53 protein-coding genes and 1 tRNA gene (2 of these 54 running past the window's edge) are annotated in these 56,538 nt (G+C 64.6%); 33 read left to right on the top strand and 21 right to left on the bottom strand.

All coding sequences use genetic code 11. The features are described 5' to 3' along the window. Positions 1-218, bottom strand: the 5' portion of a protein-coding gene (locus tag ACNHGR_RS12950; RefSeq protein WP_184267870.1) for a hypothetical protein. 436 nt of this gene lie to the left of the window's left edge; the window shows 218 of its 654 coding nt (coding positions 1-218); it begins with the start codon at positions 216-218; its stop codon lies off the left edge, out of view. Positions 219-318: 100 nt separating this feature from the next. Here ACNHGR_RS12950 and ACNHGR_RS12945 point away from each other — a divergent pair, with 100 nt between their 5' ends. Next, complete coding sequence (locus tag ACNHGR_RS12945; protein WP_184267868.1) at positions 319-2,010, top strand: caspase family protein; 1,692 nt, start codon at positions 319-321, stop codon at positions 2,008-2,010. 30 nt (positions 2,011-2,040) lie between these two features. Here the strand turns inward: ACNHGR_RS12945 and ACNHGR_RS12940 are convergent, their stop codons facing one another. Further along, the gene (locus ACNHGR_RS12940) at positions 2,041-2,715 is read right to left on the bottom strand and encodes a hypothetical protein (protein WP_475286587.1); all 675 of its coding nucleotides are present in this window, start codon (positions 2,713-2,715) and stop codon (positions 2,041-2,043) included. On the opposite strand from ACNHGR_RS12940, the gene ACNHGR_RS12935 reads away from it, so the two are divergent. Continuing rightward, on the top strand, positions 2,714-3,646 hold the full coding sequence (locus ACNHGR_RS12935; RefSeq protein WP_475286585.1) for a toll/interleukin-1 receptor domain-containing protein: 933 nt from the start codon (positions 2,714-2,716) through the stop codon (positions 3,644-3,646). The genes ACNHGR_RS12940 and ACNHGR_RS12935 overlap by 2 nt on opposite strands. Positions 3,647-3,777: 131 nt before the next feature. Here the strand turns inward: ACNHGR_RS12935 and ACNHGR_RS12930 are convergent, their stop codons facing one another. Continuing rightward, a complete protein-coding gene (locus ACNHGR_RS12930) occupies positions 3,778-4,548 on the bottom strand; it encodes a class II aldolase/adducin family protein (protein ID WP_475286583.1) in 771 nt (256 codons plus the stop codon). Between the two features lie 225 nt (positions 4,549-4,773). Between ACNHGR_RS12930 and rpsU the strand changes: the two genes are divergently transcribed. After that, entirely contained in the window at positions 4,774-4,980 is a 207-nt protein-coding gene (rpsU, locus tag ACNHGR_RS12925; RefSeq protein WP_056686590.1) for a 30S ribosomal protein S21, read from the top strand. 76 nt (positions 4,981-5,056) lie between these two features. Then, positions 5,057-5,629 (top strand): FKBP-type peptidyl-prolyl cis-trans isomerase, encoded by a 573-nt coding sequence (locus tag ACNHGR_RS12920; protein WP_184267859.1) that lies wholly within the window; start codon positions 5,057-5,059, stop codon positions 5,627-5,629. A gap of 179 nt (positions 5,630-5,808) precedes the next feature. Here the strand turns inward: ACNHGR_RS12920 and ACNHGR_RS12915 are convergent, their stop codons facing one another. The 6 genes from ACNHGR_RS12915 to pyrE form a co-directional block, all read right to left on the bottom strand. Beyond that, the gene (locus tag ACNHGR_RS12915; protein WP_184267857.1) at positions 5,809-6,147 is read right to left on the bottom strand and encodes a hypothetical protein; all 339 of its coding nucleotides are present in this window, start codon (positions 6,145-6,147) and stop codon (positions 5,809-5,811) included. A gap of 289 nt (positions 6,148-6,436) precedes the next feature. After that, positions 6,437-7,519 carry an AI-2E family transporter gene (locus ACNHGR_RS12910; RefSeq protein ID WP_184267855.1) on the bottom strand — a complete coding sequence of 361 codons (1,083 nt, stop codon included), beginning with the start codon at positions 7,517-7,519 and terminating at the stop codon, positions 6,437-6,439. A gap of 22 nt (positions 7,520-7,541) precedes the next feature. Then, positions 7,542-8,420 (bottom strand): signal peptidase I, encoded by an 879-nt coding sequence (gene lepB, locus ACNHGR_RS12905; protein WP_184272150.1) that lies wholly within the window; start codon positions 8,418-8,420, stop codon positions 7,542-7,544. A gap of 29 nt (positions 8,421-8,449) precedes the next feature. Further along, a complete protein-coding gene (acpS, locus tag ACNHGR_RS12900; protein WP_184267853.1) occupies positions 8,450-8,851 on the bottom strand; it encodes a holo-ACP synthase in 402 nt (133 codons plus the stop codon). Between the two features lie 13 nt (positions 8,852-8,864). Further along, on the bottom strand, positions 8,865-9,593 hold the full coding sequence (locus ACNHGR_RS12895; RefSeq protein ID WP_184267851.1) for a pyridoxine 5'-phosphate synthase: 729 nt from the start codon (positions 9,591-9,593) through the stop codon (positions 8,865-8,867). A gap of 5 nt (positions 9,594-9,598) precedes the next feature. Then, positions 9,599-10,180 carry an orotate phosphoribosyltransferase gene (pyrE, locus tag ACNHGR_RS12890; RefSeq protein ID WP_184267849.1) on the bottom strand — a complete coding sequence of 194 codons (582 nt, stop codon included), beginning with the start codon at positions 10,178-10,180 and terminating at the stop codon, positions 9,599-9,601. A 289-nt stretch (positions 10,181-10,469) separates the two neighbouring features. Here pyrE and coxB point away from each other — a divergent pair, with 289 nt between their 5' ends. The 10 genes from coxB to ACNHGR_RS12840 all read left to right on the top strand — a co-directional run bounded on the left by coxB (position 10,470) and on the right by ACNHGR_RS12840 (position 21,046). Next, the gene (gene coxB / locus ACNHGR_RS12885; RefSeq protein WP_475286579.1) at positions 10,470-11,474 is read left to right on the top strand and encodes a cytochrome c oxidase subunit II; all 1,005 of its coding nucleotides are present in this window, start codon (positions 10,470-10,472) and stop codon (positions 11,472-11,474) included. A gap of 17 nt (positions 11,475-11,491) precedes the next feature. Next, positions 11,492-13,174: a cytochrome c oxidase subunit I gene (gene ctaD, locus ACNHGR_RS12880; protein WP_475286577.1), complete on the top strand. Its 1,683-nt coding sequence runs from the start codon at positions 11,492-11,494 to the stop codon at positions 13,172-13,174. Positions 13,175-13,308: 134 nt separating this feature from the next. Continuing rightward, complete coding sequence (locus ACNHGR_RS12875) at positions 13,309-14,241, top strand: heme o synthase (RefSeq protein WP_184267843.1); 933 nt, start codon at positions 13,309-13,311, stop codon at positions 14,239-14,241. After that, positions 14,238-14,366 carry a hypothetical protein gene (locus ACNHGR_RS12870; protein ID WP_269462514.1) on the top strand — a complete coding sequence of 43 codons (129 nt, stop codon included), beginning with the start codon at positions 14,238-14,240 and terminating at the stop codon, positions 14,364-14,366. The genes ACNHGR_RS12875 and ACNHGR_RS12870 overlap by 4 nt, the downstream gene beginning before the upstream one ends. Continuing rightward, positions 14,366-14,941, top strand: a complete 576-nt coding sequence (locus tag ACNHGR_RS12865; RefSeq protein WP_475286575.1) for a cytochrome c oxidase assembly protein — start codon at positions 14,366-14,368, stop codon at positions 14,939-14,941. Before ACNHGR_RS12870 ends, ACNHGR_RS12865 begins: the two co-directional genes overlap by 1 nt. A gap of 40 nt (positions 14,942-14,981) precedes the next feature. Next, positions 14,982-15,812, top strand: coding sequence for a cytochrome c oxidase subunit 3 (locus ACNHGR_RS12860; RefSeq protein ID WP_475286574.1), 831 nt, complete (start codon positions 14,982-14,984; stop codon positions 15,810-15,812). 185 nt (positions 15,813-15,997) lie between these two features. Then, positions 15,998-16,639 (top strand): SURF1 family cytochrome oxidase biogenesis protein, encoded by a 642-nt coding sequence (locus ACNHGR_RS12855; protein ID WP_475286572.1) that lies wholly within the window; start codon positions 15,998-16,000, stop codon positions 16,637-16,639. Positions 16,640-16,683: 44 nt separating this feature from the next. After that, complete coding sequence (gene thrC, locus ACNHGR_RS12850) at positions 16,684-18,084, top strand: threonine synthase (protein ID WP_475286570.1); 1,401 nt, start codon at positions 16,684-16,686, stop codon at positions 18,082-18,084. Between the two features lie 81 nt (positions 18,085-18,165). Then, a complete protein-coding gene (locus ACNHGR_RS12845) occupies positions 18,166-19,035 on the top strand; it encodes an RsmD family RNA methyltransferase (RefSeq protein WP_475286568.1) in 870 nt (289 codons plus the stop codon). Between the two features lie 184 nt (positions 19,036-19,219). Further along, entirely contained in the window at positions 19,220-21,046 is a 1,827-nt protein-coding gene (locus tag ACNHGR_RS12840; RefSeq protein ID WP_475286566.1) for a diguanylate cyclase, read from the top strand. 198 nt (positions 21,047-21,244) lie between these two features. Here ACNHGR_RS12840 and ACNHGR_RS12835 read toward each other — a convergent pair whose 3' ends face one another. The 3 genes from ACNHGR_RS12835 to rnd all read right to left on the bottom strand — a co-directional run bounded on the left by ACNHGR_RS12835 (position 21,245) and on the right by rnd (position 23,239). Then, entirely contained in the window at positions 21,245-21,628 is a 384-nt protein-coding gene (locus tag ACNHGR_RS12835; RefSeq protein ID WP_475286564.1) for a nuclear transport factor 2 family protein, read from the bottom strand. 133 nt (positions 21,629-21,761) lie between these two features. Beyond that, positions 21,762-22,061: an I78 family peptidase inhibitor gene (locus ACNHGR_RS12830; protein WP_184267827.1), complete on the bottom strand. Its 300-nt coding sequence runs from the start codon at positions 22,059-22,061 to the stop codon at positions 21,762-21,764. An 11-nt stretch (positions 22,062-22,072) separates the two neighbouring features. After that, positions 22,073-23,239, bottom strand: coding sequence for a ribonuclease D (gene rnd / locus ACNHGR_RS12825; RefSeq protein ID WP_475286562.1), 1,167 nt, complete (start codon positions 23,237-23,239; stop codon positions 22,073-22,075). Between the two features lie 124 nt (positions 23,240-23,363). Here rnd and aspS point away from each other — a divergent pair, with 124 nt between their 5' ends. From aspS to ACNHGR_RS12805, 4 genes are all read left to right on the top strand, one after another. Further along, positions 23,364-25,148, top strand: coding sequence for an aspartate--tRNA ligase (gene aspS / locus ACNHGR_RS12820; RefSeq protein WP_475286560.1), 1,785 nt, complete (start codon positions 23,364-23,366; stop codon positions 25,146-25,148). Between the two features lie 96 nt (positions 25,149-25,244). Next, positions 25,245-26,030, top strand: a complete 786-nt coding sequence (locus tag ACNHGR_RS12815; RefSeq protein WP_475286558.1) for a polyphosphate kinase 2 family protein — start codon at positions 25,245-25,247, stop codon at positions 26,028-26,030. A gap of 76 nt (positions 26,031-26,106) precedes the next feature. Then, entirely contained in the window at positions 26,107-27,420 is a 1,314-nt protein-coding gene (locus ACNHGR_RS12810) for a methyl-accepting chemotaxis protein (protein WP_475286556.1), read from the top strand. 72 nt (positions 27,421-27,492) lie between these two features. Then, the gene (locus ACNHGR_RS12805) at positions 27,493-27,678 is read left to right on the top strand and encodes a hypothetical protein (protein ID WP_184267817.1); all 186 of its coding nucleotides are present in this window, start codon (positions 27,493-27,495) and stop codon (positions 27,676-27,678) included. Positions 27,679-27,835: 157 nt separating this feature from the next. Here the strand turns inward: ACNHGR_RS12805 and bla are convergent, their stop codons facing one another. Then, entirely contained in the window at positions 27,836-28,678 is an 843-nt protein-coding gene (gene bla, locus ACNHGR_RS12800; RefSeq protein WP_475286554.1) for a subclass B3 metallo-beta-lactamase, read from the bottom strand. A gap of 149 nt (positions 28,679-28,827) precedes the next feature. Between bla and ACNHGR_RS12795 the strand changes: the two genes are divergently transcribed. Further along, positions 28,828-29,700: a LysR family transcriptional regulator gene (locus ACNHGR_RS12795; RefSeq protein WP_475286552.1), complete on the top strand. Its 873-nt coding sequence runs from the start codon at positions 28,828-28,830 to the stop codon at positions 29,698-29,700. Between the two features lie 74 nt (positions 29,701-29,774). On the opposite strand, the gene greB is transcribed toward ACNHGR_RS12795, so the two are convergent. Together greB and ACNHGR_RS12785 are read right to left on the bottom strand one after the other, a co-directional pair. After that, positions 29,775-30,260 (bottom strand): transcription elongation factor GreB, encoded by a 486-nt coding sequence (greB, locus tag ACNHGR_RS12790; protein ID WP_475286550.1) that lies wholly within the window; start codon positions 30,258-30,260, stop codon positions 29,775-29,777. Positions 30,261-30,508: 248 nt separating this feature from the next. Then, positions 30,509-32,599 (bottom strand): lytic transglycosylase domain-containing protein, encoded by a 2,091-nt coding sequence (locus ACNHGR_RS12785; protein ID WP_475286548.1) that lies wholly within the window; start codon positions 32,597-32,599, stop codon positions 30,509-30,511. A 99-nt stretch (positions 32,600-32,698) separates the two neighbouring features. Here ACNHGR_RS12785 and dapA point away from each other — a divergent pair, with 99 nt between their 5' ends. The 8 genes from dapA (at position 32,699) to ACNHGR_RS12745 (ending at position 40,525) form a co-directional block, all read left to right on the top strand. Beyond that, positions 32,699-33,577 carry a 4-hydroxy-tetrahydrodipicolinate synthase gene (gene dapA, locus ACNHGR_RS12780; RefSeq protein ID WP_475286546.1) on the top strand — a complete coding sequence of 293 codons (879 nt, stop codon included), beginning with the start codon at positions 32,699-32,701 and terminating at the stop codon, positions 33,575-33,577. 28 nt (positions 33,578-33,605) lie between these two features. Continuing rightward, entirely contained in the window at positions 33,606-34,088 is a 483-nt protein-coding gene (smpB, locus tag ACNHGR_RS12775; RefSeq protein WP_475286544.1) for an SsrA-binding protein SmpB, read from the top strand. A gap of 3 nt (positions 34,089-34,091) precedes the next feature. Next, a complete protein-coding gene (locus ACNHGR_RS12770) occupies positions 34,092-34,685 on the top strand; it encodes a DUF2062 domain-containing protein (protein ID WP_475286542.1) in 594 nt (197 codons plus the stop codon). A 38-nt stretch (positions 34,686-34,723) separates the two neighbouring features. Further along, entirely contained in the window at positions 34,724-37,135 is a 2,412-nt protein-coding gene (locus ACNHGR_RS12765) for a hybrid sensor histidine kinase/response regulator (protein ID WP_475286540.1), read from the top strand. A gap of 198 nt (positions 37,136-37,333) precedes the next feature. Beyond that, positions 37,334-37,690: a response regulator gene (locus tag ACNHGR_RS12760; RefSeq protein ID WP_475286538.1), complete on the top strand. Its 357-nt coding sequence runs from the start codon at positions 37,334-37,336 to the stop codon at positions 37,688-37,690. 123 nt (positions 37,691-37,813) lie between these two features. Further along, a complete protein-coding gene (gene recA / locus ACNHGR_RS12755) occupies positions 37,814-38,887 on the top strand; it encodes a recombinase RecA (protein ID WP_184267799.1) in 1,074 nt (357 codons plus the stop codon). Positions 38,888-39,244: 357 nt separating this feature from the next. After that, positions 39,245-40,039, top strand: coding sequence for a transglutaminase-like domain-containing protein (locus tag ACNHGR_RS12750; RefSeq protein WP_184267796.1), 795 nt, complete (start codon positions 39,245-39,247; stop codon positions 40,037-40,039). 39 nt (positions 40,040-40,078) lie between these two features. Continuing rightward, entirely contained in the window at positions 40,079-40,525 is a 447-nt protein-coding gene (locus tag ACNHGR_RS12745; protein WP_475286536.1) for a hypothetical protein, read from the top strand. A gap of 16 nt (positions 40,526-40,541) precedes the next feature. On the opposite strand, the gene ACNHGR_RS12740 is transcribed toward ACNHGR_RS12745, so the two are convergent. Together ACNHGR_RS12740 and ACNHGR_RS12735 are read right to left on the bottom strand one after the other, a co-directional pair. Further along, positions 40,542-44,762, bottom strand: a complete 4,221-nt coding sequence (locus ACNHGR_RS12740) for a translocation/assembly module TamB domain-containing protein (RefSeq protein WP_475286534.1) — start codon at positions 44,760-44,762, stop codon at positions 40,542-40,544. Then, positions 44,762-46,912, bottom strand: a complete 2,151-nt coding sequence (locus ACNHGR_RS12735) for an autotransporter assembly complex protein TamA (protein WP_475286532.1) — start codon at positions 46,910-46,912, stop codon at positions 44,762-44,764. The genes ACNHGR_RS12740 and ACNHGR_RS12735 overlap by 1 nt, the downstream gene beginning before the upstream one ends. Before the next feature lie 139 nt (positions 46,913-47,051). Between ACNHGR_RS12735 and recJ the strand changes: the two genes are divergently transcribed. The 3 genes from recJ to ACNHGR_RS12720 all read left to right on the top strand — a co-directional run bounded on the left by recJ (position 47,052) and on the right by ACNHGR_RS12720 (position 49,744). Beyond that, the gene (gene recJ / locus ACNHGR_RS12730) at positions 47,052-48,818 is read left to right on the top strand and encodes a single-stranded-DNA-specific exonuclease RecJ (RefSeq protein WP_475286530.1); all 1,767 of its coding nucleotides are present in this window, start codon (positions 47,052-47,054) and stop codon (positions 48,816-48,818) included. 101 nt (positions 48,819-48,919) lie between these two features. Continuing rightward, a tRNA-Glu gene (locus ACNHGR_RS12725) sits at positions 48,920-48,994 on the top strand. 81 nt (positions 48,995-49,075) lie between these two features. Then, positions 49,076-49,744, top strand: coding sequence for a peptidylprolyl isomerase (locus ACNHGR_RS12720; protein ID WP_475288417.1), 669 nt, complete (start codon positions 49,076-49,078; stop codon positions 49,742-49,744). Between the two features lie 34 nt (positions 49,745-49,778). Here the strand turns inward: ACNHGR_RS12720 and ACNHGR_RS12715 are convergent, their stop codons facing one another. After that, entirely contained in the window at positions 49,779-50,015 is a 237-nt protein-coding gene (locus tag ACNHGR_RS12715) for a DUF2061 domain-containing protein (RefSeq protein WP_475286528.1), read from the bottom strand. Between the two features lie 117 nt (positions 50,016-50,132). Between ACNHGR_RS12715 and ACNHGR_RS12710 the strand changes: the two genes are divergently transcribed. Next, on the top strand, positions 50,133-50,873 hold the full coding sequence (locus tag ACNHGR_RS12710) for a DUF72 domain-containing protein (RefSeq protein ID WP_475286526.1): 741 nt from the start codon (positions 50,133-50,135) through the stop codon (positions 50,871-50,873). 341 nt (positions 50,874-51,214) lie between these two features. Here ACNHGR_RS12710 and ACNHGR_RS12705 read toward each other — a convergent pair whose 3' ends face one another. Then, positions 51,215-51,400: a PspC domain-containing protein gene (locus ACNHGR_RS12705; protein ID WP_184267783.1), complete on the bottom strand. Its 186-nt coding sequence runs from the start codon at positions 51,398-51,400 to the stop codon at positions 51,215-51,217. A 328-nt stretch (positions 51,401-51,728) separates the two neighbouring features. Between ACNHGR_RS12705 and ACNHGR_RS12700 the strand changes: the two genes are divergently transcribed. Beyond that, positions 51,729-52,121, top strand: a complete 393-nt coding sequence (locus tag ACNHGR_RS12700) for a gamma-glutamylcyclotransferase family protein (RefSeq protein WP_475286523.1) — start codon at positions 51,729-51,731, stop codon at positions 52,119-52,121. Here the strand turns inward: ACNHGR_RS12700 and ACNHGR_RS12695 are convergent. Then, entirely contained in the window at positions 52,118-54,733 is a 2,616-nt protein-coding gene (locus ACNHGR_RS12695) for an EAL domain-containing protein (protein ID WP_475286521.1), read from the bottom strand. The genes ACNHGR_RS12700 and ACNHGR_RS12695 overlap by 4 nt on opposite strands. Positions 54,734-54,817: 84 nt before the next feature. Next, on the bottom strand, positions 54,818-55,930 hold the full coding sequence (dnaN, locus tag ACNHGR_RS12690) for a DNA polymerase III subunit beta (protein ID WP_184267777.1): 1,113 nt from the start codon (positions 55,928-55,930) through the stop codon (positions 54,818-54,820). A gap of 170 nt (positions 55,931-56,100) precedes the next feature. Here dnaN and ACNHGR_RS12685 point away from each other — a divergent pair, with 170 nt between their 5' ends. Beyond that, positions 56,101-56,538, top strand: partial view of a hypothetical protein gene (locus tag ACNHGR_RS12685; protein ID WP_475288416.1) — the 5' portion only. The gene runs 63 nt beyond the window's last position; 438 of the gene's 501 nt are visible here — the first part of the coding sequence; its start codon is at positions 56,101-56,103; its stop codon lies beyond the right edge, outside the window.

The raw sequence follows: 56,538 nt of genomic DNA, 5'->3' as shown, positions 1-56,538 counted from the left end.
GCATGCGCGGGCGCCTGCTGCTGCACTTGTTGCTCATTTGCAACGGGTTTGGGCGCCGGCGGATCGGGCGGCAAAATACGCACGCCACGGCCTGCGGCACCGCTCGCCGGCGCCTGGTCGGACGGTGGAACGGTGCCATCCTGCGCCAGAGCGTTTGTTACGCTACCGGAAAAAAGCAGAAGGGAAGCAATACCTATAGTGCAACGCAACACGGTCATTTGCCCGCTCCGAGTCATGATATAGTTATTGCCCCAAATACCTATCTAAGATTATGAGTGTACTGGTTTGAAGGCAACAAAAAAGCGCGGGGGATTCCTGATGTCGAAGGGGCGACGTGGACTCTGGGCAACAGTATTGTCCGCCTTTGTCACAATAATATCTAACCCAGGTTATGCTCATGCCGAGACGCGGGCGTTGCTGGTCGGGGCATGGCAATTTAAATCCAGCCTTATCATGGACCTGGTCGGGCCGGAAAATGATCTGGCGGCGATGGAGACGCTGATCCGCGGGCAGGGGGCCAGCGACGTCACGGTCCTGCGCAATGACGGGGTCAGTCGCACGACGGTGGAAACCGCGCTGCATGCGCTGGGCCTGCGGTCGAAACCGGGCGACTGGATCTTCCTTTATTACACCGGCCATGGCGCGCTGGCAGAGGCAGCGGTCAAGGGGACGCGCGACGGCGATACCGACCAGTTTCTGCCGCTGCCCGGCTTCGATCCCGACGTGAAGGATGCCGAACGCTTCATCGTCGACAAGGATTTCTACACCTGGCTGTCCATATATGTGCCGCGCGGCGTGCAGGTGCTGATGATGGCCGACACCTGCCATTCGGGGACGCTGCACCGATCGGTCGATCCGCGCGCCATGGGCATGACCCCGCGCCTGACGCTGGGCGCCCGCAATGTCGAGCTGGGCGCGCGCCCCGCGCCGCGCTTCGCCTCCGTGCTGGCGGCGAGCGGGGATGCCGGGGGCAATGCCACGCGCGATGATTTGCCCAATCTCTTCTACATCGCCGCCGCGCGCGACGACCAGATCGCGTGGGAAAATGCGCTGCCGGTGGAGGGGGCGCCGACCCGCGGTTTCCTGACCTGGTCGTTCGAACAGGGCGTCACCACGCCGCGCGCCGATGGCAAGGGCATGGCCGCCGATCAGGATGGCGATGGTACGCTCTCGATCGGCGAACTGGGCGCCTATCTCAATGTGCAGGTGCGGATGCTCAGCGGCCAGCGGCAGGAAAGCAATACCGTCATCCCGCCGGGGCGCGAACGGCAGGGCCTGTTCGCCACCGTGCCGCCGCCGCCCGCGCCCCCGGCCCCGCCGCCCCTGCCCGGCCTCTATGTCGCAGACCTGAAGGCCCGCGCCAGCGTCAGCGGCGATCATCCCTGGCGTATCCTGACCGACGGGCAGGGCGCCGACTTCGTGTGGGACGCGCGGGCGCAGGCCATGCTGCGGCGGACCGGCGACATCGTCGCGCAGAATGTGAAGACCCCGGCGCAGGTGCGCGGCGTGGTTGATAAATGGGCCGCGCTGGAGGCGCTGCGTCCGCTCCTGTCCGAACGCAGCGCCCGGCTGATGGTCGGTCCGCTCGACAATGGCGCGCGCTATCCTTCCGGTGCCCCGGTCACGCTGGCGCTGGCCCAGGTGCAGCCCCCATCCCAATCCCAATCTGGCCAGGGCGTTACCGCCGCTCCGCGCTATGCGACCGTGTTCAACATCGCCTCGGATGGCACGGTGCAACGGCTCTTCCCCGTCGCGGCGTCGGACGGCGATGGCGCGCTGGCCGCCGGCCAGTCGCTCCCCGTCCTCGACAGTCAGGTGATCCCGCCCTTCGGCGCCGATCATGTCGTCGCGCTGGTCACGCCGCAGCCGCCGCAGGATTTCCGCCTGCTGCTGCGCACGGTGGAAAATCAGCGCGCCGCCGCCCGTCTGGTCGAACCGATTCGCGCACTGCTGGCAAAGGCCGGGGGACAGGCCAGCCTGTCGATCGGCGAACTCTACACCGGCAACTGACCCGCCATGCGCCCGTCCCTGTCCCTGGCCTCAGTTGCTCAGGATCACGGTCCGGCTTCTGGCGGCGCTGCGATTGCCGATATCGACGCGATATTGCCCGGATGCGCGGGGCGTGACGGCGCAAACCGGCGCATAATCCTTGTTGTCGTCCATGCAGATCTGCTTGCCCGACGCATCGAGCAGGCGGATATACATGGTGGTGCCGATGTCGCCGATCGCGCCGATGCGCAGCGGCTCGCCCCCCTTGGCGGTGACGGTGAAGCGATAGGCGTTGCGCGGATCGACATCCAGCACCCGCCGCACCAGCCCCTTGCCAAAGGCGGAGGCGACCACGCCCCGGCCCGACGACTGCGCCATGCGAATCTGCAACAGCAGATTCTGGTCGTCGCGCGCCAGCGCCCTGGCTTCGGTGAACAGCGCCTCGGGCGAGAAGGGCGCATCGCCCTGCGCCTTTTCCTCGCTGATCGGCACCTGTTGCAGCATCCGCGCGGCGGTCAGCATCGCATAGGGATCGCGTTCGCGCCGGGCGAAGTCGGCCACCTGCCGCGCGGCGATCGCCTGCGCGAAGGGATTGGCCGGCGCGGCTGGAGTTGCGGCTGGCGGCGCGACTGGAGCGGGCGCCTGCTCCTGCGCCGCGACCGGACCGTTCACGACCATCATCGCCCCCGCCATGCAGGCGCCCGCGACCAGGAATCCGCGTATCATGTCCAGTCCCCTCGGTAAGATTTTCTCCGCCCCTGTGGATACTGCCGCAGCGGTCGGAAAGCCAGTGCTTGCAGGGGGGGCGGAACTGGCCGGCTATGCCCATAAACATCTGTCGGCGCTGGTCGGCGGCGCGGGCGACGGCCGCTATGCCGCCTTCATCAGCTACAGCCATGCCGACATGAAAGTGGCGCGCTGGCTGCATCGGGCGATCGAAAATTATCGCGTGCCCAAATCGCTGGTCGGAACGCCGGGCGATCGCGGGCCGATCCCGGCGCGGTTGCGCCCGGTTTTCCGCGACGAGGATGAACTGGCCGGCGCCGCTGAACTGGGGCCAAAGCTGCAAGGCGCGCTGGCCCGGTCCGATGCACTGATCGTCATCTGCTCGCCCGCCGCCGCCCGCTCGCTCTGGGTCGATCAGGAAATCCGCTCCTTCAAGCGGCTGAACCCGGACGCGCCGGTGTTCGCGCTGATCGCGGCGGGCGTTCCCGGTGACGGGGAGCAGGCCTGTTTCCCCGCCCCCCTGCTGTTCGCGCTCGATGCCGCGGGCGATCTCGACCGCGGCCAGCCGCTCGAACCGCTGGCACCCGACCTGCAGAAAAATGAACGCAACATCGTCAAGCTCAAGCTGATCGCCGGACTGCTCGGCGCGCCCTATGCCGCGCTCTACCGCCGCGACCAGCGTCGCAGCCGGCGAATCGCGGCGGCGCTGTCAGCCTTCGCCTTCCTGCTCATCGTCACCCTGTCGGGCCTGTCGATCGCCGCCTTCACCTATGCCCGCATGGCGGTGCAGCAACGTAACGAGGCGCAGGCCGCCCGCAAACTGGCGGAGGAAAATGCCGACAAGGCGGAACGGCGCGCCTGGCTGGCCCAGGTCGCCGCGCAGGAGGTGCGGCGGCTCGCGGTCGAGGGCGAAAACTGCCCTCGGCCCTGACCCTTTGAAAACGGGACGGCGTCATTCTTCATCCGTTCGCTTCGAGCGAAGTCGAGAAGGGGATTGCGCTACGTCTGGCTTCTCGACTTCGCTCGAAACGAACGGCGGTAATGGGAAGTCGCCGGCTGCCCTCAATCCCGCCAGCTTGAATCGATCCGGTCGATTCGCCGCAACATCGTCTGGAAATCCGGTACCCCCGGCCCAACCGGCAATTGTACCGCGCTCAAGTCGCGCTGATGCACTGCGATCACCTCGGGCGGGATGTCGGTCGGCGTCCCCGCCGCGCCGGCCGCCACCTGAATCTCGCAGGCGCGTTGCAACAGCCAGTGGGTCAGGAAGGCTTCGGGCAGGCTGCCCGCCATCACCAGCGTCCCATGATTGCGCAGCATCATCACCCGCTTCTCGCCCAGATGGGCGATCAGCCTTTCGCCTTCGTCGGGCCGAATCGTGACGCCTTCAAAGTCATGATAGGCGATTCGGCCGATAAAGGCGGCGGCGTAGAAGCTGATCGGCCGCAATCCTTCGGCACAGGCGCTCACCGCCATGCCGGCGGTGGTATGGGTGTGGATGATGCAATGGGCGTCCGGCAAATGCCGGTGGAACACGCTATGCTGGGTGAATCCGGCGCGATTGACGGGGTAGGGGCTGCCGTCCAGCACATGCCCGTCAATGTCGATCTTGACCAGGTTGGACGCCGTCACCTCGTCATAGCCAAGGCCGAAGGGATTGATGAGAAAAGCCGCTTCTTCGCGCGGAACGCGCAGGGTGATGTGGTTGTAAATGAGTTCCGACCAGCCCATATGGTCGAAGATGCGGTAGCAGGCGGCCAGTTGCTGTCTGGCCTCCCATTCGGCGGCGGACATGTCGGCCCGATTGGCGGTCTGTTTGGCGGCGGTGGCCATGGCAATCCTCCTGTATCTTTATCGCATCACTATCGCGCCAGCGGCGTGGAATGTCGAGTTTCGGCCCTTTGGGGTTGAATTTGCATGGGCCTGCTGGTAGGGCGCCGCCCACATGGCGTGGGGTGACCCGCGACGACTCACTGGCTTTGCTATTCGGTCGGCCCGTCGGGATGGACAGACAAGTCCCGGCGAACCGCTCGTTTTCGATTGGAGATTGACGGACTTATGCAGATCATCGTTCGCGACAACAATGTCGACCAGGCTCTTCGCGCGCTCAAGAAGAAGCTGCAGCGTGAAGGCGTGTATCGCGAAATGAAGCTGCGTCGTCACTACGAAAAGCCGTCGGAAAAGCGCGCCCGTGAAAAGGCTGCCGCGGTCCGCCGCGCGCGCAAGATGGAGCGCAAGCGCGCCGAGCGCGACGGCGCGAAGTAAGCGCCGTTCGGGGCGGTTTCACGCCGCCCCGCTCCCTTGAAGCTGCTTTCCTGCCCATAATTGCGAGCTAACGCCCATGTCCACGACGGCCGTTCCCCTTCGTCCTATCGCCAAGGGGTCGTTGACGCGCCTCTGGATCGGCGTCGCTGCCGTTGCGCTGGCCGCAGGCGGCCTCGCATGGGCGGGTCAGCAGGGCGTTGCGCCTTCGCCGGCCGCCTTCCTGACGCAGAACAGCCATGCCGATGGTGTCGTGACCACCGAATCGGGCCTTCAGTACAAGGTTCTTTCGGAAGGCACCGGCGCCAGCCCGACCACAGCAGACGTGGCGCTGGTGGGGTATAAGGGTACGCTGCTCGACGGCACGGTGTTCGACGAGAATCCGCAGGCGCCGATGCCGATCGATGGCGTCGTGCCCGGCTTCTCGGAAGGCCTGCAAAAGATGAAGAAGGGCGGCAAGTACCGTCTGTGGATTCCGCCGCAGCTTGGCTATGGCGATCAGGCTGCTGGCCCGATCCCGGCCGGTTCGGTGCTGGTGTTCGACGTCACGCTGCACGATTACAAATCGAAGGCGGAACTGATGCAGCTCCAGCAGCAGATGCAGCAGCAGGGTGGCATGCCGCAGGGCGCTGCGCCGCACGCGGGCAACTAAGCATCGTGCGGAAAAGTGGGAACCGGTTTTCCGCTTAAAACGATGCGACAACAAAAACTTGGAGCATGCGATGCGCGTCGAATTTAACGCAGCATGTTCTAAGCCATAGCGTCGCAAAGCCGGAATGAAGAAGGGGTCGTCTCGCGACCCCTTTTTTCATGCCCGAATCAGGCCTTTCATCAGGCGTGACCCTGGCAGACCGAATCGTCGGTCGCCGGGCTGATGCCGAAGGCCAGCGCATCGGCCGTCCCGATCTTCTCTTCGCCGCTGAACAGCTTGTCGAGCCGGACCTTGATGTCACGCCGATATTCGGCGGTGGCGACGGAGCGCGGGGCAGACACTTCGATGTCGCAGGCAATCGCGCCCTTGATCCGATCGATGGCGCCGTCGTCCAGCACGCCCGCGCGGCGCAGTTCCAGACAGAGCTGCAACAGTCCCACGGCGGTCGCCTGCGCGCGCATCCCGACATTGGTCAGGTCGAAATGCAGCTTCTTCTGCTTGTCCAATGGCATGGTCATGGTCGTTTCCTCTCCAGCGGCGGTCCTTGAACCTGTCATAAGGCCAATGACCGGCCAGCGGCTGTGGTTCCCCATCCTGTCCTACAGGCGGACAAATAGCTATAAGGAAGGCTACGGCGCGCGGTGCGACAGAAAATGTCCAACTTGGGTTCGTTTATATCGAAACCAGCGGGAAATATGCGAAGTTAAGCGGAGGTGGGTTCACACTGATCCGTCATTGCGAGCGCAGCGAAGCAATCCATGGCGCGTACCGGTGGATTGCTTCGCTGCGCTCGCAATGACGAGCCTGTCAGCCGTTCGTATCCGTCTGGATCAGGCCCTTCTTCCCGGCCAGCGCCTTGGATCGTTCCTCCAGATAGACCTTTATCATCGCCACGATCGGATCGGCCAGGAACAGTCCCATGATGCCGAACAGCGCGCCGAACAGGATCTGCGCGCCCAGCACCAGCGCCGGGGCGAGGTCAGTGGCGCGCTTGGCCACCATCGGCACGATCAGATAGCCGTCGACGATCTGAACCGCCATATAGACGCCAAAGGCATAGAGGCCGGTATCCGTCCCGCCGGAAAAGCCGACGATGATGATCAGCGCGCCCGATATGATCGACCCGATATTGGGCAGGAAGGCGAACAGGCCGGTCAATATGCCCAGCAGCCCCGCCATCGGCACGCCACCGGCCCACAGCAACAGCCATGTACCCACGCCCTCCACCGCCATGCCGATCAGCCGCCCGAACATCAGCCGGCGCAGCGTCCAGCCCATTTTGTCGGCGATGGCGTAGAAATGGGCGCGCTTGTCCATAGGCAGCATCCAGGCGACGCCGCGCTCATACAGCTTGGGTTCCACCGCGATGAAGATGGCCAGCACCAGCATCATGACCCCGCTGGTGACCGCGCCGACCGCCGTGCCGACCGCCGCCGTCACCCGGCCCATGCTGCTCATCGCCTGACTGGCCAGGCTTTTCAGGTCGTCGGGCGTGGTGGAAATGCCCAGTTGCTGCATCCAGCCGCCGATGCGGGCGACCTGTCCCTCCACGATGCCGCGCATCGCCTGCGCCTGCGCCGCCAGGCTCGCGCCCGTCAGGTAGAATGTATAGGCCATGAAGGCGACCGCGCCCAGCAGCACAATGGTCAGCCGCCAGCCGCGCGATATCGGCAGGATGCGACCCAGCAGCCTTGTGCCGCCGTCCATCATCGTCGCCAGCACCAGCGCGCCCATGACCAGCATCAGCGGCTGCGCCAGCAGCACGATCAGGGCGATGATGACGGCCAGCCCGAACCACACGCCGGCGCGCTGCAATTCATGGCTGACTAAACGACTACGGACTTCGCTGGGACCGGGAAGCTCGACATGTTGCTCTTGCGCGTCGCTCAAAACCCGGTGCCCCTTTTTGCGTTTATTCCGGGACTGTAACGCTCTTTGGCCGCAGGCTGTTCCCGGCCCGACCGCTGCGGAACGCATGAATCCAGGTCATCGGATTCCAGGTCGAATCGCCGTCCAGGCTGAAGGTGATGAACTCTGCCCGGCCGCCGATCGCCTCGAACGGCACCGGCCCGCCCAGGCCATTTTCCTCCAGCGGCGCGCGGCTGTCGGCGCTGTTGTCGCGATTGTCGCCCATCAGGAAGACATGATCCGCCGGCACCCGCACCGGCCCGTACCAGTCGAGCGCGCTCGGCCCCATGTCGATCGTGACATAGGTCTTGCCATTGGGTAGGATTTCCTGCCGCACCGGCAGTTCGCAATATTCCTTGCCGTCCGTGCCGGTCACCAGCGCGCCGGGGAATTGCAGCGGCGGGCAGGGGGCGTTGCCGTCGACCGGCAGCCGCATGGGCTTCAGCATCTTCTGCTTCACCGCCACGCCGTTCAGGATCACCTGACCGCCGCGTACCTCCACGATATCGCCGGGCAGGCCGATCACCCGCTTGATATAATCCTCGCGCCGGTTCTGGGGGCTGACGATGACGATGTCGCCGCGTTCCGGCAGCCGCCCCAGCACGCGCCCTTTCAGGAACGGTAGCGGATGGAAGCTGGGCGAGACATAGGACCAGCCATAGGGGAACTTGCTCACCACCAGCCGGTCGCCGGTCAGCAGTACCGGCATCATCGATTCGGACGGGATGTAGAAGGGCTTGGCGACGAAGCTGTGAAAGGCCAGCACCGCCAGGATCAGCAGGATGATGCTTTTCAGTTCGTGCATCCAGTTGACCGCCGGGGCCTTGTCGTCCTGGGGCAGAGCGGGGGCAGGTTGGTCTTCTGGCAGGTCGATGGCCGTCACGGGCTGGCTTTCGCTTGGGGGAATATCGCTCACAGGGGTAGCGCTTCGATGATGACGAAGGCCTGCGCCCATGGATGATCGTCGGTGAGCGTCAGGTGAATGACTGGCCTGTGCCCCTCCGGCACCATGGATTCCAGCCGCTGCAATGCTCCGCCGGTCAGCGCCAGCGTCGGCGCGCCCGACGGCGCGTTGACGACGCCGATATCCTTCATGAACACCCCGGCCTTGAAGCCCGTGCCGACCGCCTTGGAAAAGGCCTCCTTGGCCGCGAAGCGCTTCGCCAGCGTCCCCGCTTTGGTGAAGGGCCGGCGCGCCGCCTTGGCCTGTTCCACCGGGGTAAAGACGCGGCTCTCGAATCGGTCGCCAAAGCGATCGAGCGAATTCTGGATGCGCTCGATATTGCACAGGTCGGAACCGAGGCCGATGATCACGCCAGCATCACCTTCACCGCGCCAGATCCATCTGCCGCCGCATTTCGCGGATGCTCGCTTCCAGCCCGCCGAAAATTGCCTCGCCGATCAGGAAATGGCCGATATTGAGTTCGGCGACCTGCGGGATGGCGGCGATGGGGGCCACATTGTCGAAGGTCAGGCCATGGCCGGCATGCGGCTCGATCCCGTTCTTGGCCGCCAGCGCGACGGCGTCGGCAATCTTGCGCAGTTCGACCGCGCGGGCTTCCCCGGTCAGGTGGGCATAGGCGCCGGTATGAAACTCCACCACCGGCGCGCCCAGCCTGATCGCCGCCTCGATCTGCGCGGCATCCGCCTCAATGAACAGGCTGACGCGAATCCCCGCATCGTTCAACTGCCCGACGATGGGCATCAGCGTGTCCAGATGCCCAGCCGCGTCCAGCCCGCCCTCGGTCGTGCGCTCCTCGCGCTTTTCCGGCACGATGCAGGCGGCATGCGGCTTGTGCTTGAGAGCAATGGCCAGCATCTCGTCCGTCGCCGCCATCTCCAGATTGAGCGGCACGTCCAGCGCCGCCATCAACATCGCGATATCCGCGTCGCGAATATGGCGCCGATCCTCGCGCAGATGCGCGGTGATGCCGTCCGCCCCGGCCTTCACCGCCAGCAGGGCGGCCTTGACCGGATCGGGATGTTCACCCCCGCGCGCGTTGCGGATCGTGGCCACATGGTCGATATTGACGCCAAGGCGCAGGGGGGTGGTCATCTGTCTTACTGCTTCCGGCTGCCCGGCTTGATTGCCGGCACCGCCGCCAGTTCGGGCGGGATGGCATCGGCTTCATAGACCGGGAAATTGATGGAGACGAGGGGGTAGAAGGGCACGCCCAGATCCACTTCGCCGGCCGACCGGTCGACCAGCGCGACTTCGGCGACGACGATGCCGCCTTCCGCCTCGACCGCCTCGATTGCCTGGCGCGACGACAGGCCGGTTGTGACGACGTCTTCGACCATCAGTACCTTCTGGCCCGGCGTGATCGCAAAGCCGCGGCGCAGCTCGAACGTGCCTTCGGGCCGTTCAAGGAACACTGCGTCCTTGTCCAGTGCACGGCCGACTTCATGGCCGACGATCAGGCCGCCCATGGCCGGCGACACGACCAGGTCGATCTCCTGCCGTACTTCACGGGGCAGCTTCTGCACCATGGCGCGGGCCAGCTTGCCGGCGCGATCGGCGTTCATCAGTACGCGGGCGCATTGCAGGTAATTGGCGCTGCGACGGCCAGACGACAGGATGAAATGTCCTTCGAGCAGCGCCCCCGCCGCCCGGAATTCCGCCAATACTTCCTCGTCTGTCATGCCGTCCTAAATCCATGTCGTGCGACCCGGTGCCCTGCGGTCCGGTCGGTCTTCCACCCGCATGACGCACGCCCTGGCGCGCCATGATCGCGCCCCTGTGCGCGGAGCCTGCCGAATAGGCGGCCAAGGGAAGCGTTGCAACAGCGAAGAAAATCTGCTCCGACATGCTTGAGGCAGGGAAAAACCATGCCTATAAGCCGCGGCAGAACCGAAACGGGCGAGGACTATAGCGCATGACATGCGCGTCTTCGTTGCAGCGGCGCCAAGGGGTTACGGGGTAGAAGACGCTATGAAAAAGGTGAAATCGCTCGTTCTAGCCGGGTTGTTGGCCTTAGCGCCTACACTCGTTTCGAACGGACCGGCACTGGCTCAGGAGAATGCGGCGACCGCCGCGCCGGCTGCTGAAAATGCGGCCGCACCGGCCGAATCGGCCGCCAACGCCACCGCGCCGGCTGCGGAGGCCGCGCCTGCCGCGACCATCGCCGCCCCGCCCCGGATGAAGCCGACCGAAGGCATCGGCATGCCCAAGCCGGGCGAAATTACCCTCCAGGAACAGTTCACGTCGACCGGCCACACCGCGCGCTGGCTGCATGACGTGATGCTGTTGCCGCTCATCACCATCATCTCGGTCTTCGTGCTGATCCTGATGCTCTATGTGATGGTCCGCTTCCGCCGCAGCGCCAATCCGGTCCCGTCGAAGACCTCGCACAACACGCTGATCGAAGTGATCTGGACCGTCGTCCCGGTTGTGATCCTGCTGGTCATCGCCGTGCCCTCGATCGGGCTGCTCGCCGACCAGTATAAGCCCGCGCCCAAGGATGCCGTCGTCGTCAAGGTGACCGGCTATCAATGGTATTGGGGCTATGAATATCCCGACAACGGCATTCCGGAATTTGTTTCCAACATGCTGCCGGAAGACAAGGCGAAGGCCAATGGCGAGCCCTATCTGCTCGCGCCCGACAATCGTCTGGTCCTGCCCGCCGGTCGCCCGATCAAGCTCATCATCACCGGCGCCGACGTGATCCACGCCTTTGCCGTGCCCTCGCTCTGGGTGAAGATGGACGCCGTGCCGGGCCGTCTCAATGAGAAGAGCTTCACCATCGAAAAGCCGGGCGTCTATTACGGCCAGTGCTCGGAACTGTGCGGCGCGCGCCACGGCTTCATGCCGATCGCGATCGAGGCGCTCCCGCCCGAACAGTTCGACCAGTGGGTGCTCTCGCAGGGCGGCAAGCCCGCCGGCGCCGAGGCGGAGAAGACGGCTGACGCCGCGCCCGCTGCCGACGCGAAAATCTGATCAGGGGTAGGAACGCCATGACCACCATCACCGCAGATCATCACGGCGATCACGCCCACGATCATCATGATGCCGATCACAAGCCAGCCTTTTTCCAGCGCTGGTTCATGTCCACCAATCACAAGGATATCGGCACCCTCTATCTGATCTTCGCGATCATCGCCGGGATCATCGGCGGCGGCATTTCGGGCCTGATGCGCGCCGAACTGGCCCATCCGGGCATCCAGTATCTGCACACATGGGCGATGATGATGGACGGGCCGGAGGCGACTCTGGACCAGGCCTATCATCTCTGGAACGTGCTCATCACCGCGCACGGCCTCATCATGGTCTTCTTCATGGTGATGCCCGCGATGATCGGCGGCTTTGGCAACTGGTTCGTCCCGATCATGATCGGCGCGCCGGACATGGCCTTTCCGCGGATGAACAATATCAGCTTCTGGCTGCTCATCCCCGCCTTCACCCTGCTGCTGGGTTCGACCTTCGTGCCCGGCGGCACCGGCAACGGCGCGGGCACCGGCTGGACCGTCTATGCCCCGCTGTCGACCAGCGGCTCAGCTGGCCCGGCCGTCGACATGGCGATCCTGTCGTTGCACATTGCGGGTGCCAGCTCGATCCTGGGCGCGATCAACTTCATCACCACCATCCTGAACATGCGCGCGCCGGGCATGACCCTGCACAAGATGCCGCTGTTCGTCTGGTCGGTGCTGGTCACCGCCTTCCTGCTGCTGCTGGCCCTCCCGGTTCTGGCCGCCGCGATCACCATGTTGCTGACCGACCGCAATTTCGGCACCACCTTCTATGATGCCGCCGGCGGTGGCGATCCCGAACTCTACCAGCATCTCTTCTGGTTCTTCGGCCATCCCGAAGTCTACATCATGATCCTGCCGGGCTTCGGTATCGTCAGCCAGATCATCTCGACCTTCAGCCGCAAGCCGGTGTTCGGCTATCTCGGCATGGCCTATGCCATGGTCGCGATCGGCGTCGTCGGCTTCGTCGTCTGGGCGCACCATATGTTCACCACCGGCATGTCGGTGAATGTGAAGATGTATTTCACCGCCGCGACGATGGTCATTGCTGTGCCTACCGGCATTAAGATCTTCTCGTGGATCGCGACCATCTGGGGCGGATCGATCAGCTTCAAGACGCCGATGGTCTGGGCGCTGGGCTTCATCTTCCTGTTCACCGTGGGCGGCGTGACCGGCGTCGTGCTGGCCAATGGCGGCGTCGACGATGTGCTGCACGACACTTATTATGTCGTCGCCCACTTCCACTACGTGCTGTCGCTGGGTGCGGTGTTCGGCCTGTTCGCCGGCTTCTACTACTGGTTCCCGAAAATGTCGGGCAAGATGTACAATGAGTTTCTCGGCCAGCTGCACTTCTGGGTGTTCTTCATCGGGGTGAACCTGCTGTTCTTCCCGATGCACTTCCTGGGCCTGTCGGGCATGCCGCGTCGCTATCCGGACTATCCGGCCGCGTTCGAAAAGTGGAACTCGCTCGCCAGCCATGGCTATGAAATCATGGCCGCTGGCATGGGCATCTTCTTCATCAACCTGATCTGGTCGCTAGCCGCCGGCAAGAAGGCGGAAGGCAATCCCTGGGGCGAAGGCGCCACCACGCTGGAATGGACCCTGTCCAGCCCTCCGCCCTTCCACCAGTTCGAAACCCTGCCGGTGATCGACGACACGGCGCACCACTAAGCGCCACGCCTCCGGGCGCCCCGGTTCGCCGGGGCGCTCCAAGGCCCCGGGGCGGACAATCTGCCCACAGGAGGCCCCGTTGCCCGGATCAGCCCGGCCGTGTACAGGCGCGGGGCTGAACCCAAGAGGAGATTATGGCCAGTTCGCCGTTCGCCACAGGGGCCCAAACCCCTACCGACAGCCCTATGCTGCCCGCCCATTGGCGCGATTTCGTCGCGCTGACCAAGCCCAGAGTCATGACTCTGGTCGTGTTCACGGGCCTGTGCGGACTGCTTGCTGCGCCGGGACATATTCACCCGATCCTCGCCTTCACCGCGATTCTCTGCATCGCCATCGGGGCCGGCGCCGCTGCCGCGCTCAACCAATGGTATGAGGCCGATGTCGACGCAAAGATGAAGCGCACCGCCAATCGCCCGCTGCCCGCCGGCCGGATGGACCGGCAATCGGCGCTGCATTTCGGCGTCGGCCTGTCCTTCTTCTCTGTGGTCCTGCTCGGCCTTGCGACCAACTGGCTCGCCGCGGCGGTGCTGGCCGTCTCGATCCTCTTCTATGTCCTCGTCTACACCATCTGGCTCAAGCCCCGCACGGCGCAGAATATCGTCATCGGCGGCGCAGCCGGCGCCTTCCCGCCGGTGATCGGTTGGGCGGCGGTGACGGGCGATATCAGCGCGCTTCCCGTCGCGCTCTTCATGCTGATCTTCTTCTGGACGCCGCCCCATTTCTGGGCGCTCGCGCTGTTCGTGAAGACCGATTATGCTGCGGCCGGCATTCCGATGCTGCCCGTGGTATCCGGCGAAGTCGCGACCCGTCGCCAGATCTGGGGCTATACCGCGATCATGGCGATCGCCGCGATGGCGCCGGTGCTGTTGCAACTGACCGGCATCGTCTACGGTACCGCCGCGCTGCTCGGCACCGCGCTCTTCGCGGTCTTTGCCTTTCAGGTCTATCGCCGGCGTGAAAGCGACCCGGCCCGCATGGCCCCGGAAAAGCGCCTGTTCAAATATTCGATCCTCTATCTCTTCCTGCTGTTCGGGGCAGTGGTCGTCGACCGCTGGCTGCTCGCATGACGCCGGAGGAGAATGACCGCATCCGCGCCCGGCAGAAGTCGCGCGCACTGGTGATGGGCCTGCTTCTGGGCGCACTTGTGCTGCTCTTCTACGGCATCACCATCGCCAAGATGGGCGGTAACTGATGGCCAGCCTGCCGCCATCCCCCTTCGACCGCCATCGCCGCAACCGGCGCACGCTGGTCGCGATGGCGGCGGTGGGCCTGTCCATGCTGGGCCTGGGTTTCGCCTCGGTCCCGCTCTATCGCATTTTCTGCGAACAGACCGGTTTCGGCGGCACCACCGCCCGCGCCGCCGCCGATGTGCAGGTGCAGGTGGCGACCGGCCACACCATGTCGATCCGCTTCGATTCCAACGTCCAGCCGGGCATGCCCTGGCAATTCTACCCGGAACATCGCACGGATACGGTGACGATCGGGCGCAAGGACATGGCGATCTTCATCGCGAAGAACCTGTCGGACAAGCCGGTGACCGGGACCGCCAGCTTCAACGTGACCCCGACTCAGGCGGGCGCCTATTTCACCAAGATCCAGTGTTTCTGCTTTACGCAGCAGACGCTGAAGCCCGGTGAAGAAGTGCGCATGCCGGTGCTCTATTATGTCGATCCCAAGATTTTGCAGGATCCCGACAATAAGGACACGCAGCAAATTACCTTGAGCTATACTTTCTATCCTGTTGAGCAGGATGGTAAGCCAAGCTAAGACCAGACACGATAACGGACAAGCGAACAGGGAAGAGACGATGGCAGGCGCCAAGAACCACGATTATCACATCCTTCCGCCCAGCATCTGGCCGTTCTTCGGCTCCATGTCGGCGCTGGTCATGGCGATGGGCGCGATCATGTGGCTTCACCCCGATGCCATGGGGCCGGGCGGCGGCTGGGTTTTCCTGATCGGCGTCGCCGGCGTCCTGTTCACCTTCTACAGCTGGTGGGCCAATGTCATCGCCGAAGCGCATGCCGGCGATCATACCCCGGTGGTCCAACTGCACCTGCGCTACGGCATGATCCTGTTCATCGCGTCGGAAGTGATGTTCTTCGTCGGCTGGTTCTGGGCCTTTTTTGACTTCTCGCTCTTCCCCAGCGCGCTCGCCCCGATCGAGGGCCTCTTCCCGTCCAAGGGCGTGGAAGTGATGAATGCATTCGAGCTGCCCTTGCTCAACACGCTGATCCTGCTCTGTTCGGGCACCACCGTCACCTGGGCGCACCATGCGCTGATCCATGGCGACCGTGACGGCCTCATCAAGGGGCTGTGGTGCACCATCCTGCTCGGCGCGCTATTCAGCAGCATCCAGGCTTATGAATATGCCCATGCCCCGTTCGACTTCGGCGGCAATCCCTACAGCTCGGCCTTCTACATGGCGACCGGCTTCCACGGCTTCCATGTCCTCGTCGGCACGATCTTCCTGATCGTCAATCTTGTCCGCGCCTATAAGGGCCACTTCACCGCGCGCCAGCATTTCGGTTTCGAAGCCGCCGCCTGGTACTGGCATTTCGTCGACGTCGTGTGGCTGTTCCTGTTTGTCGCCATCTATGTCTGGGGCGGCTGGGGCGCACCGGTCCACGGCGGCTGAGGCAACCAGCTTCGGCTAAAAGGTCAAGCGGCCGGGGCCTCTGCTCCGGCCGTTTTCTTTTGTGCCGCTTCCTCTGAACTTTATCATCGTTATTGCGAGCGTAGCGAAGCAATCCACGTGGCGTGACATGGATTGCTTCGCTACGCTCGCAATGACGATGCTCTAACAAGTCTCAAGGACCGGCCATGACCGATCAGCCCGCCAAAGCCCGTATCCCCCTGATCCCCACGATCCTCGTCGCGCTGGCGGTTATGGTGATGATCGGCCTTGGCGTCTGGCAGCTTCAGCGTCGCGGCGAAAAGGAAGCGGCGCTGGCGCTGGCGGCCGCCAATCCCGGCCGGCCGGCCGTCGCCTTCCCTCAACTGCCGCCGCTCGATGCCGATATCCTCTTCCGCCCGTCCTCGATCCATTGCCTGCGCGTCGTCGGCTGGCGGGTAGAGGCGGGCCGCGCCGCCGACGGATCGACCGGCTATCGCCATATCGCCGAATGTTCGACCGGGGCGGAAGGGCCGGGTGCGCTGGTCGCGATCGGTGTGGGACAGAAGCCCGACGAAAACCCCGCTTGGACCGGCGGGCAGGTGGCAGGCTGGATTTCGCAGGAGCCCGACCATCGCGCCCTGGTGGAACGCATAGGCGGCAAGGCGACGCCGCTCCGCCCGATGCTGATCGCCCGCAATGCGCCCGCTGGCCTCAAGCCCGCTGCGCCGCCCAGCGCCGCCGACGTGCCCAACAACCACCTTGCCTATGCGGTGCAATGGTTCCTTTTCGCCGCCGTCGCAGTCATCATCTACATCCTTGCCCTGCGCCGCCGGAACAAAAGCGCCTAATCGCTTGCTCCCGCGCGCGCGGGCCGCTACCGCGCTTTCCCATTATGCAATATCAGAGCACCAGGGGGAGCGCGCCCGCGCTCGGTTTTGAGGATGTGACGCTGGCCGGGCTGGCGTCCGATGGCGGCCTGTATCTGCCGACCAGCTGGCCGGCCTTTACCGCCGACCAGATCAGCGCCCTTGCCGGCCTCTCCTATGTCGAAACCGCCGTCCGGGTGATGGCGCCTTTCGTTGCGGGATCGCTGACCGAAGACGAACTGCGGGACCTGTGCACCGCCGCCTATGGCCGCTTCAGCCATCAGGCCGTGACCCCGCTGGTCCAGCTCGACCATCAGCACTGGCTGCTCGAACTGTTCCATGGTCCCACGCTCGCCTTCAAGGATGTCGCGCTCCAGCTGCTCGGCCAGCTGTTCGAGCGTTTCCTCTCGCGCCGGGACGATCATCTGACGATCGTCGGCGCCACCTCGGGCGATACCGGTTCCGCCGCGATCGACGCGGTGGCGGGCCGTGAGAAGATCGACATCTTCATGCTCCATCCCGAAGGCCGCGTGTCGGATGTGCAGCGTCGCCAGATGACCACGGTGCTGGCCCCCAATGTCTACAACATCGCGATCGAAGGCAGCTTCGACGATGCGCAGGCGCTGGTGAAGGCGATGTTCAACGACGCCGACTTCAAGAGCCGCTTCAACCTGTCGGCCGTCAACAGCATCAACTGGGCGCGGCTGATGGCGCAGGTCGTCTATTATTTCTACGCCGCCGTGCGCCTCGGCGCGCCGGGCCGACAAGTCGCCTTCTCGGTCCCGACCGGCAATTTCGGCGATGTGTTCGCCGGTTATGTCGCGGCCAAGATGGGCCTGCCCGTCGCCCGGCTGATCGTTGCCACCAACGTCAATGACATCCTGCATCGCGCCTTGTCCGAAGGCGACTACAGCCAGGGGCAGGTGGTACCCACCGCCACGCCCAGCATGGACATCCAGGTCAGCTCGAACTTCGAGCGTTTGCTGTTCGATGCAGGCGGTCGCGACGGCCTGGCCCTTGCCGAACAGATGCGCGGCTTCGAAGCCAGCAAGGCCATGCGCCTCACCAACGCCCAGCGCGAAGGCGCGGCCCATCTGTTTACCTCCGCCCGCGTCGATGCCGATGGCATGACCATGGCGATGCGCTGGGCCTATGACGGCGCGGCGCAGATCATCGATCCGCACAGCGCCATCGGTCTGGCGGCGGCGCGCGAAGCCGGCCTCGACGCCTCCATCCCGGTGGTGACGCTGGCGACCGCGCACCCGGCCAAGTTCCGCGATGCCGTTGAACGGGCGACCGGCACCCGTCCGCCGCTGCCGGCGCGCGTGGGCGACCTGTTCGCGCGCGAGGAAAGCTATGCCAAGCTGCCCGGCACGTTCGAGGCCGTCACCGCCTATGTTGCGCAGCGCGCGACCCCGCGGGCATAACCAGCCTCCGTTCGGTTCGAGCTTGTCGAGAACCGGATGTGCCAGGGTTCTCGACAGGCTCGAACCGAACGAGACATTGCTATGGAATTGAAAACCCTCATCGGCGAACCCTGGTCGGATTACGGCCTGCTCGACAGCGGCGACGGGCGCAAGCTGGAGCGCTATGGCCCCTTCCGCTTCATCCGCCCCGAACCGCAGGCGATGTGGAAGCCCGCGACGAGCGACTGGCGCGCCGATGGCGAATTCATCCCCGGATCGGACGAGGATGGCGGCGGCCGCTGGTATTATGAAAAGCCGGTCCCGGCCGAAGGCTGGCCGCTGCACTGGCGCGAAGTGACCTTCCAGTCGAGTTGTACCCCTTTTCGCCATCTCGGCTTCTTCCCCGACATGGCGCCGATCTGGGACGATCTGCACGCCACCTATGCCGACAAGCCCGATGCGGAGGTGATGAACCTGTTCGGCTATACCGGCGTCGGCACGCTGGCCCTGTCGGCCGGCGGCGCGCGCATGGTCCATGTCGATGCGTCCAAGAAATCGGTCGCGCAGGCCCGCGCCAACGCCGCCCTGTCCGGCATGGAGGACAGGCCCGTCCGCTGGATCGTGGAGGATGCCGCCAAGTTCGTCGCCCGCGAAGTGCGTCGCAATCGCCGCTATGACGGCATATTGCTCGACCCGCCCAAATATGGCCGCGGCCCCGACGGCGAAGTCTGGCGGCTGGAGGAGGATCTTCCCGGCCTGATCGCCAATTGTCGCGCGCTGCTCGACGCCGACAGCCGCTTCCTGTTCCTGACCGTCTATGCCGTGCGCATGTCCGCGCTGGCGATCGGCGAACTGCTGCGTCAGGCGTTCGCCGACCTGCCGGGCACCGTGGAAGCAGGCGAACTGGCGGTGCGCGAAGAGGCGCGCGGCATTGCGCTCCCGACCGCCATCTGGGCGCGCTGGAAGCGCTGACGGCGCGCCAATTGTTGCCGCTGCCCTTGCCGTGCAAAGGCGCAGAAACGTAGCGGACACATCCGCAGGGGCGGTTCTCGTCAATCGTTTGCAAAGATGGCGCCGCGCGCCGCGGTTCGTCGCATCTTACAGGCTTTGTTTACCATTTGGCCATTAATTTGGCGGCCGTTTAACAAGGTCGCTTATGTTCACCTCTCTTTCCGCCCGGATCGCCGCCTTTGGTGCGCTGGTCTTCGTCGCCTTGCTGGCGCTTATCTGGATGCTGGTGGGCGCGTCGATGCAGACGCGCGACAGTTTCCGCTGGGTGACGCATTCGGCCGAGGTGATCGAGACGATGGACGACGCGCTGTCCGCCCTGCGCGAAGCGGAATCGGGCCAGCGCGGCTTCGTCCTCACCCGCAATGCCAGCTTCGCCGATCCGGCCGATGCACGGCTCGCGGTGTCGCGTCAGGCGATGAACCATCTGGTCGAACTGACCGCCGACAATCCGACCCAGAATATGCGCGCGCGCGAATTGCGCAGCCTGATGGACCGCCGCATCACCATGTTGCGCGGCACGCTGACTGACGCCCGCAGCGGCGATTTCGACAAGGCGCGTGCGGTCATCGCCAGCGGCACCGGGCGTGACCTGATGGCCATGCTATCGCTGCGCGTCGACAGTTTCCTGGCCGAAGAACGCGCGCTGCGCCTCACCCGCATCGACGCCGCGGATCGTCGGCTGGTCTGGGTCCGGCAACTGGCGCTGATCGGCGGCCCGATCATCGCGCTCACCATTCTGTCCGTCTCCCTGCTCCTCATCTGGGGCATCCGCCGTCCCGCCGGTGTCATTCGCCGGGCGATGACGGCCTTGGGGGAGGGGGACCGCAGCGCGCGCGTCACCACCGCGATGGGATCGCAGGAATTCGCGCAACTCGCCTCCGGCTATAATGAAATGGCGGAGCAGTTGCAGGCCGCCGTCGCCGATCAGGGGCGCAGCGAACTGGAACTGAAGGCCGCTCACGCCGAACTGATGCGCAACAGCGATGTCCTGCGCGAACGTGGCGGGGTGATCGAACTGCTGGGTGGCATGGCCCATCGCATGCAGGCGGCCCGCACGGACGAGGAACTCGCGCAGGTCATCCGCGTATTCGTGCCGCGCGTGTTGCCGGGCATTCCCGGGGGCCTTTATGCCCATAATAACAGCCGCAACCTGCTGGTACCGATTGCCGGATGGGGCGGCTATGTGCCCCGTGTGGATGGTTTTGCGCCCGACCAGTGCTGGGCGCTGCGGCGCGGGCAGAGCCATTTCGTCGCAGAACCGGGCGGTGACATCGTCTGCGCCCATGTCGATCCGGACGCCATCTATCATTGCGAACCGCTGCTGGCCGGCGGCGAAGTGATCGGTACCCTCTATCTGGAGGGCGTGGTCGAGGATGAAAGCCGGTTCCGCCTGACCGTGATGGCGGAAAATATCAGCTCCGCGCTGGTCAATCACCGCCTTCAGCGGGGTCTGCGCGAACAGACGATTCGCGATCCGCTGACCGGCCTGTTCAACCGCCGCTATATGGAAGAGGCACTGACGATCGAGATCGCCCGTGCCCGCCGCTCCGGCGTGCCGCTCAGCGCCGTCATGTGCGACGTCGACCATTTCAAGCGCTTCAACGACGAATTCGGCCATGATGCCGGCGACGTCGTGTTGCAGGCCGTCGCCAATGAAATGCGCAGCCGCTTCCGCGACGGCGATATCGTCTGCCGCTATGGCGGCGAGGAATTTGCCGTCATCGCGCCGGGCACCAATGCGCAGGCGCTGGCCGCCCGCGTCGAGATATTGCGCAAGGGCATCACCGAAATCGTGCTGCGTCATGGCGGCCGGGCGCTGGGATCGACCAGCATGTCCTTTGGCATCGCGACCTGGGACGAAAGCATGTCGGGCGAAGGCGCGGGGCTGCTTCAGGCGGCCGATGCGGCACTCTATCGCGCCAAGCGCGAAGGCCGCAACCGCACCGTCATAGACCTGCCGGCGGCGGCCTGACGGCATTTTGGAGCATTGAGCGTGAAATTGGTATCACCCAATTTCCGTTCGTCCGGAGCCTGTCGAAGGACGTAGCGCGCATCGTTGGCCTCCGCTCGCCTGCGGCTCGACCGGCTCAGGACGAACGGATCACGCGCTGCTCCAGCTTCCGGCATTGCTTCGCTACGCTCGTAATGACGATATGAAGATGATGATCGCTCAGGCCATCGTCAGATAGATTTCCGCCTCGATCAGCCAGTCGCCGCCAACCGCTCGCCATTTGGCGCTATATTGGCCCGACGCGACTGTCGTGCCGCCAACCATGCCGGTCCAGTGGCCATGTTCCATCGCGATCGGCTCCACCGACGAAACGACGATGCGGTCGGGCGTCCGTGTGTAGATCATCCGCTCCTTCGCCGCGAACTCGCGTTTCCACGCCAGCAACTGCGCCTTGCGCCCGGCGATGATGGCGCTGTCCGTCCCGGTCATCATCACGACATTCATCGTCAGCAACGGCCCGATAGCGTTCAGGTCGCCATCCGCCAGCGCCCGGTTGAACGCGGCGCGCGCCATGCGAATGGCCAGATCGGCGGTGGGGGTCATTGCGATAAAAATCCAGACAGTCCGTTTGTTTCGAGCGAAGTCGAGAAACGGGGCAAAGCCAAGTTCAGCGAAGCTAAACGCTGACATAGCGCTATCGGCTTCTCGACAGGCTCGAAGCGAACGGAGGAGGGGGTCAGCCGCACCGCGCGGATATAATCACCATCGCCTCGTCATAGCTGACGGTCAGCCGGTCGGGCCGGAAATCCATCGTCATCGCCATGCCGGGCCCGCCCCAGCGCAGTGTCTTCGCGCCGGAAACCTTGAGCAGTTCCGCGCCCACCTCTGCGCTGGCCTTCTGCCCGGTGAAGCGGTCCAGCCCGTCATTCCGGCACGGCCCTTCGGCGGTGGCGGGCGGGGTAGCCGGCCCTTCGCCCCCCGCGCCGGCGCATGCGGACAGGCTCAACGCCATCAGGCCCAAAATCGCCATCCGCATCACAAATCTCCTTATTCCGTGCGCGTCATCTTCAGCCGGCCGTTGCGGACGGCAAAGGCCATGCGACCCTCGACCAGATCAACCGCGTCCCGGCCAAATTGTTCATAGCGCCAGCCCTCCAGGATGGAGAGGCCTTCGCGCACGCCCGCGGCCAGAGCGTCGATATCGTCGCTGCGCGCGATCAATCGCGCCGCGACATTGATGTCGCGCGACCGGATCTTGAGCAGCAGTTTCAAGAGGTCGGCGACCAGCGCGCCATCCTTGCCAAGGCCGGGCCGGCGCGGTTCGCGATCGGGCATCTCGTCGCGCGACAGCGGCTGGTGCTTGGCCAGCGCATTCATCAGCCGCGCGCCGATGTCATTGCTCTTCCATGTGGCGGACAGGCCCCGGACCTTGCCCAGATCCTCCTGATGGCGCGGCGGATGGCTGGCGATATCGGCCAGCGTCTCGTCCTTCACGATGCGGCCGCGCGGCAGATTCTTGTCCTGCGCTTCCATTTCACGCCATGCCGCCAGCGCCTTCAGCCGGCCCAACACGTCGGGCTTCTTGCTGGCGATGCGCACCCGCTGCCAGGCGTCCTGCGGGTTGTTCTCATAATTGGACGGATCGCTGATCCGCTCCATTTCCTGATCCAGCCAGTCGCCCCGCCCGGTCTTGCGCAATTCTTCCAGCATCTTGGGGAAAATCTGGATCAGGTAGGTGACGTCGCCGATCGCATAGTCGATCTGGCGCTTGTCCAGCGGCCGCCGCGCCCAGTCGGTAAAGCGCGCGCCCTTGTCCAGCTGCACACCCATCCAGGCATCGACCAGATTGCCGTAACCGATCTGCTCGCCCAGACCCAGCGCCATGGCGGCAATCTGCGTGTCGAACATCGGATGCGGCGTCTTGCCGGTCAGGTTGTGGACGATCTCGATATCCTGCCCGCCGGCATGGAAGACCTTGAGCACCTCCTCATTGTTCACGAGCAGGTCGAGCAGAGGCTTCATGTCGAGGCCGGGCGCCTTGGGATCGATCGCCGCGGCCTCATTCGGGTCGGCGACCTGCACCAGGCAGAGTTCGGGCCAGTAGCTGTTTTCCCGCATGAATTCCGTATCGACGGCGATGTACGGGGATTTTGCGATGCGGGCGCAGAAATCGGAAAGTTGCTTGCTGTCGGTAATCAGCGGATGAATTTGCATATGGTCTTCGATCTTATTATGGGCTGGCCCGCGTCCGCGGACTGGTCAATGTGACATTGCTGGCCATAGCGGGACTGCAACAGTTTGTCATTTCCGTAAAACGAAGCTGAAAGATCGAAACGCCATGCACGCCTATCGCACTCATACCTGCGGCGCCCTCACCACGGCAGAAGTCGGCAATGATGTGCGCGTGTCCGGCTGGGTCCATCGCAAGCGCGACCATGGCGGCGTCCTCTTCGTCGACCTGCGCGACCATTATGGCATCACCCAGATCGTCGCAAAGGCGGACAGCGATCCGCTGCGTACGCTGGAATCGCTCCGTCTCGAATCCGTCGTGACGATCGAGGGCAAGGTCGTCGCCCGCGCCGCCGAAGCCATCAACCCCAAGATGGCGACCGGTGAGATCGAGGTCGTGGCCGATGTCGTGACCGTCCTCTCCTCCGCCGCCGAACTGCCGCTGCCGGTCGCGGGCGAACAGGATTATCCCGAAGATATCCGCCTGCGCTACCGCTTCCTCGACCTGCGCCGCGAAACGCTGCACGCCAACATCGTGAAGCGCACCAAGGTCATCTCGGACATGCGCCGCCGCATGGAAGGCGCGGGCTTTACCGAATATTCGACCCCGATCCTGACGGCCAGCAGCCCGGAAGGCGCACGCGACTTCCTCGTGCCCTCGCGTATCCATCCTGGCAAATTCTACGCCCTGCCGCAGGCACCCCAGCAATATAAGCAGTTGCTGATGGTCGCGGGCTTCGACCGCTATTTCCAGATCGCCCCCTGCTTCCGCGACGAAGACCCGCGCGCCGATCGTCTGCCCGGCGAATTCTACCAGCTCGACCTCGAAATGAGCTTCGTCACGCAGGAAGACGTCTGGAACACGATGGAGCCGGTCATCGCTCAGGTGTTCGAGGAATTTGCCGAAGGCAAGCACGTCACCCCGGCCGGCAGCTTCCCGCGCATCCCCCATGCCGAAGCCATGCTGAAGTACGGCAGCGACAAGCCCGACCTGCGCAATCCCATCCTGATTCAGGACGTGACCGATCATTTCGTCGGTTCTGGCTTCGGCATCTTTGCCTCGCTGGTCGAAGGCGGCGCGCGCATCCGCGCGATTCCCGCACCGGGCGCAGGCGCTGGCAGCCGCAAATTCTTCGACGACATGAATGTCTGGGCGCGCGGCGAAGGCTATTCGGGTCTTGGCTATATCAACATCAAGGATGGCGTCCCCGGCGGCCCCATCGCCAAGAATCATGGCGAGGAAGCGACCGCCAGGCTGATCGAGGCGCTCGGCCTCGGCCCGAACGACGGCGTCTTCTTCGCCGCCGGCAAGGAATCGCAGGCCGCCAAGCTGGCCGGCCTCGCCCGCATCCGCGTCGGCGAACAGCTGGACCTGATCGACAAGGACCGGTTCGAACTCTGCTGGATCGTGGACTTCCCCTTCTACGAATATGATGAGGATTCGAAGTCGATCGACTTCGCCCACAATCCCTTCTCCATGCCGCAGGGTGGCCTCGACGCGCTGAACAATCAGGATCCCCTGACGATCAACGCCTATCAGTACGACATGGTCTGCAACGGCTATGAAATCGCGTCCGGCTCGATCCGCAATCAGTCGCCCGACCTGATGGTCAAGGCGTTCGAACTGGTCGGCCTGTCCCAGCAGGACGTCGAGGAACGTTTCGGCGGCCTCTACCGCGCCTTCCAGTATGGCGCCCCGCCGCATGGCGGCATGGCCGCTGGCGTCGACCGCATCGTGATGCTGCTGTGCGGCGCGCAGAACCTGCGCGAAATCACGCTGTTCCCGATGAACCAGCGCGCCGAAGACCTGCTGATGGGGGCGCCGAGCGCCGCCGAATTCAAGCAGCTGCGCGAACTCCATGTCCGCGTCGTGGAACCGCAGACGAAGGCTTAAAGTCACCCTCCGTTCGTCCTGAGCTTGTCGAAGGACCATCCTTGTTCTTAAAGAAGAACAGGGCTTCGACAGGCTCAGCGCGAACGGAGTTGAGTGATGACCATCGACCTTGCCGATTACGAACAGGGCGCGAAGTATAAGGGCGATTATGAGGCCGACCTCGTCGCCCTCCAGCATCGCCTGGCCAAGATTCAGGTCGCCCATATCCTGCACGGACGGCGCAGCGTCATCCTGCTGGAAGGCTGGGACGCGGCCGGCAAGGGCGGCATCATCAAGCGGATGAGCGCCGACTGGGATCCGCGCTATTATCAGGTCCATCCGATCGCCGCACCGACCCAGATCGAACAGGATCATCATTTCCTCTGGCGATTCTGGACCCGCCTGCCCGCCAGCCACAATATCGGCATCTTCGACCGCAGCTGGTACGGCCGCGTGCTGGTCGAGCGGGTGGAAGGCTATTGCAGCAAGGCCGACTGGAAACGCGGCTATGACGAGATCAACGCCTTCGAAAAGCAACTGGCGCAGGCCGGCACCAATTTCGTCAAACTGTTCGTCCACATCACCCAGAAGACACAGGATGAACAACTGGCCCAGCGGCTCGACACCCCATGGAAGCGGTGGAAGACCGGCGCCGACGATTACCGCAATCGGGGCAAACGCGCCGACTATCTCGACGCGATGCAGGCGATGTTCAGGAAGACTGACACCAAACACGCCCCCTGGCAGGTGATCGACAATAATAACCGCAAGGCGGGACGGATCGCCGCGCTGACCTATGTCGCTGACCGGCTGGAGAAACTGGTGCCGATGGACTTTCCGGACGCCGATCCGGCGATCGTCAAACTGGCGCGGGATGCCTTCGGGTATAAGGTAAAAACATAGGAAAAACAGTATCTTGTAACAAAACTGTCATCAAAATCTAACGCCGTCTTTACCATTAAGGGGCTAGGCCGGCGGCATGAACGCCGTCCCCCTCATTGTGTCCGACGCTTCCGCCGCGCTGGACTGCGCGCTGGCCGAGCGCAGCCCGATCATCCGGCTGGGCCGCCCGCTCAGCGAGGCGGTCGACTGGTTTCAGCGCGATTCGGGCCTGCGCCTGCTGCCGGTGCTGGATGGGACGGATCGGCCGGTCGGTGCCATCTATGAGCGCGACATGCGCCGCATCCTGTTCAATCCTTTCGGCCATGCGCTGCTGCGCAACCCCAGTTTCGGGGGGCGTCTCGACGATCATGTCCGCCCCTGCGCCACGGTCGATCGGACCGAGAGCGTCGAAGCGCTGGTCGACCTGTTCGCCGGGCAGGGCACCGGTTGCGAAGGGCTGATCGTCACCGATGGCGGCCGCTATGACGGCGTGCTGGGCGGGCCGCTGCTGCTGCGCCTCGCGGCCGAGCGCGATGCCCGCGTGGCGCTGGAACGGGCGGTGCGCGTCGAACAGATCACGCAGGAAAGCGCCGCCTTCCGCCATGATATCGCGACGATGATCGCCGACATGGCCGCCATGGCGGAACGACTGTCCGCACTGGCGGGGCAGGCGGCGGAACGCGCGGCTGGCGACGGCGCCGATTCGGCCGCCATGGCGGTTGCAGCGGCACAGACCGCCGAACGGCTGGGCCAGCTGGCCGCCGGCGGCACCGAACTTGGCCAGCTCTTCCGCGCGATGGAAGCCGAAGCGGAGGCCGCCGGGCAAGCCATTGCCGAAGCCGCCGCGCGCAGCCGATCCGGCATGGAGCGCAGCGCGGCGCTGCGGATCGAGGCCGACGGCATCGGCGAAGTGATTGCGCTGATCGACAGTATCGCGAAGGCCACCGCCATGCTCGCCCTCAATGCCGGGATAGAAGCGGCCCGCGCGGGGGAGGCAGGGCAGGGCTTTGCCGTGGTCGCGCGGGAAGTGAAGTCGCTTGCGCAGCAGACCCGCGAAGCGGCGGCGGGCATATCCGGGCGCATCGACCATATCCGCGCCACCATCGGCGAAGTCGCAGCTGGCCACGCCCATATGGACGCCACCATGACCCGCGCCGACCGGCTGTCGGCGGCGGTGTTCGAAGCGGTGGCGCGGCAAAGCGCCTTCAGCCGCACCATGGCCGACAGCGTGGCGGAAGCCGGCGCCTCCAGCGCCCATATCCGTACCGGCGCCCGCCAGATCAGCGACAACGCCCAGGCCACGGGACTGGCGGCGCGCGGCATGCGCGACGTTGCCGACAGGCTGGCAGGGGAGGCGTACCGGCTGGAACAGCGCGCCGGCGGCTTCATCGCGGCGATCCGCGCGGCCTGACCGCATAATCAGGGCTGGCGCGGCCGGCGAATCACGTTAGGCTGTTCATCCAAAGCATAAGGAGAGGACGCCATGCTCACGATGTTCGTCGGCACCGATCGCACCCAGACCGCGATCAACCCCGCGCAGGTCACCTTCGTCACCCAGGTCAGCGACGGCACCCGCATCCGCTTCGGCGAGGGGCGCAGCGTGACCGTCACCGAACCGATCGACGCCGTCATCGAAACCCTCAATCAGGCGCTCCGCCCGCACGATTAGGAAGAGCGGCCCTGCCGGCGGAGGCGGGGCATACTCTTTCCCCAGTCCGTTCGTTTCGAGCGTAGTTGAGAAACGAGGCAAGGCCGAGTTCAGCGAAGTTAAACACGGCCGCAGTGCTCGTAGACCCTCGATCTTGCTCGAAGCGACCGGCCTGGCCCTATTCCGCCAGCTTCTTCGCCAACGCTGCCTCCGCCCGCTCGGCATAGCGACGGCACACGCCCGGATCGATAAAGGGATTGGGCGTGCGTGCCCTGGCCAGTTGCGCCACCCGTTCCGCATCACCATCCTGCGGATGCGACGCGATCAGCATGTCGCACGGCATCGCCTTCATCGTCGCGATACTGCCGCGAAATGCCGCCACAAACTGTCGGTGCGCAGGATCGGCAAAGCGCCAGCCATCGGCCGCGATCGGATTGAGACTGGCGGCAAAGACGATCGTCCTGCAATCCTTCCCCTCGCAGCTTTTCCAGCGCCAGCTCATGCTGCCCAGCGTATGCCCCGGCGTCGCCTGCGCGGTGACGACCGTATCGCCCAGCCGGATCGCCTCGCCATCGCGCGCCACGCGCAATTTGGTGACGCCGGGGAAGCGCTCCAGCCAGGCCGCCTGCGGATCGTCGGAATCGCCGCCGCCCTGACGCAGCACAGCGGCCGCCGGGCCGCTCGCGATCACGGTCGCGCCGCTGTCCCGTGCCAGCGCGGCGATGCCCCCGGCATGGTCGAAATGCGGCTCCGTGCTCAGGATCAGCTTCACCTGCCTGATCGAAAAGCCGAGGTTGCCGATCTTCCGCTCGATATCCCCCACCGCCTGCGGCACCGCGCCGTCGATCAGGATCAGCCCCGCGCTGGTACGGATCAGCGCGACATTCAGCCCACCAAAGCCCACCAGATAGGTGTTGCCATGCAATCGCGTCGCCGGCTGCGGCGCCAGCCAGCGCTTCGCAGACTCCGGCGCGATCGGCCGCGTCAGCGGATCGTCCGGCTTACCGGCACTTACCTGCATTATGCCAGCCACACTAATGGCCAGACACGCCATTTTCCGCATCTTACACGCCTCCAGACCCTGAATATAGTCAGATTGCCGTGCGGTAACGCCCCGGACAAAGCATCATTTCTCGACAGAGGCATAAGGCCAGCTTATGTATCAGGTCCATGGACCGCGCCCAACTGCCGCTAAATGCCCTGCGCGCCTTCGAAGCGTCGGCGCGCCACCTGAACTTCACCAGGGCCGCGATCGAACTGTGCGTCAGCCAGGGTGCCGTCAGCCAGCAGGTCGCACAGCTGGAAGCGCGGCTCGGCGCCCCGTTGTTCCGCCGCCTGCCGCGCGGCCTGATGCTGACGGATGAGGGGCGGGCCCTGCTCCCGGTGATGGGCGATGCGCTTGACCGGATCGGCGCGACGCTGGACCGGATCGAGGGCGGCCGCCCGCGCGAAATCCTCAATCTTGGCGTGGTCGGCACCTTTGCGGCGGGCTGGCTGCTCGACCGGCTGGCCGATTTCGAACGCGCCTGCCCCCATATCGACCTGCGGATCATGACCAACAACAACCGGGTCGATCTGGCGGGGGAGGGGCTGGACCTCGCTATCCGCTTCGGCGACGGCGCCTGGCACGGCACCCATGCCGAACCCATCCTGCGCGCGCCGCTCGCCCCGCTCTGCACGCCGGATCTTGCCGCGCACCTGCCCGATCCTGCCGCACTTGCTCGCGAAACGCTGCTCCGTTCCTACCGCGCCGATGAATGGCCGCGCTGGTTCGCACTGGCGGGGCTTGTTTGCCCGCCTCTGCGCGGGCCGGTGTTCGACAGTTCGATTCTGATGATACAGGCGGCATTGCGCGGTCTTGGCGTCGCCCTCGCCCCGCCCTCGCTGTTCGAGGCCGACTTGCGCGCCAGCCGTCTGGTTCAGCCCTTCGCCGCCTCCGTCGATCTGGGCGGCTATTGGCTCACTCGCCTCATGTCGCGCCCCGACAGCCCCGCCATGGCCGATTTCCGCCGCTGGCTGATTACAGCGTCATCCGTGATTTAAAATCACGAATGAGCTGATTGCTTCCGGCCGCGCATAAAAAGCGCAAAGCCCGAACAACTGTCCAACTCGATGTCTCAAATCGGATAGGCGATCGCCATAACCTCATATTCCTTCTCGCCCGCCGGCAGCCTGACCCGGCGCAGATCGCCTACCGCTGCGCCGCGCAAAGCCCGTGCGATTGGCGATCCCCAGCCGATCCGGCCCGCGTCCACATCCGTCTCGTCATTGCCTACGATCGTCACGGTGCGATGATTGTCATCCTCGTCGGCGATGGTAACAGTCGCGCCGAAATAGACCCGGCCCTTGTCCGGCTGCTGGCGCGGATCGACGACCTTGGCGTCCTTCATCTTCTTCGACAGGCGCTTCAACTGCCCGTCAATCTCCCGCATCCGCTTGCGACCATAAAGATAGTCGCCATTCTCGCTGCGATCGCCATTGCTCGCGGCCCAGCTTACCACCTCGACGATTGCCGGCCGCTCGACGCCGAGCAGATGGTCGTATTCGGCCCGCAGCTTCGCGAACCCTTCGGGCGAGATGTAATTGGGATAGGGGGTGGTCATGCCGCTGCCTTATCCTCTGTCGGGCATGTTGCGCAATTTGGTTCGCGCAAAGGCGCAGAGGGCGCCGAGCTCTAAATATCTCACGCGGAGGCGCGGAGACGCAGAGCTTTTCTAAAGCGGCCTGCGGCCGAAAGCCCGCCGCGCAGCGGCCCTCGAATCTCTCTGCGCCCTCTGCGTCTCTGCGCGAACATAATCTTGGAAAAGCCGGCCCACCGACGACTCCCCTCCGCGTCTCCGCGTGAACTCAATCAACCCGGCGTCTGCTTCCCCAGATAGCGGCTCAGCACGGCGTTCGTCCCCCGGAACTTGGCCCGCTCAGGGTTCATTGCTTCATAGACCACGGCATTTTCCAGCACGCGCTGCACATAGTTGCGCGTCTCGAAGATCGGGATCTGCTCGATCCAGCGCAGCATGTCGGCGCCGGGCATGCGCGGGTCGCCATTGGCGCGGACCCATTTGTTCACATTGCCGGGGCCGGCATTATAGGCCGCCACGGCCAAGGGGTAACTGCCGCCATAATAATCCAGCATCCGCTGGAAATAGCCCGACCCCAGCATGATATTGTAGCTGGGTTCGTTGAGCGATCCGGGATTATAGTTCATGCCCAGCTTCCCCGCCTGCTCGCGGGCAGTGCCGGGCATCAGCTGCATCAGGCCGCGGGCACCGGCATGGGATACAATCTGCTTGTCGAACTGGCTTTCCTGCCGGGCGATGGCATGGACCATGGTCCAGTTATATTGCGCTTCCGACGGCACCGGCACGCGCGGGAAAGCGGCCTCGCCATAGCCGGTCAGGCCGCTCGACACGGCGCGGCGGCCCACCATCACGCCCATGTCCGGGCGGCCGATCTTCTGCGCCAGCTCGGCCGCCAGATAATGATCGACGTCGCTGTCGGCATTGTTGGCGATGGCGCGGGCGAATTTGCTCTGGTCTTCCCAATAGCCCATCTGGCCCAGCGCCTTGACCGCGCGCACCACTGTTCGATTGTCGAAGGCGGTGCGTTCGGCCGCCGAAATCGGCACCGGCCGCTCGACCGTGGCGGGGGCCGGGATCGGCCGGCCCAGCCGCTCCAGCGCCAACTGGCCGTAAAACTGGTCGGGATAGACGCCGGCCTGGCTGAAATAGCTGTTCGCGCTCGCCTGATCGCCGGCCTGCAACGCGGCGCGGCCGGCCCAATAATAGCCCTTCGACTTGGTCTGGGGCGATTTGGCCGCGTCGGCATAGCGGCGGAACATCGTCACCGCATCGGTCGGCCGGTTGAGATTATAGAAGGCGGTGCTGCCCGCCAGCCAGGCGAGGCTGGTATAATCGTCGCGCACACCGATCGGCTGGACGCTGACATCGGTGCCCGGCGCAATTGCATCGTCGATCTTGCTGGCGATGCCATAAGCGAAGCTCCACTGGCTGTCATTGGCGGCGGCCCGCGCCTGCCCCAGCAGAACCTCATAGAATTTCTCGGCATTGGACGGGCGGTAGGTCACGCTGCCCCGGTTCGCCAGATATTGCCGCGCCGCGACCCAGTTGCCGCTATCGCGCAACCACACCGCCTTGTCGGCGACATAGCCCGCATCGCTTGCGCCAATCCCCTCGGCCGCCTGCATCAGGCTGGCGGCATCGGGCGACTGGCGGCGGAAGGCGATCCGCGCCTGAAAGGCCGCTCGCCGCGCCGGGCTGACATAGGCGATCATCCGCGCCGCGCCATTGCTGTCATTGGCCCACAGCAGGGCGTCGGCGCGCTGGTCATGGTCGGCCGGCGTCAGGCTCGACCCGAACAGCGACAAGAGCCGCGCCTCGTCCGTCACGCTCAGCGATCCGCCGATCCAGGCATTGCGCGCGGCGACCCGCGCTTCGTCCATCCGACCGAGTTGCATCAGCGCCAGCGCGTTGCGGGCATGGCCGGTCGCGGTGCGCGCCGGGAATTGGGCGAAGAAGCCCGCGACCTGATTGGGATCGAAGCTGTCGGGGTTGATGCCCGTTTCGGCCAGCCGCCGCATGCGGTCTTCGCCCGGCCAGCCGGGATTGGCGACGATGAAGCTGGCATAGGTGGAAAAGCCCAGCCCATCGCTTTGCTGCAACGCGCGCCATGTACTGATCGTACCGGTGATGCTCCCATCCTGCGCTACGCCGATTCGGCTCTGCGCCTGCTGCCAGGGGCTCGGGCGGCTGTCCTGCGCGGGCAGCGGTTGCACCATCGGCCCGCTTGTTGCGGGATATTCCGGCGGAACGCGCTGAACCGTCTCGGTCTGCGCGCCGGCACCGGCGGTCATCAGCAATAAGGCAATAATAGGCATGCGGATCAGGTAACTTTCGACAATCGGGGGCGTGCGCATGCTGGACATAATCGCAATTGCATCCTTATCAGGCCCTGAATGACGCGCTATAGCGCGCGGCTCGACGGATCATGCCTTGGCTGCCCGGAGATTTGAAGGAGTTTAATCATGTTTTCGGGCTCGATTCCGGCTCTGGTGACCCCGTTTCGCGACGGGTTGGTCGATGAAGCGGCCTTTCGCGCGCTGGTCGACTGGCAGATAGAGGAAGGATCGAGTGCGCTCGTCCCCTGCGGCACCACCGGCGAAAGCGCCACCATGACGGTGGAGGAGCATAACCGGGTCATCGCCATCTGCGTCGATCAGGCGGCCGGTCGCGTCCCCGTCATCGCTGGCTGCGGGTCGAACGACACGCGAATCGCGCTCGAACATATGTATGCGGCGCAGGCCGCCGGCGCGAACGCCGCGCTGGTCGTCGCGCCTTATTATAACAAGCCCAATCAGGACGGCGTGTATCAGCATTTCGCCTATCTCGCCGAACGCTGCGACCTGCCCATCGTCCTCTACAATGTCCCCGGCCGCACCATCACCGATATCGGCGTGCCGGTGATGTACCGTCTGGCCGAAGAATATCAGTCGATCGTCGGCATCAAGGACGCGACCGGCAATCTCGGCCGCGTCACTGCCCAGCGTCTCGCCTGCGGCCCCGATTTCTGCCAGCTGTCGGGCAATGACGAAACCGCGCTCGGCTTCAACGCGATGGGCGGCCGCGGCTGCATCAGCGTCACCGCCAATGTCGCGCCGCGCCTGTGCGCCGATTTCCAGGCCGCCTGCGCCGCGCATGACTGGGATGGTGCTTTGGCGTTGCAGGATCGTCTCTATCCCCTGCACGACGCCCTGTTCAGCGATTCTTCACCCGGCCCGGTTAAGTACGCTTTGACCCGCGTGCGCGCCGACATGCCCGGCGACGTCCGCCTGCCGATCACCTGGCCGTCGGAATCGAGCCGTTCGGCGGTCGATCGCGCGCTGGAGATTGCAGGGCTGGTCTGAGCCCCTACATAAGAATTGAAATTAGATTATGGCCCGTCCCCGCCCCGCAACCTTCGACAAGAAGAAGATCGTCGCCGAAAACCGGCGCGCCCGTTTCGATTATTTCATCGAGGAGGTGTTCGAGGCCGGCCTTGCCCTGCAAGGCACGGAAGTGAAGGCGCTGCGTGGCGGTGAAGGCAATATCGCCGAAAGCTATGCCGAGGTGAAGGGGAATCAGGTGTTTCTGGTGAACAGCAACATCCCCGAATATAGCCATGGCAATCGCGAAAATCACGAACCGCGCCGTCCCCGCAAGCTGCTGCTGCACGAACGCGAGATCGAAAAGATGCACAGCGCCGTGTCGCGAAAGGGCATGACGCTGGTGCCGCTGATGATCTATTTCAACAGCACCGGCCGCGCCAAGATCGAACTGGCGCTGGCCAAGGGCAAGCAGAATCACGACAAGCGCGAGGCGATCAAGGATCGCGACTGGAAGCGGGATCAGCAGCGCATCATGCGGGACAAGGGCTGATCCATGGACAATCGGCTCACTCGCTGGTGGCATGCCAATGCCCCGACCCGCGAATCGCTGGAACAGAGCCGAGTCCTTGCCCCCGTCGCCCATCGTGTGCTGGAACCCTCGCTCTGGCGTTTCACTCGCCGCTCGGTCCCCCGTGGCGTGGCGCTGGGCCTGTTCGTCGGCATCTTCCTGCTGATCCCCGGCGTCCAGATCGCCGGCGCGGCGCTCCTCGCCCTGCCGTTCCGCGCCAATATCCCGGTCGCGGCGGCCATGACCTTTCTCTCCAACCCCGCGACCACCCCGCTCATCCTGATGGCGTCGGTGTGGCTGGGCAACTGGATGCTCGGCCGCAGCGCCGATGCGACCGGCTTCATGGCGCTGGTCGATGGCCATGCCTCGGTCCGCGAATGGACCACATGGCTGCTCTCCGAAGCCGCGCCGGCCATGCTGCTCGGTCTGTTCCTCATTTCGCTCGCCAGCGCCGCGATCGGCTATGTCATCGCCGACTGGTTCTGGCGCCGCCGCATGGGCCGGAAATGGCAGGCGCGCAAATTGAGGATTGGCAAGGTCCATAAAAGCGGCGCATTGGAGAAAGCGACGGGCGCCTGACGCCTGCGCGTTTCGATACCAAAAGCAGGACATCGGGTTTGAAAAGAGGTGAAGAGGCCTGGCTGATCCAGCCGCGCTCGCGACTGGCGTTGCCGCTGCTGATCCTGGCCGCGCTGGCGTCAGCCGCGCTGGTTCTCTACGCCGCGGGCAGCTGGCCGCTGGCCGCCGGGTTCGGCGCCACCATCCTCACCGCCGCCGCCTTGCTGACCTGGTACCAGCATCTCTATCCGCCCCAGATATCGGATCGCGAAGCCACGCCCGACTGGACCGTCGCGCGCGCCGCCGCCGATGCCTCCAGCATGGCGATCGCCGTCACCGACCGGGCCGGTCGCCTCGTCTGCGCCAGCGACCTGTTCGGCGAATGGTTCCCCGGCTATCCGACCCCGCCCGCCGTCACCGCCGACGAAGCGCTGGCCGACACGCTGGCCAAAGCCGCCCGCGCCGCCTGGCGCGATGGCGAGGCAAAGGTGGAGGGCTTCACCCAGGGCGCCCTGCGCCTCGATATCGACATCGCCCGCACCGGCCGGTCGGAAGATTATCTGCTCTGGCGCTTCACCCCGGTGCGGCAGCCGAGCGCGCTGGACGACGTCAACCGCTTCCTGACCGGGGAAGCAGGACGGCAATTGGGCGAAGCGGGCATCATGGCGGTGATGATCGGCGGCGAAGGCCGCATCCGCGCCGCCAATGGCGCCTTCCTGCTGCGCGCCGCCGGGCGCATCGACGCCAATATCAGCGGCCGCGATTTCGCCGCCCATATGCGGGTGGATGACAAGGGCCGGCTGTTCCTGGCGCGCGAGGAGCAGGGCGGCCTGCCGCTGCGCCTGCTCCAGGTGCCCTTGAAGCGCGCCGCCCAGCCCAACGGAGCGCAGGCATCGATGCAGGACGGGCCGATGCTGCTCCTGCTGATCGACGAGCCTTCGGGCGGCGGCGGCACCTCGGCGCTCTCCTATATCGAAACCCTTCTGTCGCTGCTGCCCTTCGGCCTTGCCATGGCGGACCGGGACGGCCGCGTCCTCTTCCTCAACCACGCCTTTGCGCGAGTTGCGGGTCTGCGTGATGGCGAAAAGCCCAGCTATCCCGGCGACCTTGTCGTGCGGGAGGATCAGGCGGCCGTTGCCGACGCGGTGCGGCGCTTCGCCGTCGGCCCGCAAATGTCGGGCGACATCGCCGTGCGCATGCGCGACAATCCCGATGATCCGATCGCGCTGTCGCTGGCCGGTGTGCGCGGCCTTGGCGAGGCGGCGGTGCTGCTCAGCCTCAAGGACAATAGCGAGGAATCCAACCTCAAGCGGCAGGTGGCGCAGGCGACCAAGATGCAGGCGATCGGCCAGCTCGCCGGTGGCGTCGCGCATGACTTCAACAATATCCTGACCGCGATCATCGGCCATTGCGACCTGATGCTGATGCGCCATACGCCCGGCGACAGCGACTATGACGATATCCAGCAGGTGAAGTCGAACAGCAATCGCGCTGCGGGCCTCACCCGCCAGCTGCTCGCCTTCTCCCGCCAGCAGACCTTGCGCCCGCAAATCCTGCAACTGCCCGATATCGTGGCGGACGTCTCCACGCTGCTCAAACGCCTGCTCGGCGAAAATGTGAAACTGGACGTCACCCATGGCCGTAATCTGGGCGCGATCCGGGCCGATCCGGGCCAGCTGGAACAGGTGATCGTCAACCTCGCGGTCAATGCTCGCGACGCCATGCCCGAAGGCGGCACCGTCAATATCCAGACCTATGCCGTTCCCGCCATCAAGGTGCGGGAAATGCGCCAGCAGATATTGCCTGCCGGCGATTATACCGCGCTGCGCGTGTCCGACACGGGCCTTGGCATCCCGCCGGACATCCTTGCGAAGATATTCGAACCTTTCTTCACTACCAAGGAACTGGGCAAGGGCACCGGCCTTGGCCTCTCCACCGTCTATGGCATCGTGAAGCAGTCGGGCGGCTATATCTTCGCCGAATCCGAACTGGGCCGGGGTGCCAGCTTCGTCATCTACCTGCCGGTCCATAGCGGCGCCGATATCGAACAGCCCGCCGCGCCCAAGGCATCGGCTCCGCGCGCCGAAACCTGGGGCACCGGCACGGTGCTGCTGGTGGAGGATGAGGATATGGTCCGCGCCGTCGCCGAACGGGCGCTGACCCGGCAAGGCTATAAGGTGCTGACCGCCAATGACGGCGAACAGGGGCTGGAAGTGCTGGGTGGCGCGGAAAAGATCGACCTGCTGATTTCCGACGTGGTCATGCCCAATATGGATGGCCCGGCCATGGTGGCGCAGGCCCGTCGCACCCATCCTGACCTGCCGGTCCTGTTCATGTCGGGTTATGCGGAGGAGCAACTGCGCAAGTCGATCGACATCGCCAATGTCGCCTTCCTGCCCAAGCCCTTCTCCGTCAACCAGTTGGCCGAAGCTGCCCGCGACGCGCTGGCCAGCGCGTCGGCGGCGGAATAGCCCTGCGCTGGATCAAGGTGAATATGCTGGGCAATGCCCCCGCGATGCGGTAGCGAATCGGCTGCATAAGAGCGTTTTCTAAGCAGATGGAATCATCGGCTGACTCGAGAAAACGCGGTAAACAAGAATCTGGAGCATCCGCGCCCATGTAATCGAGGCGGATGCTCTAACGGGCCAGAAGAACAGGGGCACAGCAGCATGTCGGACGCCAAGAGCATATTGATCGTCGAGGATGAGGCGATGATCGGCATGATGCTGGAGGATTATCTCGACGCGCTGGGCTATCGGCTGCATGGGCTGGCGGCATCGGTCGATGAAGCCTGTGCCATGGCCAGCAAAGGCGGCTTCGACGCGGCGCTGGTCGACTGCAACTTGCAGGGTGAAAAAAGCTGGCCCGTCGCCGATATCCTCGCCCAGCAGGACATTCCCTTCATTTTCGCGACCGGTGGCATGGCTGACGATCTCCCCTCCACGCATGCCGACCGGCCGACGCTCGCCAAGCCCTTCACCATCGGGGCCGTCGAACGCGCTCTGGGCAAGGTTCTGGGCAGTTAAGAACGGCGCAGCGGGAACCGGATAGGAAATTTCCGTTCCCCTCTTGTTCTTGTGGAACAAACAGGATACATCATCGGTCAGACGCACGGAGCCCATGCGTTCCGCTTGACAGAGGACTGGCCGATGACTGCACTGCTCTCACTCATCGATTCCAAGAAGACGGGAAACATGGACAGACAGAAAGCATTGGACGCGGCGCTCGCACAGATCGACCGCGCCTTCGGCAAGGGCAGCGCGATGAAGCTCGGCAGCCGGGAAAAGATCGAGATTGAAGCGATCTCGACCGGCTCCATCGGCCTCGACATCGCGCTCGGCATCGGTGGCCTGCCCAAGGGGCGGATCATCGAAATCTATGGTCCCGAAAGCTCGGGCAAGACCACGCTGACGCTGCACGCCATTGCCGAAGCGCAGAAGGCCGGCGGCACCGCTGCCTTCGTGGATGCCGAACATGCGCTCGACCCGGCCTATGCCAAGAAGCTGGGCGTCGACATTGACGAACTGATCGTGTCGCAGCCGGACACCGGCGAGCAGGCGCTGGAAATCGTCGATACGCTGGTCCGCTCCAACGCCATCGATATTCTTGTGATCGACTCGGTCGCCGCGCTGGTGCCGCGTGCCGAAATCGAAGGCGAGATGGGCGACAGCCATGTCGGCCTCCAGGCTCGCCTCATGTCGCAGGCGCTGCGCAAGCTGACTGGTTCGATCGCGCGCTCCAAATGCATGGTAATCTTCATCAACCAGGTGCGCATGAAGATCGGCGTGATGTACGGTAACCCCGAAACCACGACCGGCGGCAACGCCCTCAAATTCTACGCCTCGGTTCGTCTCGACATTCGTCGTACCGGCCAGATCAAGGATCGCGACGATATCGTCGGCAACGCGACCCGCGTGAAGGTGGTGAAAAACAAGGTTGCCCCGCCGTTCAAGCAGGTGGAATTCGACATCATGTATGGCGAAGGCATCTCCAAGATCGGTGAAATGCTCGACATCGGCGTGAAGGCCGGCCTCGTTGAAAAATCGGGCGCCTGGTTCTCCTACGACTCGATCCGCATCGGGCAGGGGCGGGAAAACGCGAAGACCTATCTGCGCGAACATCCCGAACTGGCGGACAAGCTGGAACAGGCGATCCGCGGCAAGACCGACGAAGTCGCCGAAGGGATGATGACCGGACCCGATGCGGAGGATGATGGCGAATAAGCCCTGACGGTGCGCCCGGCCGGATCAGCCGGATCGTACCCCATGGCCTCCGCCCGCCTTGCGCATCACGCACTGAAAAGGCCCGCCGCGTCTCCCACGCAGCGGGCCTTTTACCGTCGATGGTGGGGAGGGGGGGACTTTTCGATAGGATCGTCGCTGCGTAACGAAATGTCGGAATCCACGGGAAATGTGCGAAGTTAAGCGCGTCCGTTCCTGTTGTTGATGTCTCTCCGGCCTCATCGGGCGCCCTGCTTTCTCCCTCATGCCAAATCTGTTCTGGCAATCCCCTTGCAGGCCTTCGATGCTGCCTTGGGCGCGCCGATTCGACCCGCCCTCCTCTTGTACCGGACCCATGTCATGCGCGTCGCGATCGAAGCGATACTCGACTATCAATTTGCCGAACCCACCGACGTCCTCCTTGCGGTCGAGGCGGCGGCGCTCCCCGATCAGCGGGTGGTGGAACAGTCGCACATCATCGACAATGCCGGGCCGCTCACCAACAAGGTCGGCGGTAGCGGCATCGGACGCCGCACCTGGACCCGCAGCGGTACCGGCCGGATGGTCAGCAGCTATCGGGCAACGGTCGATGTGGAACGGGCCCCGGTCGATATCGCCAGCCTCGCCCGCAGCCCGCTGCCCAGCCTGCCGGAGGATGTCCTCCCCTTCATCTGGCCCAGCCGCTATTGCGAGGCGGATCGCTTCGTCAGCTTCGTCTGCGGCCATTTCCCCGATCTGGATGGCGGCGCGCTGGTACAGGCGCTGGTCGACTGGGTGCATGCCAATCTCGTCTATGTGCCCGGCAGCTCCAACATCACCACCACCGCGGCCGACACCTTCGTCGCCCAGCAGGGCGTTTGCCGCGACTATGCCCATCTGACCGCCGCCCTCATCCGCTCGCGCGACATTCCTGCCCGACTGGTATCGGTCTATGCCCTCGATCTCGATCCGCCAGACTTCCACGCAGTCGTCGAGGTCTGGCTCGACGGTGCCTGGCATCTGGTTGATGCGACCGGCCTCGCGCCGGTGGAAACCATGGTCCGCATCGCCGTCGGCCGCGACGCCACCGATATCGCCTTCATGACCATCTTCGGCGGCGCGACCATGAACGCCCAGTCGATCAGCGTCACGCGCGTCGCCGACGACCTGGCATAACGGCTGGTTGCCGATGCGCGACTATGCTTGGTTGGCATCATGGAAATGCTCGAAAACCTGTTCCGCCACTATGCCGCACAATGCGATGCGCGCTGGTGGATCGGTCCTCGGCCGGGCGGCCCGGTACATGACATCCCCCGCGCTATCGCCGCCCATATCGGCTATCCCACCGCCCGCCGCGACCCCTTCGTACCGCCCGCTTTGCTGACACTGGATTTTCAGCAGGCCGCACATATACTTGCGGTCGCAGGAACGGTCGGTCTGGCTTACGGCTTTCGTGCGCCCCGCTTAGATGACGTCAAGAGCGCGGCCCTTGCCCTCAACACACTTGGATCGAACCGCCAATTCGTCGCCAACGGCCTGTGGTCGGCTGACGCCGATGGCAGCATGGAATGGATGCCCCTTACCTCGGCGACCTTCGACTGCGGCCTGATGGGTTTCGACCGCGACCACGCCTTCATCTTTTGGGTGGAGGAAGAGGACTGATCCTCTTCCTCCTGCCTCAATAATCCTTCGAATAGCGCAGGTTCGCCGACGACCCGGCATTGGTGCCGGTCTTCGACAACAGGCTCAGCGTCTTGGACAGCGCGATCTCCAGCTGGGTGGCGGTGAAGCCCTTCGAGTCCGTGATCACCTCCACATAGATATTGTTGGAGATATGCTGCCCGACCGCCAGCGACGTGCCGCGCCCGGTCGTATCATCGCCGCCGACAATGCCGATCCGGTCGATGCCAGACGCGCCCTGCAACTTGCCCATCGGATTGAGCCCGCCGCTGCCGCCGCGCAGCCCGTTGAGCGCCGCCGCCAGTTGCACGGCCTGTATCGGTGACAGGTTGGCGACATTATCGCCGAACAGGATGCGCGACAGGATTTCGTCCTGCGGCAATGTCGGCGTGGAAATGAAGGCGATATCGGGTTGCTGCGCCGATCCCGTCACCTGGATGCCCGCCGTCACCGTGTCGATCCGCGTCTGCGCCTTGATCTGCAGGATCGGGTTCAGCATCGGCCCGTTGAAGGTGATGACGCCCTGCTCCAGGTCGAACTGATGGCCTGAGAAGCTGTAGCGCCCACGCAGCGATTCGATCTTGCCGACCACGCGCGGATTGGCGGTGGTGCCGGTGACGCGCATATTGGTTTTCCATTCGGAATCCAGCCCCATGCCGGTCACATAAATCTCGTTGTCGGCCCGCACCCGGATATCCAGCTTCCAGTCGGCCGGCTTGCTCGCCGCCTTGCGCGCCGCCAGTCGTTCGGCCAGCGGATCGGAGCCATCGCCCTTGCGCCGCACGCCGGTGAGTTGCCGGATTTCCGTACCGCCCTGCCATGCGACGCGATAGCGCGTCTCGGGCAAGTTCAGGTCGCCCTTGATAAGGCCGCCATTGGCCGCGCTGTTGGTGATGGCGAGCGTCCCGCTGACCACGCTGGTAATCGCCTCGCTGCGCGCCAGCCGCGCCCGGTTGAGCTTCACTGAAATGTCCATCGGGAAGCCGCTGTCCGCCGCCAGCCCGACATTGCCCGACGCCTGCACCGTGCCGTCGCCGGCCCGACCAGAAAAGTCGCGAATCTCCAGATGGTCGTTGGTGAACCGGCCATCCAGCTTCATCTGCGTGACCCGCGTGCCGAACGTCTCATTCTCATAGGTCAGCGCATTGGCGCGGACCACGCCATTGAGCCGCGGATCGCTCATCCGTCCGCTGAAATCGGCCGCAACCGCCAACCCGCCGGTCAACTGCTGGTCGGCGAGGCCAGCGAAGGAGAACAGCACGTCGGCCGGCCCGGCATAGCGGATGCCACCGCCCAGCGGCGCATTCTGCAACTGCTCGGCCCAGCTTGCGCCTGCACCCGGCGGTGCCAGCGTGGCGGTGAAGCGGCCCAGCGTGCTGGTGCCCTCGCGGATCAGTCCGCGAAGGTCGCCGCCGGCCGAAGACAGCTTGCCCTCGACGCTCATCGACACCGGATCGGACACGGCGGTCAGGCTGGACCGCCGGAAATCGTTGATCGCCAGCCGCGTCGTCGCGGTGGGGAAGGCGCTGCCTTTCTGCGCATAGTCCAGCGTGCCGGTCATCCGCCCGCCAATGCCCATGCCCGGCGCCATCATGTTGATAATGGCCAGGTCGAAATCCTTGAACCGCGCCTGCGCGCTGGTCGTGTCGCCGAATCGGCCGGCCAGGTCGACCTTGCCCTGCGGCAGCACCAGCGTCACCGGCTCCAGCCTGTAACCGCCCGGCTCGGTGCGGATGATGGCCGGCTGTGCCAGCCTGAAATCGACATTGGCGGCCTTCCCCTGCAACACAACGGCATAGAGGTCGGGGCGCAACGCCGCATTGACCGCGACGGAGAAGGGCACGCCGCTCGACCCGTCGGCGACCATCTGCGCCCGCCCGCGTCCGCCCTGATAGTCGAGCCGCGCCCGCGCCTTGCGCACGACATAGTCGCCATAGGCCGCATTGGCGATCTGGGCGTCGGCCTTGATCTGCGGCTGGTCGGTCAGCAGCATGGAGGCGGTAACGATCGCCCGGCCGATCACGACATCGGCTTCGCCCGGCAGTTTGGCGTTGCTGGCGGTGGCGTTGACATCCACGCCCTGCACCTTGCCGACTGCCGCCAGCTTGACTGCGCCGGTGACGCCCGACCCGTTCAGTGCCAATTGTCCGGTGAAGGGTCCGGCGGGGCTCTGCTGGATGCGACCGTTCATGTCCACGCCGGCAAAGCGCGCCTTGGTGACGTCGATGGTCAGCGGTCCCTGCGCCGTGCGAATGAGGACATTGGCGAAGAAGGGGCCATAGGGCGACCCGCCCGTCGCCTCCAGCCGATAACCGGCCGCTTCGCCGTTCAGCTTCGCGACGACATCGGTCAGTTGCACACCGACATTGGGCCGCGCCGCGCGCAGCACCGCTTGCGGTCGCTCCATGGTGCCACGGACCGTCAGCGCCAGCGGGCCATATTGCTTGGACGAAGCCGTGGCATCGAACGCGACCTGCCCGTCCGTGTCATAGCTGCCAGAACCATTATGAATGGTGAAATTGGGCGCCGCACCCTTCAGGCCCGCGAGCGTGAACTTGCCCTCCGGCGTCATGCCGATCCGGCCGGACATGACCGCATTGCCGCCCAGGAAATCGCGGACCGAAGCATTCTCCCAGCGCGCCGTGCGCACACCGAAGCGTCCGCCCAGACCGAAGCCACCCTTGGGTCCGGGGATCAGCTCAACATCGGTATTGAGGTTGACGATGCCGACGCCGTCGATCTTATAATCATTGACCCGACCTTTGAGCGCACCGCGATAGATGGCGTTGTCGAGGTCGGCCAGTACGATCGCGGTGGCATCCACCTTGTCGCTGTCGATTTTCAGATTGTCGCTGATCAGCTTGCCCGCGGCATAGGCGAAGTCGCCCTTCACGCGGAGGTTCTGGAGCAGGCCGCCCGCCGCGGCATTGAGGCCCGTCACCCGCGTCGCGGTGGCGTTGACCGGAATGCGGATGCGATCCGCGTCGATCACCGCCCGGCCGCTGGCCTTCAGATTCTCGATCCCGGTCGCGTCGAAGGCGATGCTCCGGGCGCTGATGTCATAGTCGATGAACGGCGTCGCCATCGGCCCGTCGAGGATGATGGAAGCGCGCACGTCACGCCCCTTCACCTTGTCCATGATCGCCCCGGGCGTCAGCAGCGCCGCGTTGATCTTCAGCGCGCTGAACTGGCTTTTGCCCAGATCGATCAGGCCCTGCGCATCGGCGGTCATCGCCGGCGAACGCAGCGTCCCCTTGATGTTCACGCGCCGCTCGTTCAGCCCGGCGAACAGGTCGACGTCCAGTTGCGGCGCGGTCAGCCGGTCGACGGTGCCGGCAAAGACCAGCCCCGGCCGCACCGGGCCTTTCGCCGAAAAATTGCCGTCCCGCGCGGCCAGCATGATGTTGGCCAGTTCGCCCTTGGGCGATGTCGCGACGATCTTGCCGTCCCAGGCCTGCCAGGTGCCCTTGCCGTCCAGCGTTGCGGTCATGCCGTCGGTCAGGCCGGACATGGCGGCAATGACGCCACCCTTGGGCGCGGTCAGCGTACCGCTCATCGAAAGGCGGTTCTGCTCCGGCACCGCGTCCAGCTTCGCCTGCAACCGGTCGCCGCTGTCCACGATGGCATCGGCGGACAGGATAGCACGGCCGTCCGCAATATGGGTGACGCCGTCGATCGCGATCTCGCGCTTCTGGCCGATCACCGGCTTGGCCAGCACGAACTTGCCGATCTTCATCCGGTCGACGTCAATGTCCAGATCCGGCAGGATCGGCGCATTAGGATCGCTCTCCACCACATTGAACTGCGGGCTGCGCGCCAGCACGACCAGCGGCGTTTCCAGCAGGCTGACCGAAATATGGTTGTTGATGTAGCGGAAGGGCCGCCACACGACATGCACCTTCGGACTGACTGCGAACACACCCTTGGGATCGCGCAGCACCAGATCATGAATCGTCATGTCGCTATAGATCGATCCGTCGATCCGCCCGACCTCGATCTTCATGCCCGATTCCATCTGGAGCGCGGCGATCTGCTGGATCAGGAATTTCTTGCCCGGCTGGGTATTGAGGCCGAGCAGCAGGCCCGCGATCAGCACGACCAATCCGACGACGAGGCCAAGGGCGCCGATCGCGATCTTCTGCCACAAGGGCCGCTTGGTCCGCACAATGACGGTTTCGGTCGCTTCGGGCGCCGGGGTGGGGGTGTCGTCCTGCGCCATCAGAATGCCTGCCCGATGCCGATATAGAGGGCGAATTTGGATTCACCGGGTTGCCGGTTGATCGGCATGGCGATGTCCGCGCGGAACGGACCGAAATTGGTGTAGAAGCGGCCGCCTATGCCGACGCCATAACGCATGTCGTTGAATTTGGGCATGGAGCTTTCATAGACCTGACCCGCATCGACAAAGGCGACGACGCCATAATTGCCGAAGCGATAGCGGCCCTCGACCGCAAATTCATTGACGGACCGGCCGCCGACCGGATCATTGTTCGCGTCCTTCGGCCCCAGTTCCTGATAGCCAAAGCCGCGCACCGATCCGCCGCCACCGGCATAGATGCGCCGCGACGGCGCGACATCGTCGCGGCTGACGCCGGTAATGGTGCCGACCTTCGCCCGGCCCGCGATGACCAGGCTATCCGACACCGGATAATAGCCGGTCAGATCGAAACTGGCGCGCAGATAGGGGGAGAAATTGCCCTGCAATGATCCTTCCGGTTCGGCGCGCAGGTTGGCCCGGAACCCCTTCGTCGGGTTGAGCAGGTCGTTGGACCGGTCATAGCCGACCTGCACTGGCAGGCCGCCGATGAAATAGGTGCGCCGCGTCTTGTCCGCCGTCAGCAGGTTGGTCACTACCTGCTCGTTGGTCAGCAATATTTCCGCGCCATAGGCATAGGTCCAGCGCTTCTGGAAGATCGGCGTGGACTGCCGCGACCAGCCGACATTCAGGCCCGCCGTAAACGCCTCATAGGCGTCGTAATTCTGGTGATTGAGCGTGATGCCGGTCTGGAACGTCTTGTCCCGCTTGCCCGCATTGGACCGGCGGAAGGTTGCCGACGCGCCCTGTTCCTGCGTTCCCGCGATCGCACCCAGGATCAGCGCGCCTTCGGGCTTGAACATGTTGCGATGGGTCCATGTCCCTTCTGCGCGGAAGCCCTGTCCGGTGCCATAGCCCGCTTCGCCGGCCAGCGTGCGCGGTGGCCCCGCCTCCTGCTCGACCATCAGGTCGACATATTCGGTGCCATCCGGCCCGGCCTCGCCCGTCCGCACCGGCTCCACCGACACGCTGGAAAAGAGCGCGGTGGCCACCAGCGCCTTGCGCAGATCGTCCACCTTTCGGCTGTCATAGACCTGACCTGGCTTGTAGCGCTTGATGACCTCCATATGGTCGGCGCCGAACGCCTGCTTCTCGCCGGAGGTGACGATCTTGCGGAACGTGCCACGCGGGCCGACCTCGACCGGCAGCGTATAGTCGCCCGTTACCGTCGCGGGATCGAGCAATATGTCGCGCTCGCCCACCTTGGCGAAGGGATAGCCATTTTCCGGCAGCTTCAGCGCCACATTGGCTTCTGCGCCTTCCACCAGCGTGGCGACGATATAATCGCCGCTCTTCAACGGCAGGCTGTCGCGGGTCAAATTCGGAGGCACAGTTTGATCTGCGGTGATGACGATGTTGCCGATCTTGTACCGCTTGCCCGGCGTGACGGAGATCACGGCCTTCAACGTCCCGTCGCCGGCCTGATCCAGACTGGCGAGCGCCGTCGCGTCATAATAGCCCTCGGAATAAAGCAGGCGCGTCGCCAGCTTCTCATCTTCCTGCGCGCGGGCCTGCACCATGGCGGCGGTTTCCGCCTTGCCCTTGCCGTCGATCAACGCGGATGCGTCGCGGAACGCATCTTCCAGCCCGGTCTTGCCGAACCCCTCGATGCTGGTGGCATAGCGCACGTCAGGCAGCTTGGCATTGGGGTCTTGATTGGCCGCGACATTGGCCGGCACGGTCACGCTGTCGAGCGGGGGCAGCGGCTGGGCCAGTTCCTGCTCCTCGGCCGGGTCGATCGCCGGCGGCAATTCCGTCGGTGCGTCAGCCTGTTGCGGCATCTGCTGGTCGATCCAGCTGTCGATCGAGGGCAGGGGCGTATTGGGGTTTGTGGATTGGCTGTCGGACGAACTGCCGGCCGGCACGTCGGCGGGCACTTTCGGCAGCCGCGCCTCGAACTGGTCGTCGGGCAGGATCGGCTCTTCGGCTTCACTCTGCGCGGCCTCCGCCGGTGCCGGTGGCGTTGCGCTCTGCGCCATCAACGGCAGCGGAGAGCCTGTCATCAGCGCCACGGCAAATATGCGCCGGACATGAATGGCCTGCCGTCTGCTCATGAAATCGCGATGCCCCTTTCGCGCCGGACATTCCACACGCCCCGCAAAGAGGCAATACGCCCAAAGGGTTGCGACGGTTCCGCCCGCGACATGATTTGCCGTGCTTCCATCATGACGTCGCGCGGTCTAGAGCCGGTGCATGACATTTGCGCTCAATGTTTCACGATCCTTTTCCGGTCAGCCCTGGCGCTGGCGTGGTGGCAATGCCGACGCCCGCGACCCGTCCTACCTGCCCGACGATCTGGTGACGCAATTGCTGCTGGCGCGCGGCTGCCCGCGCGATGCGGTGGAGGCGCACCGCAACCCGACCATCCGCGCCTTCATGCCCGATCCCAGCCTGTTCCGGGACATGGATGCCGCGGCCGAACGGATCGCCGACGCGGTCCAGCGCGGAGAGGATGTCCGCATCTTCGGCGATTATGATGTCGATGGCGCGACCAGCGCGGCGTTGCTGATCCGCCTGCTGCGCGACCTTGGCCTTGATGCCAAACCCTACATCCCCGATCGCTTGATGGAGGGCTATGGCCCATCGGGCGAGGCGCTGGTGCGGCTGGCGGGGGAGGGCGCCACCCTGATCGTCACCGTCGATTGCGGCGCACAGGCGTTCGAGGCGCTGTCGATGGCCAAGGCCACCGGCGTCGACGTCGTGGTGGTCGATCATCATAAATGCGCGACCCAGTTGCCCGAAGCCTTTGCGCTGGTGAACCCCAACCGGCTGGACGAACATCCCGACGCCGCCGTCCACGGCCATCTGGCGGCGGTCGGCGTCGCCTTCCTTCTCGGCGCGCGTCTCTTGAAGGCGCTCGATGCACGCGGCTGGTTCACCAGCCGGACCAAGCCCAATATCCTTGACCTCCTCGACATCGTGGCGCTCGGCACCGTGGCGGATGTGGCGCAGTTGCGCGGCCTCAACCGCGCCTTCGTGGCGCAGGGGCTGAAGGTCATGGCGAAACGGCACAATATCGGCCTCGCCGCGCTGATCGACGCCAGCCGCCTGACCCGTGCGCCGCTCTGCCATGATCTCGGCTTTGCGCTTGGCCCGCGGATCAATGCCGGCGGCCGTGTGGGGCAGGCGGATCTGGGTGTGCGCCTGCTGACGACGCAGGACCCGGCGGAGGCCGCCCGCATCGCCGCGCAGCTCGACCATTATAATGAAGAACGGCGCGCCATCGAATCGACGGTGCAGGAACAGGCGGAGGAACTGCTTGCCGCGCAGGGCAATCGCGCCGTCGCCGTCATAGCGGGGCAGGGCTGGCATCCCGGCGTCATCGGCATCGTTGCCGGCCGCATCAAGGAAAAGGCCGGCCGCCCCGCCATCGTCATCGCCGTGGACGAAGACGGCGTGGGCAAGGGGTCCGGCCGCTCCATATCCGGCGTGGACCTGGGCGCGGCGGTGCTGGCGGCCAAGGATAGCGGCCTGCTGGTGGCGGGCGGCGGTCATGCCATGGCGGCGGGCCTCACCGTCGCGGCGGACCGGATCGATGCGCTGGCCGATTATCTGGACGATCGCCTGTCCACCGCCGTTGCCAAGGCGCGCGACGACCGTGCCTTGCTGATCGACGCGGTGCTGGCGCCCGCCGGCGTGAACCCGGATTTCGTCGCCGCGATCGAGCAGGGCGGTCCCTATGGCGCCGGCTGGCCTGCGCCCCTGATCGCGGCTGGCCCGATGCGGGTGGTGAAGGCCGATGTGGTCGGCAACGGCCATCTGCGCGCCGTCATGGCGGGCATGGACGGCCGGTCGATTAAGACCATCGCCTTCCGCAAGGCGGACAGCGAGATGGGGCAGGCGATCCTTGCCGCACCCTATGACCGGAAATTGTGGGTCGCGGGCAAGGCGAAGATCGACGACTGGGGCAGCCGCCCCGCCGCCGAACTGCATCTGGAGGACGCCGCCTGGGCCGATTGAAAAAGATTGCATTTTTCTTGCGCAAAAGGGGTTGACCGTTTCGCCGTCCCCGCCTAATTGCGCCCTCGCTTCGCAGCGCTGCCACGGCAGCAGCAACGAACGGCCCCTTCGTCTAGCGGTTAGGACGCGGCCCTTTCACGGCTGAAACACGGGTTCGATTCCCGTAGGGGTCACCACTTCCTTTGATTGTCAGGAAGATGGCGATCGGCATCATCGCCGGTTGCATGGTGATTGCGCCCTCTCTAGGGCTGCCTCCAATGTTCGTCCTCTTTCGTCTGCTCTGCCTGCTGATCGGCCTTGTCCCGGTTGCGGCCTTCGCCCTTCCCGCCAATCGGCCGACGCCCGGCTTCACCCGGGTCGCGATCGAAACATCGGTCGGCACCATCATCGTCGCGGTCGATCAGAAGCGGGCGCCGCGGACATCGGCCAATTTCCTCACCTATGTCGATGATGGCCGTTTCGACGGCGTGACCTTCTATCGCGCGGCGCGGCGCAAGAGCGATCCGAAATATGGCCTGATCCAGGGTGGTATCGACACCGATGCGCGCCGCTCGCTCCCGCCGATCCCGCATGAGCCGACGACGCAGACCGGGATCCTCCATCTCGACGCCACCCTGTCGATGGCGCGGCCGAATCGACCCAACTCGGCCATGGGCAATTTCTTCATCACCATTGGCGCCACGCCCAATATGGACGCACGCGGCAATTATATCGGCTATGCCGCCTTCGGCCATGTCGTCGGCGGCATGGATGTGGTGCGCAAGATATTGGCCGTGCCGACCTGTTGCGGGTCCGGGCCGATGCGCGGTCAGATGATCGTCAAACCCATCTCGATCCTGCGCGCAAAGCGCCTCGACGGCACGCCCAGGCCATCGCGCGGGGTCAAGCCCTGGCTGATCGGCCTCAACCGCAAACCGGCGAAGTGAGCGCCCGCCAACTGCGACAGCGCGTTGGACAGCTTCACGCGAACACCGCCCGCTTTCGCACCCACTGCCGCGCGCTTTCGCGCGGTGGACGCGCCTGAATCTTCTTCCACGCCTGTTCGTGGAAAAAGAAGGCGACGGCGTTGATGACCGGCTCGACCAGGGCGATGCCGCCGGCCAGCGCGACCGATCCGGTCATCAGATAAGCGACGGTGAAACCGACCGTCAGGTGGATGGTCAGATAGGTACCGGTCTTGATGAGGTCGAGCGACATGGGGCGTCTCCTTGTTGCGGCCCAATTAAGAATTGATCGCAACAGCTGCCAATGGCTTTTTCCTCTGGCTCTGATCGGCAGGAGCGATCAGGTTGGCGCTGGCTAAGGAGAGCGGGTATGGCCGGACGGATCAGGGTGGGCATTGGCGGCTGGGTCTATGAGCCATGGCGCGGCAGCTTCTATCCGCAAGGGCTGCGGCAGAAGGACGAGCTGGCCTATGTCGGCCAGCATCTGACCGCGACCGAGATCAATGCGACCTATTATAGCAGCCAGAAGCCCGCGACCTTCGCCGGCTGGGCCAAAGCAGTGCCGGACGGTTTCCAGTTCGCGGTGAAGGCATCCCGCTACTGCACCAATCGCAGGATATTGGCGGAGGCCGGCGACTCGATCGCCAAATTCACCGGGCAGGGGATTGCTGAACTGGGTGACCGACTGGGGCCGATCCTGTGGCAGTTCATGGCTACCAAGGCGTTCGACGCGGATGATTTCGGCGCTTTCCTGCAATTGCTGCCCGCCAGCGTCGATGGCGTGCCGCTGCGTCATGCGCTGGAGGTCCGCCACGACAGTTTCGACGATCCCGCCTTCCTCGCCATGGCGCGGGATGCCGGTGCGGCCGTGGTCCTTGCCGATCATGATGATTATCCCGCCATTGCCGGCCATGATGTCGGCTTTGCCTATAACCGGCTGATGCGGACCCGGGCCGAAGAACCGGCAGGCTATCGTGCCGCCGCCATCGCCCGCTGGGCTGATCGGGCGCAGGGGCAGGCGCAACAGGGCGACGTGTTCAGCTTCTTCATCGGCGGCGCCAAGGAACGCAATCCCGCTGCGGCCCAGGCGATGATCGTGGCTTTGGGGTAACATCCCTGTTGCTCTGTTGCGTTTGATGCAATCGGAATGCCGCGCTTTGCGATTGTTACAAGAATGTGACGAGCGTAGTGGCCCGCAACCCCGAAGACCGGGGTATGATTCTTGATACTATGGAGCAAAATATGCGTCAGATGTTTCAGGGCACTGTGCTGGCCGTCGCGGTCGGCATTCAGATGCTGACCTTCTACTCGGTGCTTTATGCCTGATCGCCTATTGTGCGCGATCTTCATCCCGACGGGTCGGGATGCAAAAAGGCCGCTCCTGGGATAATCCAGGGCGGCCTTTTACTTTATGGGAACATCGGATCATCCTGATCCACCGAGGTGGATGCTTCAGCCTTCCGCCAGCCATCCGGCGAGCAGATAGGCCACCACGCCGATCGGCCCCAGTGCGCATAGCGTCAGCAGCACCAGCGCGACGCGGATCAGCGTAACGTCCAGGCCGGTGCGGTTGGCGATGCCGGCGCACACGCCCATGATCTTGCCATGGCGACGGTCGAGGGTGAAGCTGTTGTTCATGACTTGGGCCTTTCGTGGATAGGGGGCTGGTGCTGGGCGATCAGGCGATCGGGGCGACGGGCACGGCCGCGCTGACGAACAGGCTGGCGACAATGAAGGCGCCGACGAGGGCGAAGGCGGTGTTCTGGATCTTGGCGATGGACATGGTGGATACTCCCTGCTTTCTGTCATCGGCCGTCTGGCCTTGATGCCAACAGGGATTGCAGATGCCGTGCCAGTTTGAATTTTTGGCCGAAATGCGGGAGTTTCGGCATTATAGTCGATGCATCACGCTGGTGAAATATCCGGCTATTGGGAAATTTCACCGCGTTCTGGCGAAAATATCGCGATGAACGCTAACTTCCTGTTCGTCTACGGCACGCTGCGTCCCGCCTTTGACGGGCCGATGGCGCGGCGGCTGCGGGCGGAGGCGCGCCATGTGGGGCCGGCATGGGCTGGCGGCACCCTCTACCGCCTGGACGGTTATCCCGGCTTCATAGCGGGGCCGGACGGCATGGTCATGGGCGATCTGTTTGCGCTGGCCGATGCGGATGCCACGCTGGACTGGCTCGACGATTATGAGGAATGCGCTGCGCACAGTCCGGAACCGCATGAATATCGGCGCTTATGGCTGACGGTCACGGGGCCTGACGGCCCGGTCACGGCATGGGCCTATGTCTATGCGCGCGATCCGTCCGCCTTGCCGGTCATCGACAGTGGCGACTTCCTGATACCAGTTTAGGACGCCATCGACCGTGGCGGGTTGCGCAGCTTGCTGACGTCGACCGCGCCGGCAAATTCCACGCCCATGCGATCGTCCTTGGACCAGCGGCTGGTGGCGTTGACGAACTGGTTCTCGGCCAGTTCGATCGCAAACAGGGTGCCGACCGGCACGTTCCATAATCCCTCGATCAGCGCGCCTGTGGCGCTGATGTTGCGGACACGGCCGGTATAGACATGGCCGTCATGATGGACCGCGATGGTGCGCAGCATCGTCTTGCGCTCGGGGCGGCTGGACTGGAAGCCGGTGGCACTGGCGGCAGTACCGGCGCGGCTCTGACTGGCCATCACATCGGCCATGGGCATCGGCCGACCGTAGATATAGCCCTGGATATGGCTGCAGCCCAGCTGGCGGATCAGTGCCAGCTCGTCCTGCGTCTCGGCGCCTTCCGCCGTGGTGTCCATGCCCAGCGCCTCGGCCAGGCTGACGATCGCCTTGATGATTGCGCTGTTGCGATTGCCCTTGATCGCGGCGCCGCGCACGAAGCTCTGGTCGATCTTGATCTTGTCGAACGGCGCTTTCTTCAGATAGCCGAGCGAGGAATAGCCGGTGCCGAAATCGTCCAGCGCCAGCCGAACGCCGATCGCCTTCAGCCGGTTGAACATCGCATCCGTGCCATCATTGTCGTTCAGGAAGACGCTTTCGGTGATCTCCAGCTCCAGCCGCTCGGGCGCCAGCTGTGACGCGGCGAGCGCGCTCATCACCGTCGAGGGGAAGCCCGGATTGGCGAACTGGGTCGGCGACACGTTGACCGCGACGCGGATACCGTCATGCCATTGCGCGGCGTCACGGCAAGCTGTGCGCATCACCCATTCGCCGATCTGGGCGATCAGCCCGCTATCTTCGGCGATCGGGATGAACAGGGCGGGGGATATCGGCCCGCGCACCGGATGGTTCCAGCGCAGCAGCGCTTCATAGCCGGTGATCTGTTCGGTCTTGGACGATACGACCGGCTGGTAGACGAGGTGCAGGCCATCGGCGGTGAGCGCGCGGCGCAGATCCTCTTCCAACTGGCGGCGATTTTCCGCATCGGCATGCATATCCGATGAATAAAAACGGTGGACGCCGCGCCCGTCGCCCTTGGCGGCATAAAGGGCAAGGTCGGCATTGCGGATCAGCGCGTCGGCGGTGACGCCGTCCTGCGGGCAAGCCGACAGGCCGATCGACACGCCGATGACCACGGCATTGCCTTCGATCGTATAGGGTTGCGACACAGCGCTGATGATCGCCTGCGCCAGATGGGCGAGTACGGTCTGGTCGTGGCGGCCCGGCAGCAATATCTTGAACTCGTCGCCGCCCTGCCGGCCGACCAGTCCCTTTTCGCCGACCACCCGTTGCAGCCGCTGGCTGACCTGCCGCAGCAGGGCGTCGCCGGCGGGATGGCCCAGCGTATCGTTGACCGTCTTGAACCGGTCGAGATCCAGCATCATCAGCGTGCATTCGCCGGGCTTCCCATGGCGATCCGCCACGGCCTGCTCCAGCGAACGCAGCATCTGGATACGGTTGGCAAGGCCGGTCAGCGAATCGAACTGGGCGAGCCGCGTCACCTCCGCCTGATTACGCCGGGTTTCGGTCAGGTCGGTGCCCGACCCGCGAAAGCCGTGGAACTGGCCATATTCGTTGAACACCGGTTGGCCGGAAATCGACCACCAGCGCTCCTCTTCCTTTGCCATGGCGGCGCAGACAGCGATGTCGGCAAAGCCGGTGCGCGCGGATAGGTGAAAACCCAGCGTGCGTTCGCCATCGCCCTGCTTCTTGTCGCCGGGGCGGACGATCTCGGTGATCGGCTTGCCGATCAGCGTCTCGACGGACAGCGACAGCGACTGGGCCAGCGTGTCCGAAATATAGGTCAGGCAACCCTGCCGGTCGGTTTCCCAGAACCAGCCGCGCCCGGTCCGCTCATGTTCCTGAAGCAGGCGATCGGAACGCTGGGCGCGCAGATCCTGCTGGTGCCGGGCGATCGCCTGGTCGCGGTCTGCCGTCGCCTGGCGCAGCGTCGCCACCAGCATGACGATGACACAGCTCAGCAGCAGGCCGATCTGGGCCATGCCGGCCTTTTCCACCACCGATACGAGCAGTGCGCCCAGGAAATAGCTGATGCCAAGCAGGCGCCGGTCGCCGAAGATGCAGACGGCCAGAAGCGCGACAGACAATTCGGGCACGGCTGCCAGGAACAATGCGTCGGTCGCCGCCTTGGTTTCATAGCCCAGCCACAGGCTGAAGGTCAGGCCCGACAGGAACACCATCGGCAGCATCATCCAGTTCTGGACATGCGGCATGCGGTGGCGGAACCAACTGCGACGCGGCAGCAGCATCAGTGCGCCGTCGATCATCAACATGGCGATCATCAGCGCGATCTGGAACGGCTCGCCCGAATAGAAGGGCAGGTTGAGCAGTGCCACGACGCTGAACTTGGCCAGCAGGATCAGCGGCCACAGGCGTGCGATATGAAAGAAAGTGCCCGAAATCCAGGAGGCCGATACCTCGGTTCCGCTCTCGGAAAGGCCGAGGGCGACCATCAAAGTCATCGGACGGGACGGGCTATCGTTCAGGGATGCGCGCAGCAGGGACATGGTCTACTAATAGCGCAAACTTCTTGCCAGAGGATTACCTCCGGTCCGCTTTGGTGCAGGCTGGGGCCTGCACCAAAGGTCAGGTCACACCCGCATCGGCATCAGCACATAGAGCGCCGGGCTGGCATCGCTTTCGCGGATCAGCGTCGGCGCTGCGGCATCGGCCAGGTGCAGTTCGACCAGGTCGCTGTCGATCTGTCCCAATATGTCCAGCAGATAGCGGGCGTTGAAGCCGATATCGAACCCTTCGCCCTGGAATGCGCCGGGCACTTCCTCGGCCGCCGTGCCATTTTCAGGGCTGGTGACGGACAGGGTGATCTTGTCCTTGTCCAGGCTCATCTTGACCGCGCGGGTCTTTTCCGTGGCGATGGTGGCGACGCGATCGACGCCATCCTCGAAACTGCGCGGATCGATCTTGAGCAGCTTGTCGTTCGCGGTCGGGATGACGCGGCTATAATCGGGGAAGGTGCCGTCGATCAGCTTGCTGGTCAGGATCGCGCTGCCCAGGCCGAAGCGGATCTTGCTGGCCGACAGGGCGATGCCGACCGATCCTTCGACCTCGTCCAGCAGCTTGCGCAGTTCGCCGATACATTTGCGCGGGATGATGATGCCGGGCATGCCGTCGGCGCCATCAGGCCGGGTCACGGTGACGCGGGCGAGGCGGTGGCCGTCGGTTGCGGCGGCCTTCAGCACCGGCTGGTCGTCGTCGGTGACGTGGAAATAGATGCCGTTCAGATAGTAGCGCGTCTCTTCGGTCGAAATGGCGAAGCGCGTCTTGTCGATGATCTGCTTGAGCGTCTCGGCCGGCAGTTCGAACGTCGTCGGCAGGTCGCCCTCGGCGATCACCGGGAAATCGTCGCGCGGCAGGGTCGACAGGTTGAACCGGGCGCGGCCAGCCTGGATCAGCATCTTGCCCTCGGCCGCGTGCAGCGACACCTGGCTGCCTTCGGGCAGCTTGCGGGCGATGTCGAACAATGTGTGCGCGGAAATGGTGGTCGCACCGGGCTGCTCCACTTGTGCCGACACGCTTTCGACGATCTGGAGGTCGAGGTCGGTCGCCATCAGCTTGATCGCGCCGTCGGCCGATGCTTCGATCAGAACGTTGGACAGGATCGGAATGGTATTTCTGCGCTCGACCACCGACTGTACGTGGCTCAGGCTCTTGAGGAGCGTTGCGCGTTCGATGGTGGCCTTCATGTCCCTGTTCTGTCCGTTCTTTTTAAGCCGATAGCCGGGGGTTCGGTCGAATCCCGGCGACAATGATGGATGCTCCTTCATAACCGTTGGAACGCCTCCTGCAAGCGTCGCATGCACGCTTTTACCCGGTCGGGGTTGCAAAAGGGGACGGCTTGCGCTTTGCCTCAACCATGCGCCCCACAACCCCTAGCGCCCTGGTCCTGCTCCCCCTGCTGCTGCTTGTGGCATCACCGGTCACAGCGCGTGATTCATTGGGTATTTTCGAAAACTGGGGCGCCTTCCGCGATCCTGTGACCCCGCGCTGCTACGCCATCGCCCAGCCGGTCGCGCGCCGTGGGCAGCAGTCGAAGGGCTTCGCCTCGGTCGGCACATGGCCGCGCAGCCATGTGCGCGGTCAGTTGCACGTTCGCCTCAGCCGGGCGCTCGGGGGCAAGGCGCCGGTGATCCTGACCGTGGGTGAACGGCGCTTCACGCTGGTCGCGGGGCAGATGGACGCCTGGGCTGCCGATGCGCGCGGGGACGCGCAGATCATTGCCGCCATGCGCTCCGCCAGCAGCATGAGCGTTGCCAGCGTCGGTGCGGATGGCCGCGGCTTTGCCGACAGCTAT

This window comes from Sphingobium sp. RS1, assembly GCF_056156825.1.
This window is presented reverse-complemented; position numbering and strand designations above follow the sequence as displayed.

Bases quoted from the DNA above. Each gene is read 5' to 3' on its own strand.
- ACNHGR_RS12945 (WP_184267868.1), top strand. From the start codon at position 319: ATGTCGAAGGGGCGACGTGGACTCTGGGCAACAGTATTGTCCGCCTTT.
- ACNHGR_RS12935 (WP_475286585.1), top strand. From the start codon at position 2,714: ATGTCCAGTCCCCTCGGTAAGATTTTCTCCGCCCCTGTGGATACTGCC.
- ACNHGR_RS12940 (WP_475286587.1), bottom strand. From the start codon at position 2,715: ATGATACGCGGATTCCTGGTCGCGGGCGCCTGCATGGCGGGGGCGATG.
- ACNHGR_RS12930 (WP_475286583.1), bottom strand. From the start codon at position 4,548: ATGGCCACCGCCGCCAAACAGACCGCCAATCGGGCCGACATGTCCGCC.
- rpsU (WP_056686590.1), top strand. From the start codon at position 4,774: ATGCAGATCATCGTTCGCGACAACAATGTCGACCAGGCTCTTCGCGCG.
- ACNHGR_RS12920 (WP_184267859.1), top strand. From the start codon at position 5,057: ATGTCCACGACGGCCGTTCCCCTTCGTCCTATCGCCAAGGGGTCGTTG.
- ACNHGR_RS12915 (WP_184267857.1), bottom strand. From the start codon at position 6,147: ATGACCATGCCATTGGACAAGCAGAAGAAGCTGCATTTCGACCTGACC.
- ACNHGR_RS12895 (WP_184267851.1), bottom strand. From the start codon at position 9,593: ATGACCACCCCCCTGCGCCTTGGCGTCAATATCGACCATGTGGCCACG.
- pyrE (WP_184267849.1), bottom strand. From the start codon at position 10,180: ATGACAGACGAGGAAGTATTGGCGGAATTCCGGGCGGCGGGGGCGCTG.
- coxB (WP_475286579.1), top strand. From the start codon at position 10,470: ATGAAAAAGGTGAAATCGCTCGTTCTAGCCGGGTTGTTGGCCTTAGCG.
- ctaD (WP_475286577.1), top strand. From the start codon at position 11,492: ATGACCACCATCACCGCAGATCATCACGGCGATCACGCCCACGATCAT.
- ACNHGR_RS12875 (WP_184267843.1), top strand. From the start codon at position 13,309: ATGGCCAGTTCGCCGTTCGCCACAGGGGCCCAAACCCCTACCGACAGC.
- ACNHGR_RS12870 (WP_269462514.1), top strand. From the start codon at position 14,238: ATGACGCCGGAGGAGAATGACCGCATCCGCGCCCGGCAGAAGTCGCGC.
- ACNHGR_RS12865 (WP_475286575.1), top strand. From the start codon at position 14,366: ATGGCCAGCCTGCCGCCATCCCCCTTCGACCGCCATCGCCGCAACCGG.
- ACNHGR_RS12860 (WP_475286574.1), top strand. From the start codon at position 14,982: ATGGCAGGCGCCAAGAACCACGATTATCACATCCTTCCGCCCAGCATC.
- ACNHGR_RS12855 (WP_475286572.1), top strand. From the start codon at position 15,998: ATGACCGATCAGCCCGCCAAAGCCCGTATCCCCCTGATCCCCACGATC.
- thrC (WP_475286570.1), top strand. From the start codon at position 16,684: ATGCAATATCAGAGCACCAGGGGGAGCGCGCCCGCGCTCGGTTTTGAG.
- ACNHGR_RS12845 (WP_475286568.1), top strand. From the start codon at position 18,166: ATGGAATTGAAAACCCTCATCGGCGAACCCTGGTCGGATTACGGCCTG.
- ACNHGR_RS12840 (WP_475286566.1), top strand. From the start codon at position 19,220: ATGTTCACCTCTCTTTCCGCCCGGATCGCCGCCTTTGGTGCGCTGGTC.
- ACNHGR_RS12835 (WP_475286564.1), bottom strand. From the start codon at position 21,628: ATGACCCCCACCGCCGATCTGGCCATTCGCATGGCGCGCGCCGCGTTC.
- ACNHGR_RS12830 (WP_184267827.1), bottom strand. From the start codon at position 22,061: ATGCGGATGGCGATTTTGGGCCTGATGGCGTTGAGCCTGTCCGCATGC.
- rnd (WP_475286562.1), bottom strand. From the start codon at position 23,239: ATGCAAATTCATCCGCTGATTACCGACAGCAAGCAACTTTCCGATTTC.
- aspS (WP_475286560.1), top strand. From the start codon at position 23,364: ATGCACGCCTATCGCACTCATACCTGCGGCGCCCTCACCACGGCAGAA.
- ACNHGR_RS12815 (WP_475286558.1), top strand. From the start codon at position 25,245: ATGACCATCGACCTTGCCGATTACGAACAGGGCGCGAAGTATAAGGGC.
- ACNHGR_RS12810 (WP_475286556.1), top strand. From the start codon at position 26,107: ATGAACGCCGTCCCCCTCATTGTGTCCGACGCTTCCGCCGCGCTGGAC.
- ACNHGR_RS12805 (WP_184267817.1), top strand. From the start codon at position 27,493: ATGCTCACGATGTTCGTCGGCACCGATCGCACCCAGACCGCGATCAAC.
- bla (WP_475286554.1), bottom strand. From the start codon at position 28,678: ATGCAGGTAAGTGCCGGTAAGCCGGACGATCCGCTGACGCGGCCGATC.
- ACNHGR_RS12795 (WP_475286552.1), top strand. From the start codon at position 28,828: ATGGACCGCGCCCAACTGCCGCTAAATGCCCTGCGCGCCTTCGAAGCG.
- greB (WP_475286550.1), bottom strand. From the start codon at position 30,260: ATGACCACCCCCTATCCCAATTACATCTCGCCCGAAGGGTTCGCGAAG.
- ACNHGR_RS12785 (WP_475286548.1), bottom strand. From the start codon at position 32,599: ATGTCCAGCATGCGCACGCCCCCGATTGTCGAAAGTTACCTGATCCGC.
- dapA (WP_475286546.1), top strand. From the start codon at position 32,699: ATGTTTTCGGGCTCGATTCCGGCTCTGGTGACCCCGTTTCGCGACGGG.
- smpB (WP_475286544.1), top strand. From the start codon at position 33,606: ATGGCCCGTCCCCGCCCCGCAACCTTCGACAAGAAGAAGATCGTCGCC.
- ACNHGR_RS12770 (WP_475286542.1), top strand. From the start codon at position 34,092: ATGGACAATCGGCTCACTCGCTGGTGGCATGCCAATGCCCCGACCCGC.
- ACNHGR_RS12760 (WP_475286538.1), top strand. From the start codon at position 37,334: ATGTCGGACGCCAAGAGCATATTGATCGTCGAGGATGAGGCGATGATC.
- recA (WP_184267799.1), top strand. From the start codon at position 37,814: ATGACTGCACTGCTCTCACTCATCGATTCCAAGAAGACGGGAAACATG.
- ACNHGR_RS12750 (WP_184267796.1), top strand. From the start codon at position 39,245: ATGCGCGTCGCGATCGAAGCGATACTCGACTATCAATTTGCCGAACCC.
- ACNHGR_RS12745 (WP_475286536.1), top strand. From the start codon at position 40,079: ATGGAAATGCTCGAAAACCTGTTCCGCCACTATGCCGCACAATGCGAT.
- ACNHGR_RS12740 (WP_475286534.1), bottom strand. From the start codon at position 44,762: ATGGCGCAGGACGACACCCCCACCCCGGCGCCCGAAGCGACCGAAACC.
- ACNHGR_RS12735 (WP_475286532.1), bottom strand. From the start codon at position 46,912: ATGAGCAGACGGCAGGCCATTCATGTCCGGCGCATATTTGCCGTGGCG.
- recJ (WP_475286530.1), top strand. From the start codon at position 47,052: ATGACATTTGCGCTCAATGTTTCACGATCCTTTTCCGGTCAGCCCTGG.
- ACNHGR_RS12720 (WP_475288417.1), top strand. From the start codon at position 49,076: ATGTTCGTCCTCTTTCGTCTGCTCTGCCTGCTGATCGGCCTTGTCCCG.
- ACNHGR_RS12715 (WP_475286528.1), bottom strand. From the start codon at position 50,015: ATGTCGCTCGACCTCATCAAGACCGGTACCTATCTGACCATCCACCTG.
- ACNHGR_RS12710 (WP_475286526.1), top strand. From the start codon at position 50,133: ATGGCCGGACGGATCAGGGTGGGCATTGGCGGCTGGGTCTATGAGCCA.
- ACNHGR_RS12705 (WP_184267783.1), bottom strand. From the start codon at position 51,400: ATGAACAACAGCTTCACCCTCGACCGTCGCCATGGCAAGATCATGGGC.
- ACNHGR_RS12700 (WP_475286523.1), top strand. From the start codon at position 51,729: ATGAACGCTAACTTCCTGTTCGTCTACGGCACGCTGCGTCCCGCCTTT.
- ACNHGR_RS12695 (WP_475286521.1), bottom strand. From the start codon at position 54,733: ATGTCCCTGCTGCGCGCATCCCTGAACGATAGCCCGTCCCGTCCGATG.
- dnaN (WP_184267777.1), bottom strand. From the start codon at position 55,930: ATGAAGGCCACCATCGAACGCGCAACGCTCCTCAAGAGCCTGAGCCAC.